This is a genomic window from Duganella sp. S19_KUP01_CR8 (assembly GCF_036688705.1).
Lineage (GTDB): Bacteria > Pseudomonadota > Gammaproteobacteria > Burkholderiales > Burkholderiaceae_D > Rugamonas.
On sequence record NZ_JAQQPR010000018.1, the window covers coordinates 1 to 57,671 of the forward strand.

Consider the following 57,671-nt stretch of genomic DNA (forward strand, 5'->3'; position numbering starts at 1 on the left):
TCGAAGACCTCACCCGTCTCCGGCGAGACCCAGTGAAGTTGAAATACGTTCTTGGCGATATCAACACCATAAATTACGGGATTCATAGCTCCTCCTATTTCGCGCGTTGGGATCAGAAAAGCCGTTTCTCTTTGGCGCCTAGGCCCACCTGTCTCACATTGCCAAAGCGGTCGGCCTCACCATTTTGCACTTGTCGCTTGCCGACGGGCGCATCCGGGAGGAGGGAGGCGTTCATCCCATTTACCTGACTCGATCACACCAAGTTTGATTTTTGGAGCATGCGATGCGCGATTTGAACTATCAACTCAAGCAGCTGTGCGACCGCAATCGCGATGGCAGCTATGCCACGCAGTCCGACCGCGCGCGGATGCTCTCGCACGTGGCCAACCAGTTGCACGATCTCGGATATCGCCATATGAACGCTGACAGTCTGCGTCCCAAGCATGTGGATGCGCTGGTGCAGCAGTGGAAGGCGGATGGCGTCAGCGCAGGCACGATGAAGAACCGCATGAGCGCCATGAGATGGTGGACGCAGAAGATCGGCAAGGACAATATCATCGCGCGCGACAATGGTAGCTACGATATCGACAAGCGCACCTTTGTCACCAACATCTCCAAGGCCAAGGTGCTTGACGATGCGCGTCTGGCGAAGATCGCGGACGCGTACACGGCGATGTCGCTGCAACTGCAATCAGCGTTTGGCTTGAGACGCGAGGAGAGCATCAAGATCGCGCCGGCGTGGGCCGATGGTGGCGATCGACTGAAGCTCAAGGACAGCTGGACCAAGGGCGGCAAGTATCGCGAGATCGTCATTCACACGCCTGAACAACGCACCGTGCTCAACGAGGCCAAGCGGCTCGCCGCTGGTTGCAGCCTTATCCCCAGACACCTGCAGTATAGCGATCAGCTGCAACGCTTCCGCGCGCAGTGCGACAAAGCGGGTATCCATGGGGTCCACGGACTGCGCCACCATTATGCGCAGTTACGCTACCTACAGCTCACCGGCTGGCGATGCCCTGCGCGCGGCGGCCCCCGATCCTCTCAGCTAAGTCCCCAGCAACGCGAGCGGGATCTCTCAGCGAGGTTGTTATTGTCTGACGAAATGGGGCATGGTCGAGAGCAAATCACTGCCGTCTATCTCGGCCGTTAGTGTGCGTAGGGGGGACTTTGACTCTATGCAACATTAGCTTGTGACAAAGGGTGAAGTTTTCACAGATGCAACATGCTATGCTTGGTGAGATGAACTTTACATTAACATGCGAGTATCGGCTGGCAGACTGAACTGAACTGAACTGAGCCAGTAGCAGATTTTTCATTTCTTTAAAAATTGTCGTTAAAATTTAACGGTATTACTTTTGAATTAGATAAGTATATGAGTAATAATAGAAAACTAATTTATGAATACGCTCGCGCGACTCAAGCAGTTTATGAAATCCGTGGAAATTTAATATACGAATATGCGCGAGCCACTCAAGCTAAGTACGAAATTCGTGGTAATTTGATCTACGAATATGCTCGTGCCACGCAAGCAGTTTATGAAATTCGCGACGGCCGTATTTATGAATATGGGCGGGCAACGCAAGCTAAGTACGAGATTCGCTGAATAGATTATGATAATCCCTGTCAATGAAAAATAATCCTTTCAGCCTACGGTTTTTAAATATCGATTCGGAGGCGATAGCCCATGCCAAGCTGCATCGTTTGAGTTTGCGCCACGTGTCGATACAGTTGACAGAATTCATGTTCTGCTAATAGGTAACTACTAAAATACAAATAAAATAAAGCGTAATTTTCCTGCCCCCTCCCTCCGTTGGTGTAACTAAAAAAATTCAATATGAAAATAAATAAAATTTCCGTTCGTGGCCTATTTGGCGTATTTAATCATATTATTCCATTAAACCTTGAAAGTGGAATTACTATAATTCTTGGTGAAAATGGCCTTGGGAAAACAGTGATTCTCGAGTCAGTTCGCGCTTTCTTCTCTAAGAATTTTATTTTTTTTGCAAATGTCGAATTTGAAAAATTCACATTTTTCTTTGATAATGGCGATGCTTGGGAACTAGAGCGAATTGTCGATGCAGAGAAAAATATGACATTGACAGTTACAAAATGGAATACCATTAAGGATGAGCGAAGTAAGCCATTTAAGATTTTCGAGAATGAATTTGATGGGCGGAAAATTCGAATGGAAGAAATGGCGCGCCGTCGCTTTCTTCATGAGCGTGAAATTTTCCAACTTCAGTCGAATGCCGATATTCTTTCTCATCGGGACTATGAACTTTGGCAGCGACAAATGTATGATATTGAAATGTCAAGATATGGCGCACCGCGACATCAACAGCATAAGAAGCCGCCTCAATGGTTAGACGAAGGATTTGAAAAAGTTTCAATTAAAATTATCGAAACTCAGCGAATAATCACAGTGAAGGAACGCGGTGGTGACGCATACATCAATACGGTGAAAAAATTCTCCGAAGATTTAGTACAACGTATCTCTACTGTTGAAAAGGAATCTAACGGAATTTCGACTGAATTAGATGCAAGTTATCCTAATCGCCTTATGCAGAAACTAAGGCAGGGCGAGACTGATAGTCTTGATGAGCTTAACAGTGCCCTAAGTCAGTTGGATGAGCGCCGACGTTTACTTTCATCTGTAGGGCTAATCGAAGATCTGCCAAACTCCGACCTGCTAAAGATGGATGGTGAGGATCTCATTCTAATGAATCCACTCAAATTATATATCGATGATAGCCATAAGAAACTGGCGCCATACGATGATATATCTAAGAAAATTGAATTGTATCGCGGAATAATTAATCTCCGCTTCAAACACAAAAATATAGAAATTAATAGGAAAAATGGTTTTCTATTTAGATCGCGAGTAAAAAAGGATGCCAAAGGGAATTACGAGCGCATTCCTTCTTCCTCGTTATCCTCTGGGGAGCAAAATGAGTTGATTATGTTCTATGAGCTCATCTTCAATACCAAGGTGGGCGATATGATTTTTATTGATGAGCCCGAACTCTCCCTTCACATAACATGGCAAAATAAATTTATTAACGATTTAAAAGAAGTGACGTCGATGAATAGCGTGGCCGTCGTAATCGCCACACACTCACCGGATATAATCGATAAAAACTGGGATCTTAGAGTTGAACTGGAGGGTTTGGAGTGATGTTGGAATTCCTGACGCCGGACCGAATGGCTAATGCAATTTGTCTCGATAAAAATTTTAAAGGATTCGTAGTTTTAGTCGAAGGAAAGAAAGATTTAAAACTGTATGATAGATTTATTGATAAATCGTCTGCGAAAATTGTGCCGACATTTGGAAAATATAATCTGAAGGAAGTTTATACGCTATTAACAAAGCGCGATTTTCCTCGAAAAATAGGGTTGCGCGACGCGGATTTTTTGCGCATTGGTGGTAACCCTAAATATGATCCGGCCTATGCCGAGGAGATTTTCGCAACAGATTTCCATGATTCAGAAATAATGATGATAAAGAGTCACGCTTGCCGAAATCTTCTACGCGTGATAATCGATGACGCGAAGTTGAGCGATTTCGAACAAAGAAATGGGTTGTTACTACGCGATTTTGCTTTTAATCTCTGTTATAGCATTGGATGTCTTCGTTTGGCGAATAAAAGATTTGATCTAGGATTAAGCTTTAAGCCTGATAAACCGGAAGGTAATCGAATTAAGTTCAAGAGTTTTATTTGTAATAAAACAGGGGGGTATCTTGGAGATGATAGGCTTGTAAATACGGTTTTCGAATATTCAAAAAACAGAGGTAATATCGTCGCGCCAAAGGACCTTATTTCTGAAAAATTAGCTGTCGTTATGGCCGAGTCTCACCCCGCAGATGAGATGGTTTGCGGACACGATATGAGTGAGGTCCTAACCATCCTAGTAAGGGATGTATTGAAAAGTGCGAGTAAGCTTCTTTCTAACTCGGACTGTATAGAGGATATGTTAATTTTAGGGTTTGATGCTAAAGAATTTTCAAAAACCCAGCTTTTCTCAAAACTAGCAACCTGGGAAAACAGTAGCGGAAATAAGATATTACTTTAAAAAGTCGATGTCAGCTCTGTCTGGCGGTCTTTTACTTTCATAGCTGGTGCCAAGCGTGCTGCGTCAGATTTGTAGTCCTTGCCTTGGCAGCAGCCGTCTAGGCCCCGTCGTAAAAAGTCGGATAACTGCAATGAAGGTTCCAGTGTCAATGATCTTCGTAGACGAAAGCATTCAACAAGAACTTGGCTATATTTGTGTGGGCTTTGCTTACTGCTCTGAGCTGCCCGACGTATTCATTAATCAGGCAATTGCACAAGCTGGTCTAGTACCAGGCGTGGATGAGTATAAGAGTGGATATCGCATGGCAGGTTCTACTACACGGAAGGCCCTGAGAGACTCAATTTCTGACTTGGTTTTCGAGAAGTGTAAGTTAGGCATTTATATTGCAGCCATCGAGGAGCGTCCGGTGTTAGGTAACGCTATTGTCGATACCGTGACGAGGATTATTGATGCGAATAATTTGGTAACGCCACAGGAAGTATTTGTGGATGGAGGCATCGCGGTAAGCAGCCAACTTCCAGGGCATATGCGGTTAACATCGAACTGCGATTCTCGCAAGGTTCCAGGAATTCAGCTGGCTGATTTCGTTGCTTATCATTGCTCTTACCTACTCAAATGTGCTTTAACAGGCACGTCGAAGAAAATCCTTATGTCGGAACATGAGTCACATCCGGTGGCTGGTCAAGAAGTGGAACTAGATTGGATATTGCGCACAAACTTTCGACGTCACTTTTTTGTCGAAGTTAGAAACATCGAAGAAATCAAAGGGGATGACTGGTTCTTTAAGCTCGCCGGATACGGTGCATTCTTTTCTCCCCAATTGAGCGAAACGGTAAGACAAGCGGCAGAAACGACATTTGACTCTATGTATTTGGGATGCGTCTGGTAAAGCGTCCATATATGTCACTAAACGGCCACAATCAGCCTATGGGGTTCCTGGAATACGATCTCTTAGAGTTGAAATTAACGACTTGCTTCTTAGTGTAGGTGGGTGTGGGGAACGAGTAGTAGCCGATGTTGTTGTTCCTTGGGTTGAGCTAGATTTCAATTTTTGAGGACTCGGTTCGGTATCATGACTGGACCACGGCTCTAAGCGGTCAGGAGCAAGTATAGTAGCGATTCCTCGGTAGAACACTGGCGTCTATGTTTGACAACGCATCAATTGAGTCACCCGTGCTTTGAGGAGTGGACGAAAATGAGTTTAAATCTAGTTATCGATACTTCGGTATGGCTCGACCTTGCAAAGGATCACCGTCAGCTTCCGCTTTTAGATGCGCTTTCCACGATGACACGGGACGGTCAAGTGGTTCTAGTAGTGCCTCAAATTGTCATAGACGAATTCGGGCGAAATCGTGACCGAGTAATGGCTGCAAGCCGGGCTAGTCTGTCTAGTCACTTTAAGCGAGTCAAAGAGGCAATTGTTCAGTTCGCGCCGGAAGAGGGACGCGATGCTACCCTAGCGCAATTAAATGAAGTGGATCACCGGATTGTTTCGGGTGGCGAGGCGGTGAACGAAGCGGTGGATATAATCGAACGCCTGTTCGCTGAGACGGCCGCAGTTCCGATCAGCGACCCTATTAAGATCCGCGCAGCAGATCGGGCTATTTCCAAGATTGCGCCTTTCCATCGGCAGATAAATGGGATGGGGGATGCCATCATCATCGAAACCTACATTGATGCGCTGGCTAGACGCAACGCTGAGGATGTGTTCGCTTTCGTGACCCACAATACTCAAGACTTTAGCCAAAAGGCAGCCGACACGCGGCTGCCTCACGACGATTTAGCATCGCTTTTTGATGGTGTGAGATCGAGATACGAAACGAATCTGAGCGTGCTGCTCAGCGAGTTTGCGAGTGAACTCATAGAGGAGACTAGATTCGAGCGCGAGTACAGTCAGGACTCCCGGCAACTCTCTGAGCTGCTAGAGGCGGAGAACGAGTTGACAACACAAATTTGGTATAACAGAAAATGGCACATTGTCGATCGCGTCGAGAGCGGTGAGGATAAGCTTGTATCTAAAGAAGTCTGGGATCAAGCTAGACCCGAAGAGCGGCGGAATATGATGGTCGATACCATCTGGGAAGGGATGACCGCTGCAATGAAAAGCGCTGAAGAGGAATTCGGCGCTGAGGGACTGGGACCTTGGACGGACTTTGAGTGGGGGATGATCAATGGGAAGCTGTCTGCTATACGCTGGGTGCTTGGGGACGAGTGGGATATGCTCGATACTTGAGAAAATTGGGTAGGAACTGCCGTTATACGGACGACGTGACGCTCTTGACGTGGGATGGCGCGACCGACCTCGACGCAGAGCAGCGGGCCGATCTATCGCAGTCGGATATCACGGTGGTCGACAGGGCGGTGACCTCCGCGCGCATGTTCGACGGCAAACTGATGCTTGCCACCGATGGCGGGGAGTTGGCCTTTGATGCGATCTATCCGGCCTTGGGCGCGAAAGTTTCCTCCGGGATCGCGCAGGGGCTTGGAGACCGGGGCGATGGGAATGACTATCTCTACGTCGATGAACACCAGCGGGCCGAGGTGCCGGCCTTTTACGCTATTGGCGACGTCGTGGCCGGCTTGAATCAGATCAGCCGCACGACCGGACAGGCCGCGACGGCTGCTACCGCGCTACGAAATGATTTGTTCGCCGGATCGTCATTGGTACGGCCAACTGCGTTGCAAAGGCCGTATGACGAGGTATGTCTGCCCAGGACGGGCGCCGATAAAATCAGGGCCGCTTCAACTGGTCGATAACGCTCGCTACCTTGGTGGTAATCATATCGACTGCCGGGCCATTCGCGCCGTGCGGGATGATGATGTCGGCGTTGCGCTTAGTCGGCTCGATGAATTGCTTGTGCATCGGGCGCACCGTTTCCAGATACTGGCTGACGACGCTTTCGACCGAGCGGCCGCGTTCGGTGATATCCCTTTGCATACGGCGGATGAAGCGGATATCGGAGGCGGTGTCGACATAGATCTTCAGCGACATCATGTCGCACAAGTCCGCATCATACAAGGCAAACAGGCCTTCGATCACGATCACCGGGGCTGGTTTAACCGGAATGGTTCGGTCGGAGCGATTGTGAAGCGTGAAATCGTACTCTGGCATCTCGATCGATTCGCCATTGCGCAAGGCTTGGATATGTTGCACAAGCAATGACCATTCGAAAGCCTGCGGATGGTCGTAATTCTGCTGGGGGCGGACTTCAGGGGAGAGATGGGTTTGGTCGCAGTAGTAATCGTCCTGCATCACGACCGAGACCATGTCCGCGCCAAACGCAGCCAGCACTTTCTGGGACACAGTGGACTTGCCACTGCCGCTACCGCCTGCGACGCCAATAATAAACGGTTGGAAAGAAATCGTATTCATGCCGAATGATACCGGAACCGTGACCGAACTAACAGGGACCGGCCGATCCCCAATGAAGCTTTCCTGTGACGCAGACTGATGATTGCCCATGAGTTGCTGCTAGTTGCCTCACCCAGTCATAGCAGCCACCTTCATTCTTCCCCGAGGCTGGGTTGAACTCTGCAAGCCTAGAGCACATTTTTGATTGCGTAACCGCATGCTGTTAACTCTTTCATGACATCGTTCTTCCATCCGCCGAATCCATCCAGCTGGACGTAGACCACGCCGCTGATATCGTTGGGGGTCTCGATGTCGCCCTTCACAAGCGCACAGACATTTTCCCTACCTAGCTTAGCCATCAAATATCCATGCTCAAAGACTACGTTTTGCCTCGCTCGACTGCGTGCCGCAACTTTCGTTTCGTGAACACCGCGCCCATGATCACAGGGGGTGTAAAGGATGAGTGCGAAGTCCGCATCGTTGGCATATCGTTCAATTTTTTCGATAATTGTCATACCTGAGCTGGCCTGCTCATGCAGGATGATTGGCTCCAGACCGAGGGCAGAAAGAAAGCGGGCTACTTCTTGCTTCGCCTCGTTATCGCGACCATGAACGATGAATACCTTCCGCTTATTTCTGACCACTGGTTCGCTGATGTCGCCACCGCCATAGAATTTTGGCGGGGTGACGAAAGAAACCGTTGGCTTGGGTGAGTGGGGAGGTGCAAGCTTTTGACCGAATTCTAGGTAATCTAATAAAGGTGTGAACTGTTCCGAAATGAAGGTACGGCGTTCCTTGTAGCTCTTGAACTTGGGCTGGATGAAGTGCCAGAAAGAGGTCAGGTCGCGATTCGTTCTGACGAACGCGGGCATTAGCGATTCGACATCGGAAATTGACAGCAACTCGTGTCGAAGGGCACTGTACTCGGCAGTATCTGCGTTGCCGCCGCTTGCATGGGAAGACAGCAATGTCGCTAGGTAGTTGGCTTTTTCAAATGGCGTGCGAAGGAATTCTAGGCTCATGTCAATTACGCGTTTGGCGCTGGTGTATTGTTCGGATTGTTACAGTGTACTGCCGAGGGGCGCTGTTGTGGAGGTCATAACACCGGCAGATCTTGAACTCAGAGCGGCGCGTGCCGCAAAAAATCCCAGGGGACTAATTGCTTTTGTTATTGTCACATTGCAGGTCCTAAGCTTTGTGCGTTACCGACCTTTGTACGTTGTAAGAACCGGCCATTGCACGATATTTAGTATCTTTTCCGCAAGATTCGGTATACGCTTAACATGATTAGTTGGTAACGTCAGCATTCACTCTATCAAGGAGACAGTTCCGTGGCCGCAAATCTTCCCTATCTATCGACGCCAGGAAGCATTAAGAGTGCTCTGGAACGAATTCGGCATGCTGCAACGCCTCCTAGGGTGACTGGGGATTTTGTTGAGACTATCCTCCAGATTAAAGGCGGCGCGGGTAGATCGATCCCTCCGTTTCTTAAGCGAATAGGATTTGCTGCTTCTGACGCTTCTCCTACAGACTTGTATCGAGAATTTCGAAATCCGTCGTCAGCAGCAAGGGCGATGGCGACAGCGATTAAACATGGATATCAAGACCTTGCTCAGAGCAATGAGTATTTTTACCGCCTTGGCGATAAGGAGTTACTCGCGCTTATCGTCCAAGTGACGGGGGTAGAAACCGATAGTCGAGCGGCTGCGTTGACGTTAGCAACAATGAAGCATCTAAAAAGTTTTGCAGATTTCGATGCACAAGAAGAACCTAAAGATCTGGCTGATCGAACGACTCCAATCGATGAAAGCGTGATAGCGGGAGTATCCTTGCCGTCGCAGCCCAAGCAATCCTCTGTAGGCGGCGTCGGTTTGAATCTTTCCTACACGATCAACCTCAACTTACCGGCGACAGCCGATCAAGCGGTTTTTAATGCGATTTTCCGTAGTCTGCGAGATCATCTCTTAGCATCAAATGGATGAGGCATTTTATAGAATTAAGGCTTTCGGTATGACCAATCAAATGGTCGCCGAAGACATGGCGCATATTGGCCGTCAGTTCGGATTTGATCTCGGACATCTGCCAACTCAGCTTCCGCAGTCAGTGGAGGACGTTTACTACCCTCAGTTTGATGCAGCAATTCGGCAAGAGGCTGCGGAAATGGCGAGGCATTATGAAGTCTTCTATTCATTGGAAAAATCTATACGCGCGTTAGTCTCCAAGACCATAGAAGCTGCAGACAAGACTGAGGATTGGTGGAAACCGAATCGCATTTCGCAGCACATCATGGCAGAAGTCGCGAGCCGAATCCAAAAAGAGCTGGACGCTGGAATCAGCAGACGTTCGATGGATGAGTTGGACTACACGACTTTCGGCGAATTATCGGACATCATTCAATCGAATGCGGATGTTTTCGGCGGACTCTTTAATAGCAAGAAAGGTATGCAAAAGGTAATGGCAAATCTCAACGCCTTGCGTAATTCGATAGCGCACTGTAGTGCGTTGGCTGAAGATGAACAGATCCGATTGCAGCTCGCGGTGCGCGACTGGTTCCGTTTAATGGAATAGCTTTGTTCAATTTGTCTTTGGGCGCTGAGATGTACCAATGCAGAGCATTTGTTACCTCTGCGCGATGAGGACAAAGTTAAGGGCATGATGCAGACAGTAGAGATAAAAGATCAGGCCCCGTAAGGCTCGCTTTCAATGATAGGAATCCCCCTCTCGTCAGCTTCAGCTGTTTATACAGCCGTGAATTCCAATCGCTTGCCCAAGCATCCAAGAGCTTGTTCAACCTTATCGATTTTTGTGGAGTGATGTAGATCAATCAAGCGGTTCACCACTTGAGGAAGAGTGCCCAAGCGCCGTGCTAGCTCCGAGGGGGCGACTTTTTGCGCGATCATTTCATTCAGCAGCAAGACTTTCACTGCAACGCTTGCCGGCAACGCGACCATGCGTTCATCTGGTAGAGCTGCTGATGGTGAGGGAACGATTCTGCTGTCCTCAAAATAAAAATCCAAGGAGGAAATTAGCACGTCCTCGGCCATCGCCATCGCTTCGGCGTCATCATCTCCTTGAGTGATTGCCTCTGGTACATCTCGGAAGGTGATGACATATCCGCCTGCTTCAAGATCGGGTTCAAACTTGGCTGGATATTGCATACATGCTCCTTTTTATAGTCGCTCTGTTTCACGACGCCTTCGTATGCGGCGACATTGCGACATTTAGCAAAATTGCTTAATGTCGCTAGCGCGAGCCGTCAGTAAAACTGCCTAACCTCGACCGGCGCCCGGCAGGCGATGACGGCCTTTTGGCCCCAGGCTAGCGCCTCTTCCAGGTCCTTGGTTTCCAGCATCCAGAATCCGCCTATATGCTCCTTGGTCTCCAGATAGGGCCCGTCGGTGATGAGCACCTTGCCGTCGGGCTGGGCGCGTAGCGATTTCGCGCTGCGTGCCGAGTGGAGGCCGCCGGCGAAACGCCTGACACCGGCAGTCTCCATCTCCACATTCAGCGCATGGATACCGTCCATCAGCGCCTGGTTTTCGGCGGTGTCCGGGTCGAAGTCATCGGGGTGGTGTATAGCAACCAGAAATTGCGGCATGATTTTCTCCTTTATCTAGAACGGTCTTCATTGTCACGACGAACGACAGGGGAGGAATTCGACAAATCGTACAAGAATTTTTAAATATTTATATAAGTGCTTATGTATTTGGTGCTACTATCGCCACATGAAACAAGGACTCGGAACCCAACTACGACACCTGATCGAACTGCTCGACGGCGCGGTGCAGCAAGCCTACACCGACGCGGGCCTCGATTACCGTCCACGCTACACGCCGGTGATGAAGGTACTGGCGCAGCAGCAAAGCGCGACCGTCGGCGAACTGGCCGAGCTGGCCGGCATCACGCAGCCTGCGGCCACGCAAACGGTGGCGCTGATGAAGAAGGAAGGCCTGCTGCTGGTGGTTGCCAGCGACGACGACGGCCGGCAGCGCGTGGTGCGTCTCAGCGAGCAGGGCGAGGCTTTGTTGCCGCACCTGCAGGCGTGCTGGCAGGCCACCAAGCGCGCGGCCGACAGCCTGGATGCTGAGCTGGAGTTTCCATTGTCCCAGTGTCTGGCTCAAGCCATCGCTGTGCTGGGGCAACGCTCCTTCGGCGACCGCATTCGCACAGCAAGCAAGAAAGTACGTCCAACTCCCTGAAGAAAGCGATTATGGAAACCACTCTGAACATGGCTTCGAACAAACCGACCCTGGCATCGCGCCTGATGGCCAATCCCATGGTCCGCATCGTGCTCGGCCTGGTGCTGACCTTTGCCGCAGTGCCGCTGACGATGATCGTCGCCTCGCAGTTGGTCGCCAAGCCGTACCGCATCATGTGGCCGCAACTGTTGGCTGCCGTGTTCGTGTGGTTCGGCTATCGTTTTTATGTACGCCGTATTGAAAAACGCCAGCCGACTGAACTGGCGACGCAGGGCATGGCGCGTGAAGTGGGCATTGGCTTGTTGATCGGCGCCGGGCTGGTGATGTCCAGCTTTGCCGTGCTGGGAGCACTCGGCGCCTATCGGTTCGAGGGCGTCAACGCGCTGAGCTTCGCGATGCTGTTGCCGCTGGCCGAACTGGTGCTGGTTGGTATGGCCGAGGAGATGATGTTCCGTGGCGTGATCTTCGGCGTGATCGAGCGCTCGTTGGGCAGCAAGCCTGCAATCGTGATTTCGGCACTGCTGTTCAGCCTGGGACATCTGCCGAACGACGGCATCTCGGTGCTGGCGATCGCCTCGTTGGTCGCGTATGGTGTGTTGCAGGCCGCGCTCTACATGAAGACGCGCCGCTTGTGGGTCTGCATCGGTACTCATATCGCATGGAATTACTGCGTCAGTACCGTGTTCTCGTCGACCGTGTCGGGCCACGCCGCCACTGATGGCTTGTTGCGCGGCGAGCTGGCGGGCGATGCCTTGTTGACCGGCGGTGTATTCGGCGTGGAGGCTTCGCTGATTGTCTTCTTGTTGATTGCGGCCGCCGCCGCGTTCTGGCTGCGCCTGGCCTTAGCCGGCAAGCAGGACCTGGCCGGCTAAGCGGTCAACGCCCCAGTAGCCACTTGGCCACCGGCAGCCAAGCCGGCGTCAGGTACAGGCTGACGTGCAGGACTTGCCAGCCGAAACCCCAGGCCAGACCGGCCACATAAGCGGGGTGCAGGCGTCCACGGGTCCGCAGATCATAGACCCCGATGCCGAGTGCGAGCATGTCGTTGGTCAGATGCAGTATCAGGAACGTCGCCCAGAAACTTTGACCCCAGTAGCCGAACGGGTAGGCCGAGCCGATCGAATTACCCAGCCAGCGCGAAAAGCCTGCCGTGCTCAATTGCAGGATCGCGAGCAGCATCAGGCGTTTATGCGCCGCCGCTTGTTTGCGCAGAATGATGGCCGCGATGCTGAGGCCGACGAAGCCGATCACATCGCCCAACTGGACGCTGAAGAACGCCGGGTCGCTTCGTGACGTGCCAAAATTCAGATTTTGTACCGCGTAGGCGGTCCATGGTCCAACGATGGCCAGCACGCCGACGCCGAACGTCATTGCAATACCGAGGCGGCGGTGTGACGCCGGTTTCCCTGTTCGTATGAGCAGGATCTGCGCGGTGAACGCTATCAACCAGGTGACGAATACGGCCGAATGCACATGCAGGATCACCGGATATGGCGGCTCGTTGTTTTTGACATGCCGCGCAATCTCGCCGCCGAAGCCGAGCACCATGCCGATCCAGATCAGTGCGATATAGGCGAGAAATAACGCACCGTCGGACGGGTGAGTGGAGGCGAATTCGCGGCGCGACTGAAGCGGTTCTGTCACTGCATCGGTCAACATGGTCTGCCGTTGGATTGGAATGATCTGGAGGCCGATTGTATTTGCATGCCCGCACCCCAGCAATTGCGAAAATCGCCAACTGGCGAAATGTTATTGTCATAGTGGGATGTGGACTATCTTGTTCACACTGGCAAAGGGAGCTGATCATGGTTGCATCTTCGTTGGAAATACGCCAAATGAGCGAGGCCGAACTCGAAGTCGCCCTGGACTGGGCGGCCGACGAAGGCTGGAATCCCGGCTTGCATGACGCTGCCTGTTTTTATGCCGCCGACCCTGGTGGATTCCTGGTCGGGGTTCTGGACGGCGAGATGGTTGCGAGTATTTTTGCGGTGAAGTATGGCACTGGCTTTGGCTTTATCGGCGGCTACATCGTTAAGCCTGCGTGGCGTGGGCGAGGGCATGGATGGGCGCTGTGGCAGGCTGCGATGGCGCGGCTGGCCGGCCGCAACGTCGGGCTCGATGGCGTGGTGGCGCAGCAGGCCAACTATGCGAAATCTGGCTTCCATCTCGCGCATCGCAATTTCCGTTACGAAGGGCGGGGGAGTGGGCGGCCCATGGATGCGTGTCCAACGATACCGCTGTCCGCGCTGGGCGATGAGGAAATCCGCCGCTACGATCGCAGCTTCTTCCCTGAGGCGCGCGACCGCTTCCTGCACGAGTGGGTAGGGCAGCGGCAGCATATCGCGCTTGGCATCGTGGGCGCGCAGGGGCTGGCCGGGTATGCGGTGGCGCGGCCGTGCCGCACGGGTTACAAAGTCGGCCCATTGTTTGCCGATACACCGGCCGTGGCGGAGCAGTTGTTTGCCAGCGTGCTGGGCAAGCTGGCGCCGGAGGTGCCGGTGTTTCTCGATGTGCCTGATTTGAACCCGGCGGCCGTTGCGCTGGCCGAGCGTCATCAGATGCAGCGCTGCTTTGAGACGGCGCGCATGTACACGCGGGAGCAGCCCGAACTCAGCATGGATAAACAGTACGGCATCACCACCTTCGAACTGGGTTGAGCAGGCGCGGGTTCACATTGCATGGAGCAGGGTTTTGTGTTTTCATGCTTGTGTTATCTATTGCGCAAGGTTGTCCATGAAACGCTCTTTGATGGTTCTTTTGTTCGCGGTAACGCCACTGGTGGCACAGACAGCCGATGCCACCGATAACCAGTTGATCGAACGCGCAGTGCGCGACTATATCGAGTCGCAACACAAGGTTGATCCCGCACGGATGGAACGCGGTATCGACCCCAAGCTTGCCAAGCGCACTTATTGGCAGGCGGCCGATGGCTCGGAGTTCATCATGAATACCGACTTTGACGCCATGGTCAAGGTAGCGAGAACCTACAACAAAGACGGCACGAAATTCCCGGCCCAGCCCCGCGTCGACATCAAGATCCTCGATGTCGACCAGCGTGTGGCAACCGTCAAGCTGACCGCCGACGAGTGGATCGACTATATGCACCTGTACAAGAACCAGCGTAGCGAGTGGAAGATCGTCAATGTGCTTTGGCAGTACCATGACACCGCACGCCAAGTCAGCAAAAAATAACACAGGAGAAAACCCGATGATCAAAGTCAGTGTCATGTACCCGTACGCCGCAGGCGCACGATTCGATCATGCTTACTACCGCGAGAAGCATATGCCAATGGTGAAACAGCGGCTCGGCGCTGCATGTCTGTACTACACCGTGGACAAGGGCATCACAGGCGGTGTTCCGGGCACTGCCCCTGTTTACGTGGCCAAGTGCGACTTCGTTTGCACGTCTGTCGAAGCTTTTCTGGCAGCCCGCGGCCCGCACGCGCAGGAAATCAGGGATGACATAGCCAATTACACGGATATACAACCCGTGCTGCAAATCAGCGAGGTGGTAGTGGAACGTTCGGAAGTCTGACCAGGGTCCGGTTATCGCCAGGTACCCCATTCGCTTCATAGGGCGACTGCTGCGTGAGAACAAGAAAGCTCGCCGAAGCGAGCTTTCTTGTGACGCTGGAACCTTGATTAGAACTGGTTCATGGTGTTGTCTTTACCAGCGGCCTTCAGGGCTGCTTCGCCGCTGAAGTAATCTTTGTGGTCGTCGCCGATGTCCGAGCCGGACATGTTCTGGTGCTTGACGCAAGCGATGCCTTGACGGATCTCTTTGCGCTGTACGCCAGCCACGTAGCCCAGCATGCCCTGGTCGCCGAAGTATTCCTTGGCCAGGTTGTCGGTCGACAGCGCGGCGGTGTGGTAGGTCGGCAGCGTGATCAGGTGATGGAAGATGCCGGCTTCGCGGGCTGCATCAGCCTGGAAGGTGCGGATCTTTTCATCGGCGGCGATCGCCAGTTCGGTCGTGTCGTATTCCACGCTCATCAGCTGGGTGCGTTCGTATGCCGATACATCCTTGCCTTCGGCCTTCATCGCGTCGTACACCTGCTGGCGGAAGTTCAGCGTCCAGTTGAACGATGGGCTGTTGTTGTACACCAGCTTGGCGTTAGGGATGACCTTGCGGATTTCGCTGACCATGCCGCCGATCTGGGCGATATGCGGTTTTTCGGTTTCGATCCACAGCAGGTCGGCGCCGTTTTGCAGCGAGGTGATGCTGTCGAGTACGCAGCGCGCTTCGCCGGTGTCGGCGCGGAACTGGAACAGGTTGCTTGGCAGACGCTTAGGACGCAGCAGCTTGCCTTCGCGCTTGATGATGACGTCGCCGTTGCCCAGCGCGTCGGCCGACACTTCTTCGCAATCGAGGAAGGAGTTGTATTGGTCGCCCAGGTCGCCTGGCGTGTTGGTCACGGCGATCTGCTTGGTCAGGCCTGCGCCCAGCGAGTCGGTACGGGCGACGATGATGCCGTCGTCCACGCCCAGTTCCAGGAAGGCGTAGCGGATCGCGCGGATCTTGGCCAGGAAATCTTCGTGCGGCACGGTGACTTTGCCGTCCTGGTGACCGCATTGCTTCTCGTCCGACACCTGGTTCTCAACCTGGATGCAGCAAGCACCGGCTTCGATGAATTGCTTGGCCAGCAGGTAGGTCGCTTCGGCGTTGCCGAAACCAGCGTCGATGTCGGCGATGATAGGCACGACGTGGGTGACGTGGCCGTCGATCTGGGCCTGGATGGCTGCCTTGGCCGGGCCTTCAGCGGCGTCCAGCTGGCGGAACAGGCCGCCCAGTTCGCGGGCATCGGCCTGGCGCAGGAAGGTGTACAGTTCTTTGATCAGCGCCGAGACGGCGGTTTTCTCGTGCATCGACTGGTCAGGCAGCGGGCCGAACTCGGAGCGCAGCGCGGCAACCATCCAGCCCGACAGGTAGAGGTAGCGGCGGTCGGTGCTGTTGAAGTGCTTCTTAATCGAGATCATCTTCTGTTGACCGATGAAACCGTGCCAGCAACCCAGCGACTGGGTGTACTTGGATGGGTCCGCATCGTAGGCGGCCATGTCGGCGCGCATGATCTTGGCGGTGTACTTGGCGATGTCCAGCCCGGTCTTGAATTTGTTCTGCGCGCGCATGCGGGCGGCCGACTCGGGATTGATGGCGTTCCAGGCGCTGCCTTGTTGCTCTTTCAAACCAGCAACTGCCTTGATGTCGTCTTGATATTGGGACATGTGTATCTCCTAAAAATAAAGCAAGTTTGAGAAAATCGTCGAGTGAGCCGCTGCGTCTTTGTTGAAGCAAACTGCATGACTAAATAGTAGGCCATTCTGGTGCACTGCATCAAGGTCTTATATAAGACATATAACTAAATTTAATCTGTTATTTTTCAATGACTTAAGTATTGATTTTCGGGATGTGAAACGAATTTTCAAAAGGTGAGCTAAAAGCCTCGTCAGGTTTTCGATGGCTATTTCGCGATGTGAAACGATTTTTCAGCTTTTGAGCTGGCTGGGGTACCGGCGATGTGAGCAACATTGCGCGCCGGTTAATGAATCTTTATCAGCTATGTGCAACCGTGTTGTCATATTTGCTCGGTATCCTTACCGCTTCCTTGCACACGAGAGCCCAGCCGATGACCATCAGCCGCCGCAAATTCCTCCGCTACGCCGCCGGCGCCGGCGCGACCGCCACTTCCATGTTCCCCGACCTGATCCGTCAGGCGCTGGCGGTGCCCGCCAATAACGTCACCGGCACCCTGGCCGACGTCGAACACGTGGTCATCTTCATGCAGGAGAACCGTTCCTTCGACCATTACTTCGGCACCTTGCCGGGCGTGCGTGGCTTCGACGATCCGCGCGCCATCGATTTGCCGGATGGCCGCCCGGTCTGGTACCAGCCGGACGGTACCGGCGGCTATGTGCTGCCGTTCCACTTCGACGCCAAGAACACCAGCGCGCTGTCGGTCGGCACCAACCACACGTGGAAGGGATCGCAAGCCACCTGGCAGGGCTGGGACGCCTGGGTCAAGCAAAAGACCCCGCAGTCCATGGGTTACTTCGACCGCGGCGACCTGCCGTTCTACTACGCGCTGGCCGACGCCTTCACCATCTGCGACGCCTATCATTGCTCGATATTCGGCGCCACCGATCCGAACCGCATGTACTCGCTCACCGGCAGCAACCAAAGCTGGATGGGTTCGATGGGCAGCCTGTACAACATCAGCGCGGCCGGTTACTACAACGGCGACCCGGCCGGGGACAACGTCACGGCCAGCGTCACCGCCAGCGCGCCCAACTGGCGCACCTACGCCGAAGTGCTGGAGGCGAACCAGGTCAGCTGGAAGGTGTATCAGGAGTGGGACAACTATGGCGACAACTACCTGGCCTACTTCAAGAACTTCCGCGTCAACGCCGACGGTAGTCACCTGAGTCCCAACGCGCCCTTGTACCAGAAGGCGCGCACGTTGGCGCCGGGTTCCACCGCCGCCAACTCCACCGGCACCACGGGCGACTGGCTGGTCAACGCCTTCGCCGACGACGTGCGCAACAACCGCCTGCCGCAGGTGTCGTGGATCTGCGCGCCGAACGACTACACCGAGCACGCGCCCAACTCGCCCAACGCCGGCGAGAACATCACGGCGCGCCTGCTGGCCGCGCTGGTGGCCAATCCGGACGTCTGGTCCAAGACCGTGTTCCTGTTGATGTACGACGAAAACGACGGCTTCTTCGATCACGTGCCGCCGGATATCGCGCCGCTCAACGACGGCATGGGCAAGACCACGCTGGCCGATATCGGCACGCATGAAAACTATCAGGGCGTGCCGGTGGGCTTGGGGCCGCGCGTGCCGATGCTGGTGATTTCGCCGTGGAGCAAGGGCGGCCGCGTGTGCTCGCAGCTGTTCGACCATACGTCCAAGATCCGCTTCCTGGAGGAGTGGCTGGTGGCCGGACGCGGCAAGGCGCGCGCGAACGTGCAGTGCGACTTGATCTCGCCGTGGCGCCGCGCCGTGTGCGGCGACCTGACCTCGGCCTTCGATTTCAGCGCGCCCAACAGCGCCTGGCCTGCCAGCGTGCCGAAGACCGCAGCCTACCAGCGTGTTTCCGGCAAGCCGTATCCGACGCCGCCGGTGGTGCAAGCCCTGCCGAGGCAGGAGCCCAGCACCAGCGGGCCCGGCCCGCGCATCGCCTGCGCGCTGCCGTACGAATTGTCGGTGCAAGGCCGGCTGGCCGGCGCCAAGCAGTTTGAGCTGAGCTTCGCCAACAGCGGCCAGGCCGGTGCGGCTTTCATCGTGTACTCCAGCCTGCGCAGTGACGGCCCGTGGTACTACACGGTCGAAGCGGACAAGGAAATCGCCCACGAAACGTGGAACTGGACCGGCGCCGCCTACGACCTCAGCACGCACGGCGCCAATGGCTATCTGCGTCAGTTCAAAGGTGCGCTGGCCATCGCCGGCGGCGCGCGGCCGGAACTGCAAACCCGCTACGACCGCAGCAACGGCGACATCAGCCTGGTGCTGTCCAATCTGGAAGGCACGCAGGCGTGCAGCTTCACCGTCACCGACAATGCCTACGGCGCGGCGGTGGCCAGCTACACCGTGGCCGCCGGCCAGACCTTGTCGGTGCCTTGCAATCTGTCAGGCAGTTTCGGCTGGTACGATTTCAGCGTCACCAGCAACGCCGATGCGCAATGGCTGCGCCGCGCCGCCGGCCACGTGGAAACCGGACGGGTCAGCCACACCGATCCGATGATAGGCACCAACCGCGTCAAGATCTTTCTCAACACCGGCACGCCCAACGTAACGCGCGGTGGCGCAGCCGTGTTCAGCTACACGGCGCCGCCGGGCAAGATCGATGCGAAGAACTGGATAGGCCTGTACGCGGCCGGCACCTCGCCCGGCAAAGGCAATGCGGTGCAGTGGGCGTATGCGCCCAACTTCAGCGGCAGCGTGTCGCTCAGCACCGGCACGCTGGCGGTGGGCGAGTACAACGCCTGGTATCTGTACCAGAATGGGTTCGTGGCGCTGGGCGGCCCGGTCGCGGTCAGCGTGACCCAGTTGACGGCTTCGGCCGCCAGCGTCAAGCCGGGCGTGGCGATCGTCTTCAACTACGCGCTGCCGGCCGCCAAGGTCAACAGCACCAACTGGATCGGCATCTGGAAGGCGGGCGCGGCGCCGGCCGGCGGCGGCTACATCATGTGGCAGTACGTGACCGCCGCCAGCGGCAGCGCCAGTTTCGATACCAGCAAACTTGCACCTGGCAACTATAGCGCGTGGTGTCTCTACAACGATGGCTACGCCATCCTCGCTGGTCCCGCCAACTTCAGCGTCGCCTGACCTGCGCCGACGCGCATTGCGAGGTGTGGTGAAATCGCACCACACCTCCCGCATCTAATTGATTGACCCCGCCTATTTGCAGGCGGACAATATGTCCCAGTGGCATGCATCCACACCTACCCCCTCACCAGCTGGCATCCACTAGAGCAACTCATAAAATAAGCAGCAACACATAACGTCCTTCTAGGGAGAGATGATGTTTGCAAATATGAAAGTGGCGACCCGTCTGGGTCTGGGTTTTGGCGCAGTTGTAGTTTTGTTGTTGGTGTTATCGGTGGTCAGTACCTTGCGCCTTGCAACGCTGAATGAGGGCATCAGACGGATTACCACAGACCGCTATCCCAAAGTGGTGCTGTCGAAAGATGTGATCAGGTACACGATAGATAATGGCCGTCAACTGCGCAGCATGATGCTTTCCACGAGCGATGACGAGCGCGACAAGTTCCGCCGGCTTGTCGAAACCAACCGCACCAAGGTGGCCGAGGCGCTGGATAAAATGGACAAGCTGATCACCACCGAGAAGGGGCGCGCGCTGTTCAAAGATATCAACAGCAAAGGCGAGGCATTGACCGCAAAGTATGATCAGCTCTATGCCCTGGTCAAGGGCGACCAGAAAAAAGCCATCGACTACTTGAAGAATGATTTCGCTGAAGGCAATAACGCCTACGCCGGTTCGCTGGAGGCGATGGCCAAGTTCCAGGGTGAATTGATGGACAATGAGGCCGCCGCCGCCGACGAGACTTATCTGGAGACGCGCAAGCTGGTCATCTCGCTTTCCATCGTGGCGGTGCTGGCCGCGGTCCTGATCGCGTGGCTGATCACGCGCGACCTCGTCAAGCGCCTCGGCGGTGAGCCCTACTATGCCGCCGAGTTGATGGATCGCGTCGTCAAAGGCGACCTGAGCGCCGACGTCCGCCTCAAGCCCGACGACCGCAGCAGCATGTTGTACTCCATCAGCGAAATGATGCTGAAGATGCGCAAGGTGGTCGACGGCCAGCGCACGCTGGTGGCGGCCGCCAACCGCGGCAATTTCGACGCCCGCGTGGACCTGGCCGGCATGTCGGGCTTCCAGCAGGAGATGGGCGAGAGCCTGAACCAGTTGGCCATCACCACCGGTGCCAGCATCGCCGACGTGGTGCGGGTGATGGGCGCGATGTCCGAAGGCGACCTGACCAAGACCATCGACAAACCCTACGAGGGCGCGTTCGGCGAGCTGAAGGAATTCACCAACAACACGGTGAGCAAGCTGGCCCAGGTGGTCAGCGAAGTGAACAACAGCGCCGAGGCGCTGGCCGCCGCTTCCGAGGAAGTCAGCGCGACCTCGCAGTCGCTGGCGCAGGCGGCCAGCGAGCAGGCCTCCAACGTCGAGGAAACCTCGGCCTCGGTCGAACAGATGACAGCCTCGGTGGCGCAGAACACCGACAACGCCAAGGTCACAGACGCCATGGCCAGCCGTGCCGCGAATGAGGCGAGCGAGGGCGGGGATGCGGTGCGCTCGACGGTGGCTGCCATGAAGCAGATCGCCGCCAAGGTCCTGATCATCGACGATATCGCTTACCAGACCAATCTGCTGGCGCTGAACGCCGCCATCGAGGCCGCGCGCGCGGGCGAGCACGGCAAGGGCTTCGCGGTGGTGGCGGCGGAGGTGCGCAAGCTGGCCGAACGCAGCCAGGTGGCGGCCCAGGAAATCGGCCAGGTGGCCAGCGGCAGCGTGGACCTGGCCGAACGGGCCGGGCAGATGCTGGGCGCGATGGTGCCCAACATTAAAAAGACGTCCGACCTGGTGCAGGAAATCACGGCCGCTTCGGAAGAGCAATCGTCCGGCCTGGCGCAGATTAATTCCGCCATCAGCCAACTGAGCCAGACCACCCAGCAGAACGCGTCCGGATCCGAGGAGCTGGCGGCCACTGCCGAGCAGATGAGCAGCCAGGCGGAGGAGCTTCAGCAGACGATGGGCTTCTTTGTGCTGAACGCTTCCAGCGGGAGGCCGAGCCGGCAGCGGGATGGCGGCAGTCCGGTGCGCATGCGTCCTACCGCCTTGCGCGCCATCGCTGTGGAAGCGCCCGACGAATCGCAGTTTGTCCGCTACTGAACCTGCATGGATGGGGACGGGGCCGCCGCTAGGCGCGTCCCGTCGGGCCGGCCTTGATCGACGCCACGATATCCTGCGCCGCCACTTCCGCGGCCGCGCAGGCCGAGGCCGCGTCCTCAAACTGTTGTATCACCGCTACCCGGTGCTTGCGCTTGACGTTCAGACGATGCATGGGCGTGGCGGACGGCGCGAACACGGCGACGTAGGCGCCCCACAGCTTGCAGCCCTCCAGGCGTTCCGCTGAAATCTCCACTTCATAGTCGTCGATGTACTTGGTCGGCACGGCTATCTCCTTGATGGCTGGCGTCATGCCACCAATGTACGCGCTCCGGACCGGTAATGTCGCGCAGTTTCTGCAATCCTTTACAATCGCGGCACCGCAGACACAAACCCGACCATGACCGATACCAAGAATGTCCGCCGGCGCTCGCTGATCGCCGCTTGCAGCGCCCATGCCATCCATGACGGCCTGACCGATGTGATCTACGTGCTGCTGCCGATCTGGCAGGCGCAATTCGCCATCAGCCTGGCGATGGTGGGCCTGCTGCGCGGCGCCTACTCGGGCATGATGGCGGGCTTCCAGTTGCTGGCCAGCCGCATGGCCAGGCGCTGGGGCCGCGAGCGCATGCTGATAGCCGGCACCGCGCTGGCCGGCATCGCCTACCTGATCGCCGGCCTGGCCGGCGGCCTGACGGTGCTGCTGGTCTCTTTGCTGCTGGGCGGCCTGGGCGCCAGCACCCAGCATCCGCTGGCCTCGTCCATCGTCACCGACACGCACGAGGCGGGCGGCGGCGTGAAGGAGGCGCTGGCCCAATACAACTTCGCCGGCGACATCGGCAAGACGCTGGTGCCGGGCGCGGTCGGCCTGCTGCTGGTGGTGGTGAGCTGGCAGGTCAGCGTGACGCTGATCGGCTGCCTGGGCCTGGCGGCGGCCGCGCTGCTGTGGTGGCTGTTGCCGACGGCGGCCGAGTCGGCGCGCCACCAGGCGGCGTCGCCCAAGGTGGTGGCCGGCAAGGGCTCGGCCAGCGGGCTGCGCGCGCTCATCGCGACCGGTGTGCTCGACAGCGCGGTGCGCATGGGCTTCCTGACCTTTTTACCGTTCCTGTTGCAGAGCAAGGGTGCCGGCACCGCCGGCATCGGCCTGGCCCTGTCGCTGCTGTTTGTCGGCGGCGCGTTCGGCAAGCTGCTGTGCGGCTACCTGGGCGCGCGCATCGGCATGATGAAGACGGTGTGGATCACCGAGTCCGCCACGGCGCTGCTGATCCTGTTGTCGGTGTGGCTGCCGCTGGTGGCGATGATGGCCATGCTGCCCTTGCTGGGGCTGGCGCTGAACGGCACCTCCTCGGTGTTGTACGGCACCGTGCCGGAGCTGGCCGGCGCGGGCAAGCGCGAGCAGGCTTTTGCCCGCTTCTACACCGGCACCATCGGCGGCGGCGCGCTGGCGCCGGTGCTGTTCGGCCGGCTGGGCGATGTGGCCGGCGTGCCGGTCGCGGTGATGGCGCTGGCGGCGCTGTTGTTGTTGACGCTGCCGTTGTCCTACCGCGTGCAAACCTCGCTGGATACCTGAGGCGCCGCCAATATCATTGGCAGCCTTGGTGAATTTCGCAATTGCCGGGCGAGGGGGCAGCTTGCAGAATATACTCACAAGAATTTTTAACTGAGACAGACTCCCATGAACTTTATCCGCTGGCGCCTGGCCTTGTGCCTGGCCGCCTGGTCGGCGTCCGCCCTGGCGGCGCCGGCGCAAGACCTGAATCTCTACGTCGGCAGCCCGCTGCCATCCTGGCACATCACCGCCGCGGACTACGAAGCGCACGTCACGCTGGACGGCGCCAGCGCCGGGATCCCGTCATCGGCCAAGCTGTTGGACCGCCGCGTCAACGTCGGCAAGGATGGCGACGCCCTGGCCATGCACTTCCATTCCTGGTACGCCAGCCTGCGCCTGGAAGGCGGCCAGCCGGTCGATCTGCGGCCCTATCTGGCGCACGGCGTGCTGGCGCTGGATATCAATGTCAAGGAGATGGCGAAAGGTGGCCTCAGCTTCGCGGTCGGCTGCGGCGAGCAGTGCAGCCGCAACGTGCCTTATGTGTTGCCTGCGCGCGCCTTCGCCGGCAAGGGCTGGCAGCACGTGGTGTTGCCGGTCAGCTGCTTCGTGCACGAGGGCGACGATTTGAGCGCCGTCACGCAGCCGTTTACGCTCGACGCCACCGGCATCGGCGAGGTGGCGGTGGCCAATATCAAATACCAGGCCAGCGGCGAGCCCAACGTCAGCTGCCCGGATTACAAGACCGTGTCGGTCACCCCGGACAAGCTGAACGAATCCTGGGCGATCGACTGGTGGACGCCGCGTCACGAGAAGAAGCTGGCCGAAGCGCAGGCGCTGGGCAAGTCGGCCGAAGTCGTGTTCATCGGCGATTCGATCACCGAGGGCTGGGAGAAGAGCGGCGCGCCGGTCTGGGATCGTTACTACAAACAGATGAACGGCCTGGCGCTGGGCTTCGGCGGCGACCGCACCGAGAACGTGCTGTGGCGCCTGCTGCACGGCGAAGTGGACGGCCTCGCGCCCAAGGTGGCGGTGCTGATGTTCGGTACCAACAACACCGGCCATCGCCAGGAAGATCCGCAGACCACCGCCGCCGGCATCCGGCGCAATATCGACGAACTGCGCCAGCGCCTGCCCAACACGAAGATACTGCTGCTGGCGATCTTCCCGCGCGGCGAGAAGCCGGATGACAAGCTCCGTCGGATCAACGAAAAGGTCAACGCCATCATCTCCGGTTTTGCCGACAACCAGCATGTTTTCTACCTCGACATCAACCAGGCATTCCTGGCGGCGGACGGCACGCTGTCGAAGGACGTCATGCCCGACCTGCTGCACCCGAACGAGCTGGGTTACAAGATCTGGGCCAAGGCCATGGCGCCGACGCTGAACAAGCTGATGGGAGGCGAGGCCTACGCGTGGGACAACGTCGCCATCGGCGGCAGCGGCTTCGTTTCCGGCATCGTCACCAGCAAGACCGAGCAGGGCCTGGTCTACCTCCGCACCGACGTCGGCGGCGCCTACCGCTGGGACGGCGCCGGCCGGCGCTGGATACCGTTGCTGGACTGGGTGTCCGACCAGGAGACCGGCTTGCTGGGCGTGGAGTCCATCGCCCTCGATCCGAATGCGCCGGGCAAGGTGTATCTGTCCGCCGGCATCGGCTACCTGAACGGCGGGACCAGCGCGATCCTGAAATCGGTCGACTACGGCCGCACCTTCACCAAGATCGACGTCACCAAGCAGTTCAAGGTGCACGGCAACGGCATGGGACGCGGCAACGGCGAGAAGCTGCAAGTGGATCCGGCCAACGGCAAGATCCTCTACATCGGCACGCGCGCCAACGGCATGTTCAAGAGCCTGGACGAAGGCCTGAGCTGGCAGCATCTGGACGGCCTGCCGGTGGCCGACACCCCCAACAAGAACGGCGTGAGCTTCGTCGTGCTGGACCCGGCCAGCGCGGCCGGCGGCGCCACGCAGCGCATCTTCGCCGGCGTATCGCGCTTTGGTTCGGTGGGCGCCAATCTGTACCTGTCCGGCGACGGCGGCAAGACCTTCGCGCCATTGCGCGGCGGCCCCGCCGCGCTGATGCCGCAGCGCGCGGTGCTGGCCAAGGGCAGCCTGGTGGTGGTCTACGCCAAGGGCGCCGGTCCGTGGGGCGACATGGCGCACGGTGAAGGCATGGAAAAGGGCGCGGTATGGAAGTACGATATCGCGGCCCGCAAATGGAGCGATATCTCGCCGCCGCTGAACCGCGCCTATGCCGGCATCACGGTCGATCCGGGCAACCCGGAGCGCATGATCGTCTCCACCATCGATTACTACCAGCGGCCCGGCGCGATGGGTGACAAGTTTTTTGAAACGCTGGACGGCGGAAAAAGCTGGAAGAGCATCGTCGACCAGGGTGTGCGGATCGATCCCAACGGCGTGAGCTGGATCGCGGGCAGCTTCATCCACTGGACCGCCAGCATCGAGTTCGATCCCTTCGATACGCGCACCGTGATGGTGGTGTCGGGCAACGGCATTTTCAAAACCAACGATATCCACGCCGCACCGGCGGTGTGGAAGTTCGAGGATGCGGGGTTGGAGGAATCGGTGCCGCTGAATATGGTCAGCATTCCCGGCGGCCCGGTCGTTTCGGCCATCGGCGACTACGACGGCTTCCGTCACACCGACGTGAGCCAATACGCGCCCATCCATACGCCGACCATGGGCACCACCTGGGGGCTGGATGTTGCGGCCGCCAATCCGAATGTGCTGGCGCGCGTCGGCAGCGCGATGTATGTGTCGCGCGACATGGGCGTGAGTTGGAAGAAGACCGCCAGCCTGAAGGGCCCGCAGGGGCAGTTGGCCTTGAGCGCGGACGGCAAGGTGATCGTGCACAGCCCGGGAAAATCCTCCGCCAGCTACTACTCCACCGACGGCGGCGACAGCTGGAACGCCGTCAAGGGCCTGAACGGCGCGCGGCCGGTGGCCGATCCGGTCAACGCCGGCAAGTTCTATGCGCTGAGCGGCGCCACCATGCTGGTCAGTACCGATGGCGGCGCCAGTTTCGCGCCAGCGGGCGGCCTGGGTAGCGACAAGGGTTCGAAAGCGGTGCGCGCCGCGCCCGGCAGGGAGGGGGATGTCTGGGTCGCGCTGTATGACGGCGGCCTGGCGCGCTCCACCGACTCCGGCGCCAGCTTCGCCAGGCTCGCCAATGTCGGCTACGCGGCGGCGGTGGGCTTCGGCAAGGCCGCGCCTGGCGCCAACTACCCGGCGGTGTACATCTGGGGCTCGGTGGGCGGCGTGCGCGGCGTGTTCCGCTCCATCGACAGCGGCACCAGCTGGCTGAGGATTAATGACGAGGATCATCAATACGGTGGTCCGGGCGATGCCCAATTCGTTATCGGAGATGCCAATACTTACGGGGTTGTGTATATGAGCACGGCGGGCCGCGGCATAGTGACTGGCAAGCCGATTGTCGCCAAATAGGGACGGGTTCGCCTTTTTCATCGGAACAGGATCGGAAACATGCCACAATACTTGGTGCCGAGATTGAGGTCGTTGAAAATGTCGATGAAGTCCCACCGTATTGCGCTGCTGTTTAACGCGAACAAGATTTTTGACCGCGAAGTGATTGCCGGTATCGCCGCTCACTTGAGCAGCACCCGCGCCTCCTGGGATTTGTTCCTGGAGGAAGACTTCCGCCTGCGCCTGCCCGGCATCGAGCACTGGCAGGGCGACGGCATCATCGCCGATTTCGACGATCCCGCCGTGGCGGCCGCGCTGAGCCGCAGCCGCATCCCGGTGGTGGCGGTGGGCGGCTCCTACGCCGAGGACAGCAGCTATCCGGACGCCGTGCCCTACGTCGCCACCGACAACTTCAAACTGATCAAGATGGCCCACGATCACCTGATCGAGGCCGGCCTGCGCAATTTTGCGATGTTCAGCCTGCCGGAAGCGCAGGAGAACCGCTGGGCGCAGGAGCGCGAGACCGCCTTCCGCACGCTGATGCGCAAGGACAAGATGGAGCCGCAGATCTATCGCGGCCTGGGCACCAGCGCGCCGTCCTGGGACGAGGCGGTGGAGCAGCAGATCAAGTGGCTGCACAGCCTGCCCAAGCCGGTCGGCATCATCGCCGTCACCGACGCCCGCGCGCGCCAGCTGCTGCAGGCCTGCATCATGGCCGGCATCGAGGTGCCGGAGCAGGTGGCGCTGATCGGCATCGACAACGACCCGCTGGCGCGCATGCTGACCCGCATTCCGCTCAGCTCCGTGATCCAGGGCGCGCAGGAGATGGGCCGCACCGCCGCCCACCTGCTGGACCAGATGCTGCACGGCGTGCGCCTGGGCGGCACGCGCATCCTGGTGCCGCCGGTCGGTATCAACGTGCTGACCTCGACCCGCCACGAAGCGCCCAAGCACCCGCACGTGATGCGGGCGCGCCACTTCATCCGCCAGTACGCCTGCCAGGGCATCAAGACGCACCAGGTGGCGGAGTACGTGGGCATTTCGCGCTCGTCGCTGGAATCCTACTTCCGCCAGGAGCTCGATTGCAGCGTGCACGATGTGATCCTGCGCTTCAAGCTCGATGCCGCCACCGAGATCCTGGCGCGCGGGGAGCGCAGCATCGCCGACGTGGCGCTCAGCTGCGGCTTTACGTCGGTGCAGTACATGCACGCGGTGTTCAAGCGGGAGCTGGGCTGCACGCCGCGCGCCTACCAGGACCGCGCCATGCAGGGTCGCGCCGTTGAGAAAAACGACGACGCCGCCGCCGTGCCCGACCTGCGCAGCGTCGCCTGAGCGGCGGACGCGTAAAACATGACCGTGATTGGTGAGTTTCATAATTGCCGTCACTGGGGAATCGGGTCAAAATCCTCCACGCAGTTTGCTTGCCAGCTTGGAGAGAGAGACCTTGGAAAATAATATGAAAACGATGCTGCCCGACGATATCGAACGGGCGGTTCTGGTGGGCCGCGTCTGGCGCAATGGCGTCATCGACGGGCCTTGCGTGGTGGCCGTCCGCAACGGCGAGGTGTTCGACATCACCGGCCACGCCCCCACCATGTCCGACCTGCTGGAGCGCGACGATGTCCTCGACATCGCCCGCAGCGCACCCGGCGAATCGCTGGGCAGCGTGCGGCAGTTGATGGCGCATGCGCTGGACAGCACCGCCTTCGCCGGCACCCCGCGCTTGCTGGCGCCGTGCGACCTGCAAGCGATCAAGGCCTGCGGCGTCACCTTCGCCGTCAGCCTGCTGGAGCGCGTGATCGAAGAGCAGGCCGGTGGCGACGCCTCCCGCGCCAGCACGCTGCGCGCGGAGATCCAGACCATCATCGGTTCCGATCTGTCGGCCATCCGTCCCGGCTCGCCGGAAGCGGCGCGTCTGAAGGCGGACCTGATCAAGCGCGGACTCTGGTCGCCCTACATGGAAGTGGGCATCGGCCCGGACGCCGAGGTGTTCTCCAAGTCGCAGCCCATGTCGGCGGTGGGGCAGGGCGCGGACGTCGGCCTGCATCCCGATTCGAAATGGAACAACCCGGAACCGGAGATCGTCCTGGCCGTCAACAGCCAGGCACGCGTGCTGGGCGCCACCCTGGGCAACGACGTCAACCTGCGCGACATCGAAGGCCGCAGCGCGCTGTTGCTGGGCAAGGCCAAGGACAACAACGGCTCCTGCGCCATCGGCCCGTTCATCCGCCTGTTCGACGAACACTTCACCATCGATACCATTCGCAACGCGGAAGTGAGCATGCTGATCGAAGGCCTGGACGACGGCTTCCACCTGGCCGGCGCCAGCCGCATGCGCGAAATCAGCCGCGATCCGCTCGACCTGGTGAGCCAGGTCTGCGGCCGCCATCATCAATACCCGGACGGCTTCATGCTCTTCCTCGGCACGATGTTCTCGCCGATCAAGGACCGCGACGCGGCCGGAAGCGGCTTCACGCACCACCTGGGCGACCGTGTCAGCATCTCGACGCCGTCGTTGGGTACCTTGGTCAACCACGTGCAACGCAGCGACACCATCGCGCCATGGACGTTTGGCGTGCGGGCCTTGCTGGCACGGGCGCGCGGCGCGGCTGCGGTGCGCACTGCGCCTGCCCTGCAGACCAGGGTGCAGCAGGCGATCTATCCCAGCCTGGCCGGCAAGCGCGTGGTCATCACCGGCGGCGGCAGCGGCATCGGCGCGGGCATGGTGGAGGCGTTTGCGCAGCAGGGCGCGCAGGTGCACTTCCTCGACATCGCCGAAGAAGACTCGCTGGCGCTGCAAGGCCGCCTGTCGACACAGGCGGTACCGCCGACCTTCGTGCGCTGCGACCTGACCGATCTCGATGCGCTGGCTGCGGCCTTCGACCGCATCGGCCAGGTCGATGTACTGATCAACAACGCCGCCAACGACGACCGCCACAAGCTGGCCGACGTCAGCCCGGAATACTGGGACGAGCGCATGGCCGTCAACCTGCGGCACCAGTACTTCTGCGCCAAGGCTGTCGCCGTCGGCATGCGGCAGCGCGGCGGTGGCGTGATCCTGAACTTCGGTTCGATCTCGTGGCACCTGGCGCTGCCGGAACTGACCCTGTACATGACGGCCAAAGCCGCCATCGAGGGCATGACGCGCGGCCTGGCGCGCGACCTCGGTCCGGACAACGTCCGCGTCAACTGCATCATCCCCGGCGCGGTGCGTACGCCGCGCCAGGAAGCCTTGTGGCATACGCCGGAAGAGGAAGCGCGCATCCTGGCCGGCCAATGCCTGCCGCAGCGCGTGCAGGTGGACGACGTGGCCGCGTTGGCGCTGTTCCTGGCCTCCGACAACGCCGGCCGCTGCACCGGGCGCGATTACTTCGTCGACGCGGGCTGGTACGGCGCATGAGTACCGCACGCCGCTACCGCTCGCAGGATTGGTTCGACAATCCCGACCACATCGACATGACGGCGCTGTACCTGGAGCGCTTCATGAACTACGGGATCACGCCGGAAGAGCTGCGCTCCGGCCGTCCCATCATCGGCATCGCGCAGAGCGGCAGCGACATCAGCCCCTGCAACCGCATCCACCTGGAGCTGGCCAAGCGCGTGCGCGACGGCATCCGCGATGCGGGCGGCATCGCGATGGAGTTCCCGCTGCATCCGATTTTTGAAAACTGCCGCCGTCCGACCGCCGCCATCGACCGCAACCTGGCCTATCTCGGGTTGGTGGAAATCCTGCACGGCTATCCGATCGACGCCGTGGTGCTGACCACCGGCTGCGACAAGACCACGCCGGCGCAGCTGATGGCCGCATCGACGGTGGACATTCCCGCCATCGTGCTGTCCGGCGGGCCGATGCTGGACGGCTGGTTCGAAGGCGAACTGGCGGGTTCCGGCACCGCGATCTGGAAGGGCCGCCGCCAGCTGGCCGCCGGTGAGATCGACAATGAAAAATTCCTGCAGATCGCCGCCGCTTCGGCGCCGTCTGCGGGGCACTGCAACACCATGGGCACCGCCTCCACCATGAACGCGATGGCCGAGGCTCTGGGCATGTCGCTGACCGGCTGCTCGGCGATCCCCGCGCCGTACCGCGAACGGGGCCAGATGGCGTATGAAACCGGCAGGCGCATCGTCGAGATGGCGCGGCTGGATATCAAGCCGTCCAGCATCCTGAACCGCGAGGCCTTCCTCGATGCGATCGTGGTCAACGCCGCCATCGGCGGCTCCACCAACGCCCAGCAGCACATCATGGCGATGGCGCGCCACGCCGGCGTCGAACTGCATTCGAGCGACTGGATGGAGTACGGCCATGCCGTGCCGCTGCTGCTGAACATGCAGCCGGCCGGTAAGTTCCTCGGCGAGCGTTTCCATCGCGCCGGCGGCGTGCCGGCCATCATGTGGGAGCTGGAGCAGCAGGGCATGCTGCGCTCGGACCGTCCTACTGTCACCGGCCGCAGCATGCGCGACAACCTGGCCGGCCGCGAGACGAATGACCGCGAAGTGATCTACGCCTTCGATCAGCCGTTGAAGAAGGATGCGGGCTTCTTTGTCCTGAAGGGCAATCTGTTTGACTTCGCTATCATGAAAACCAGCGTGATTTCGGACGCCTTCCGCGCCCGCTATCTGAGCACGCCGGGCAGCGAGAATATCTTCGAATGCCGTGCCATCGTGTTCGACGGCTCCGGCGATTACCACGCCCGCATCAACGATCCGGCGCTGAACATCGACGAGGATTGCATGCTGGTGATACGCGGCGCCGGTCCGATAGGCTGGCCGGGGTCGGCCGAAGTGGTCAACATGCAGCCGCCCGATGCACTGGTCAAACGCGGCATCAACGCGCTGCCGACGCTGGGCGACGGCCGCCAGTCCGGCACCTCGGACAGCCCGTCGATACTGAACGCATCGCCGGAGAGTGCGGTCGGCGGCGGCCTTGCCTGGCTGCGTACCGGCGACCGTATTCGCGTCGATTTGAACGCCGGCCGCTGCGATGTGCAGGTCGGCGAGGCGGAGTGGGAGGAGCGCAAGAAGGAGGGCATTCCGGCCATCCCCGCCAGCCAGACGCCGTGGCAGGAAATCTACCGCAGCACCGTTGGGCAAATGGAAAACGGCGCTTGCATGGAACTGGCTGTACCATATCGCGGAGTGGCCAATAATCAGGCGCGCCATAATCATTAGTGAACTAGTTGGACAAAGATCCACCGAACAAACAGGAGACCGTAACAATGAAGAAATTACTGAGCGCGGCGGCAGTCGCCGTCATGCTGGTGTGCGCCGGCGGGAACGCCATGGCCGACGCCAAGAACCCTAAAATCGGCTTTTCGATCGACGATCTGCGGCTGGAACGCTGGGCGCGCGACCGCGATTACTTCGTCGCCGCCGCCGAGCAGCAGGGCGCCAAGGTCTTTGTGCAGTCGGCCGACGCCAGCGAGCAGCGCCAGATCGCCCAGATCGAGAATCTGATTTCGCGCGGTGTCGATGTGCTGGTGATCGTGCCTTACAACGCCACGGTGCTGAACAACGCGGTGCGCGAAGCGAAGAAGGCCAAGATCAAGGTGGTCTCCTACGACCGCTTGATCCTCAACGCCGACATCGACGCCTACATCTCCTTCGATAACAAGTTGGTCGGCGAGATGCAGGCGCAGGGTGTGGTGGCGGTCAAGCCCAAGGGTAACTTCTACCTGCTGGGCGGTGCGCCGACCGACAACAACGCCAAGATGCTGCGCGAAGGCCAGCTCAAGGTGCTGCAGCCGTTGATCGACAAGGGTGACATCAAGGTCGTTGGCAAGCAGTGGGTCAAGGATTGGAATCCTGCCGAGGCCATGTCCATCGTTGAGAATGCGCTGACGGCCAACGGCAACAAGCTCGATGCGGTGGTGGCGTCGAACGATGCGACCGCCGGCGGCGCGATCCAGGCGCTGGCTTCGCAGAAGCTCGATGGCAAGGTGGCCGTGTCCGGGCAGGATGCGGATCTGGCGGCGGTGCGGCGCGTGATCGCCGGTTCGCAGACGATGACGGTGTACAAACCGTTGAAGTTGATCGCTTCGGAAGCGGCCAAGCTGTCGATCCAGCTGGTGCGGAATGAGAAGCCGGCTTACAACGCCGAGTATCAGAACGGCTTCAAGCAGGTCAGCACGCTGCTGCTGAAACCTACCATGCTGACCAAGGCGAATATCGACCTGGTGGTCACCGATGGTTTCTACACCAAGGCCCAGCTCGCGGCTAAATAATCGTACTGGCGGGGATGCGTTCCATGGGTTCCCGCCTGCGCGGGAACGACGGTCATTCCCGCGAAAGCGGGAATCCATGCTGAGCATGCGTTCCCCGCACTTCACCCTCTGCGAGAACCTGTATGTCCGGCTATTTGCTAGAAATGAAGGGCATCGTCAAGAAATTCGGCGGTGTCCCCGCGCTCGACGGCATCGACCTGCAAGTCAGGCCCGGCGAGTGCATCGGTTTGTGCGGCGAGAATGGCGCCGGCAAATCGACCCTGATGAAAGTACTGTCCGCCGTCTACCCGCACGGCACCTGGGACGGCGAGATCCTGATGGACGGCCAGCCGTTGAAGGCGCAATCGATACGCGAAAGCGAAGCGGCCGGCATCGTCATCATCCACCAGGAGCTGATGCTGGTGCCCGAATTGTCTGTGACGGAGAATCTCTTCCTCGGCAATGAGATCACGCTGCCCGGCGGCCGCATGGACTACCCGGCCATGAACCAACGCGCCGAAACGCTGCTCAAGGAGCTCAAGCTCAACGACGTCAACGTGGTGCTGCCGGTGATGAACTACGGCGGCGGCCATCAGCAACTGATCGAGATCGCCAAGGCGCTCAACAAGAATGCGCGCCTGCTGATCCTGGACGAACCATCGTCGTCGCTGACGGCGTCGGAGATCGAAGTACTGCTCGACATCATTCGCGGCCTGAAAGCCAAGGGCGTGGCCTGCGTCTACATCTCGCACAAGCTCGATGAAGTGGAAGCGATTTGCGACACCATCGTCGTCATCCGCGACGGCAAGCATATCGCCACCACGCCGATGCAGCAGATGGACGTGCGGCAGATCATCGCGCAGATGGTGGGGCGCGAGATGAACCAGCTGTATCCAAAACTGGAGCGCACGCAGGGCGAGGTGATGTTCGAAGCCCGCAACGTGGTGTGCTACGACACCGAGAAACCGGACCGCAGGAAGGTGGACAACGTCTCCTTCACGCTGCGCCGGGGCGAGATCCTCGGCATCGCCGGTCTGGTGGGGGCGGGGCGCACGGAGCTGGTGTCCGCGCTGTTCGGCGCCTACAACGGCCGCTGCGAGGCCGAGGTGTGGCTCAACGGCGAGAAGATCGATACCCGAACTCCGCTAAAGGCCATCCGCGCCGGGCTGGCGCTGGTGCCGGAGGACCGCAAGCAGCACGGCATCATCCGCGACCTGGACGTGGGCCAGAACATCACGCTGTCGGTGCTGGGCCGCTACGCGCGCTTCACCCGCATCGACCGCGAGGCCGAGCTGAAAACCGTCAGCGAGGAAATCGCGCGGCTAGGCCTGAAGACTGCCAGTCCCTTCCTGCCGATTACCTCGCTCTCCGGCGGCAACCAGCAGAAGGCGGTGCTGTCCAAGATGCTGCTGACGCGGCCCAAGGTGCTGATACTCGACGAGCCCACGCGCGGCGTGGACGTCGGCGCCAAGTACGAGATCTACAAGCTGATGCTGGAACTGGCCAGTCAGGGCGTGTCCATCATCATGGTGTCGTCGGAGCTGGCCGAAGTGCTGGGCGTGTCCGACCGCGTGCTGGTGATGGGCGAAGGCCGGCTGCGCGGAGACTTCATCAACCAGGACCTGACCCAGGAAATGCTGCTGTCGGCGGCGCTCGATCATTTATAGTGACCATGCATACCAACAAACTCAAACAACTGTTCACGCAGTATAAAATCCTCGCGCTGCTGATCGCCATCGCCATCATCTGGAGCTTCTTCAGCTGGAAGACGGACGGCGGCTTCATCTCGGCGCGCAACCTGTCCAACCTGATGCGACAGATGTCGGTGACCGGCGTGGTCGCCTGCGGCATGGCCTTCGTCATCATCTCCGGCGAGATCGACCTGTCGGTAGGTTCGCTGCTAGGCCTGCTGGGCGGCGTGGCGGCGGTGCTCGACGTGACGCACCACATGCCGCTGCCCGTGACGGTGGCGGCGGTGCTGGCCTGCGGCCTGCTGCTTGGCCTGTTCAACGGCTACCTGACGGCGTATGCGGGCATACCGTCCTTCATCGTGGGCCTGGGCGGCATGCTGGCGTATCGCGGCATCGTGCTGGGCGTGACGGACGGCGTGACGGTGGCGCCGGTGTCGGAAGCGATGGTGCAGGTGGGGCAGGGCTATCTGTCGCCGGAACTGGGCGTGACGCTGGGCGTGGTGCTGTTCGCGCTGGCCGCCGTGCTGACCTGGCGCCAGCGCCTGAACCTGGGCCGCCACGGCTTGCCGGTGCCGCCGATGTGGCGCGACGGCGTGCGCCTGGCCGCCATCGGCGCCGTGCTGTTCGCCTTCGTGCGGACCCTGAACAGCTATGAGGGCATACCGCTGCCGGTGCTGCTGTTGCTGGTGCTGCTGGGCGTCTTCAGCTACGTCGCCACGCAGACCGTGTTCGGCCGCCGCATCTACGCGGTGGGCAGCAATATGGAGGCGACCCGCCTGTCCGGCGTGAACGTGCAGGCGGTGAAGCTGTGGATCTTCGGGATCATGGGCCTGATGTGCGCCCTGGCTGGCCTGGTCAACACGGCGCGGCTGGCGGCCGGTTCGCCGTCGGCCGGCACCTCGGGCGAGCTGGATGCGATCGCGGCCTGCTTCATCGGCGGCACTTCGATGCGCGGCGGCTCCGGCACCGTGTACGGCGCCCTGATCGGCGCGCTGGTGATGGCCAGCCTGGATAACGGCATGTCCATGCTGGATGTGGACACCTACTGGCAGATGATCGTCAAGGGCTGCATCCTGACGCTGGCGGTCTGGGTTGACGTGGCCACGCGTTCCAGCCGTCGTTGATGTTTTTCGCGCGGCCTGCAACGCCAGGCCGCGCCGCTTCAGCCGCTACGTTGTCTGATCGACGCTACGCTTGCTGATTATCATTCTCCCGCTTGGTGAATTTCGCAATTGCGGCCAGTTGGCGTAACTTGCAAAATGGTCTCATAACATCGGATGACCTGGCACCCCGCCAGTAAGCCATCACGATAAAAAAACCAAAAGCGAGACACTATCAAATGACGATGACAACTCTGCGCTATTCAGCGCCTGCGGGCCCGCTCGCCTGACAAAAACACCCATAACAGACGGCCAAAGAGCCATAAAAAATTCGTATAACTCCGGAGATGATAGATGAAACAGTTTAAGAAAACAGCGATCGCGTTGGGCCTGGCCCAGATGGCATCCATGTCGGGCGTAGCGTTCGCACAAACCACCCCTACCGATACCGGTGCGACGGTGGTGGTGACCGGCCAGCGCGCAGCGCTGCAATCGGCGCAGAAGATCAAACAGAATTCCGATGAAATCGTTGATTCCATCGTCGCCGACGATATCGGCAAGCTGCCGGACCGCTCGGTGACGGAAGTGTTGCAGCGCATCGTGGGCGTGACCATCGACCGCACCATGTCCAAGGGCGACCCGGAGCACTTCTCGGTTGAAGGCTCGGGTGTATCGATCCGCGGCTTGAGCTATGTGCGCTCCGAGCTGAATGGCCGCGATTCGTTCTCCGCCAACGGCGGCCGTTCGCTGAACTTCGAAGACGTGCCGCCGGAGCTGGTGGCTGGCGTCGACATCTACAAGAACCCGTCGGCCGAGCAGATCGAGGGCGCCGTCGGCGGCCTGGTGAACCTGCGTACCGCGATGCCGTTCGATTACAAAGGCTTCAAGGCCGCCGTTTCGGCCGACCGTACCTGGTCGGAACTGAAGAAGGGCAAGACCTCGCCATCGTATTCCGGCCTGGTGTCCAACCGCTGGAAAACCCCGGTCGGTGAAATCGGCGCGCTGCTCGATCTGGCCTACTCGGAAAGCGCTACCCGCACCGACGCCTTCCAGGTCGAGCCTTACTATCCGATGAAAGACGCAAACGGCAATTCGGTCTACGCACCGAAGGGCGCTCAATGGCGCACGCTGGAATTCAACCGCAAGCGCGAGGGCGCCTATGGCGCGCTGCAATGGAAGAAGGATGATTGGTCCAGTTCCCTGACCTACTTCAAATCGAAATATGAGATGACCTGGGACGAGCAGGCGATCTTCGCGCAATCGAGCCCGTACAACATCCGCCTCTCCCCGAATTCGACCTTTAATTCGCAAGGCGCGCTGCTGACCGGAACGCTGACCGATTCCTCCGGCGCCGGCATCAATTTCGGTGACGATACCCGCGGCGCCAACCGCAAGTCCGACACCACCGACCTGTCGTGGAACCTGCGCTGGCGGCATGACAGCTGGACCGTCACCACCGATGTGCAGCACATCAAGGCCAAGACCAACAGCCTCGATTCCACCGTGGCGACCGGCGTGCAGATGCCGAAGGAGCAGCTGGACCTGACCGGCAGCGTGCCTAAGCTGATCTTCAGTGACGCGGACCGTGCCTACCTGGCGAATCCGAACAACTACTACTGGGCGTTCACCATGGAACACCTGGACCAGAGCAAGGCCAATGAAACCGCATGGAAGACCGACGTCAAGTACGACTTCGATCATCCGGTGCTGCGCGACGTGCGCTTCGGCGTGCGCCTGACGGATCGCTCGGCGACCACGGTGAAATCCAATCCCGACTACAACTGGTCGCCTATCACCCAGCCATGGCAGGGCGAGATTTCGCACCTGGCCTACCTGGGCGATCCTCGCTTCGCCGGCAACACCAATCTGCATAGCTTCAATAACTTCTTCAACGGCGGCGTCTCCGTACCGTCGGTGGTGTTCCCGAACGCCTCGCTGGCACAGGGCTACCCAAGCAGCTATGCCGCGCTGCATACCTACCACGACATCCTGTGCGCGGAAAAAGGCAACACCTGCTCGCCATGGACGCCGGCCTCCTTCGGCACCGATCCCGCCGGCTCCAACGAGCAGACGGAAAAGACCAAGGCGCTGTATGGCCAGCTGCGCTTCGGCTGGGACAAGCTGAAGTATCCGGTGGACGGCAACATCGGCTTGCGTTACGTACAAACCGATTCGACCGCGCACGGTTACACCGTCTTCACGTCGACCGCACCGACCGGCGCCACCCAGGGCATACCGATTCCGGTCATCGCACCATTCGCGAAGGCTCAGGATTTCGACAACTCGTACCACAATTTCCTGCCTAGCCTGAACCTGCGCCTGAAGGCATCCGACGCGCTGCAGTTCCGCTTTGCCGCGTCGTCGGCGTTGTCCCGTCCCGACTTCAGCCAGCTGCAGGCTTATACCTCGCTGTCGCAGACGGCCGATACCTTGACTGCCAACGGCGTCACCACCGTCCGCAGTTTGAACCAGAGCGGCACCGGGGCGGGTAATCCCAATCTGCGTCCAACCACCTCCAAGCAGGTCGATTTGACGATGGAGTGGTACTTCGCGCCGACCGGTTCATTCACCGCAGCTGTGTTCAACAAGAGCCTGAAAGACATCATCATCAACCAGGTGTACAACTACCAGTTGACCGATTCTACCGGCAAGGCACAGAACTTCACCGTGACAGGTCCGGTCAACGGCGCCAAAGGCCATGCGCGCGGCGTGGAGCTGGCCTTCCAGCAGTACTTCGACAAGCTGCCTGGCGCATTGTCCGGCCTTGGCATGCAGGCCAACTTCACCTTCGTCGACAGCAAGCGCGATCTGTATAACCCGGTGTACTCGAAGTACTGCACCGGTGGCGACAGCGCCGCCAACGTCAACCTGAACCTGAACGGCTGCGACACCAACGGCACCACCTTCGGCAACCTGCCGTTGGAGAACCTGTCGCGTCAATCGTACAATCTGGCGCTGCTGTATGACAAAGGCCCGGTGTCGGCACGACTGGCGTACAACTGGCGCTCCAAGTCGCTGCAAGGCGTGAACGTCAACGGCACCAAGGGCGGGGATGGCCTGGATAGCAACCCAGCCAGCCCGACCTTCGGCCAGACCAATGTCGCCTGGGCGCTGCCTACCTGGTCGGATTCGTACGGCCAGCTGGATGCGTCGGTGTTCTACAAACTCACCGACAAGGTGCAGCTCGGCCTGGAAGCGCAGAACCTGACCGATTCGACCTACAAGCAGCTGATGCAGCAAAATATCGGGATGATGGGCCGTGCGTGGTTCAAGACCGGCCGCCGGGTGGTGGCGAAATTGAGCTACGACTTCTAAACTACGAAAGGCTTGGACCAGATGAAGCATACCGCCCGCCAGCTTGTTTCCGTTTTGAGTTTCGCGGCCTTGGCCGCAGCTGGCGCGGCGGCAGCCGATCTGCCGCGGCTTGTGAAGAAGGACGGCCGCCACGCCCTGATGGTCGATGGCGCGCCGTTTGTGATGTTCGGCGCACAGGTGCACAACTCCAGCAATTATCCGCTGGCCTTGAGCAAGGTGTGGCCGGCCATCAAAGACATGAACGCCAACACCGTTGAGATTCCCGTGGCGTGGGAGCAGATCGAACCGGTCGAAGGCAAGTTCGATTTCAGTTATGTCGACACCTTGCTGGCGCAAGCGCGCCAGCACAAGGTGCGCCTGGTGCTGCTGTGGTTTGGCACCTGGAAGAACACCGGCCCGCAGTACACGCCGGAGTGGGTCAAGTTCGACAATAAGCGCTTCCCGCGCATGCTGGACAAGGACGGCAAGTCGATCTACTGCTTGTCGCCCAACAGCGAGGAAACCATGAAGGCCGACAGGAAGGCCTTTGTCGCGCTGATGGAACACATCAAGAAGGCCGATGCGGCGCAACGCACCGTCATCATGATGCAGGTCGAGAACGAAGTCGGCACCTACGGCTTCGCGCGCGACTTCGCGCCCAAGGCGCAGGCCGCGTTCGAGCAGAACGTGCCGCAGGCGGTGCTGGATCATAAGAAATCGCCGGTGCCGCTGGCGGCCAGCGGCAGCTGGAAGCAGGTCTACGGCGACTACGCCGACGAATACTTCCATGCCTATTCCATCGCCAGCTATATCGAGGAAATCGCCAAGGCCGGCCGCGCCGTCTACAACCTGCCGATGTACGTGAACAACGCGCTGCGCGATCCGCTGGAGTCGCCGGTGATGCCGTGGAAGGGCAACTTCGCCAGCGGCGGCCCAACCTTCGACGTGATCGATATCTACAAGGCGGCCGCCCCGCACATCGACATCGCGGCGCCGGACGTCTACGCGCCGGAGTCGGATAAATTCCATGCCACACTGGACCGCTTCCAGCGCGCCGACAATGCACTGATGCTGCCGGAGATGAGCAACGCTGCACAGTATGTGCGCTATGCCTACCTGGTGCTGGGCCGTGGCTCGCTGGCTTTCTCGCCGTTCGGTATCGACTACGCGGATTACAGCAATTTCCCGCTGGGCGCCAAGGCCACCGACAAGACGATGGTGGCGCCGTTCGGAAAAATCTTTGCAGCCTTCCGGCCGATGGAACGGCAGTGGGCCAAGTGGGCCTTTGAAGGCCGCACCCACGGCATGGCGGAAGGCGACGACCGCAAGCCCCAGACCGTCGCGCTGAAGAACTGGACGGCCACCGTCAGCTTCCGGCTGTGGCAGTTCGGCGATGCGGAGTGGCTGGCCAAGGTCAAGGACCTGCCGGCGGACACCGAGCAGCCCAATGGTGGCGCATCGATCGCGCAGATCGGCGACAACGAATTTATCGTAGTGGGGCAGCACGCTCGCGTGAGCTTCGCCAGCAGCGACGGCAAGCCGTCCATGCTGGCGCGTGTGGAGGAAGGGCATTACGACCCATCCGGAAAATGGATCATGGAGCGCAACTGGAACGGCGACCAGACAGATTACGGCTTGAACCTGACCGGCAATCCGGTGGTTCTCAAGGTTAGACTTGGTACATACTAAAAAATACGGAGATTAAATGCGATTCAAATCGATAGTGCCTGCGGCGTCATGCCTGGCGGTGATGGTGTCGGGCCAGGCGCTGGCCGGCACGTTTGAGAAGACCGCCACCGGTGTGGTGGTGAAGCCTGATTCGGGCGCGGCGCAAGAAGTGCGCCTTGAGGTCATGGGCGATAACATCATCCACGTGGTGAAGCTCGATCGGTCGGGCAAGGAACTCATGCCATCGCTGATGACGGTGGCGGCTCCTGTTAGCGGTAACTTCAGCGTTGCCGCGGCGGGCAAGGACAAGGTCACGCTGAAGGCGAAGAAGATCTCGGTGGCGGTGTCGCTGGCGACCGGCCAGGTGCAGTTCTTCAATGCGGCCGGCAAGGCTTTCCTGAGCCAGGCGTCGGAGAGCATGGCGCCGGTCGATGTCGGTGGCAAGCCGTTCATGGCGGTCAAGGAAGGCTTCAATCACGGCACCAAGGACGCCTACTACGGCCTGGGGCAGCACCAGAACGCGCAGATGAACCTGAACGGCGAAGACGTGCTGCTCATGCAGCACAACATGGCGATCGCCGTGCCGTTCGTCGTCTCGGACAAGAACTACGGCGTTTTATGGGATAACAATTCGATCTCGCGCTTCGGCGATGCCAAGCCGTATGGCCCGATGGTGCGCGACTTGAAGCTGGTCGACGACGAAGGCAAGGCCGGCGGCCTGACGGCGCGCTACTACATTGGCGGCAAGCTGGCGCTGACTCGCCACGAGAAGGACATCGCCTACCAGTACCTGAAGGACGTGGCCGAGAACTGGCCGAAGGAACTGGGCGACCTGAAAACACTGAAGGATGTCAAGGTTGTGTGGGATGCGACGCTGAGCTCCGACAAGCCGGGCGTGCACAAGATGCAGCTGTACTCGTCGGACTATGCGACGCTGACCCTGGACGGTAAGCAGGTCATGGACGTATGGCGCCAGGGCTGGAATCCGTGGTATCACAACTTCGAGGTGAAGTTCGAAGCCGGCAAGCCGGTCAAGCTGCACCTGGAGTGGAAGCCGGCCGGCGGCATGGTCGCCATCACGCACAACGATCCGCTGCCCGATGCGGAACGTCATTCGCTGACCTTCTCGTCGGAAGTCGCGCAGAGCATCAACTACTACGTCATCAACGGCGACAGCATGGACAAGGTCATCGCCGGCTACCGCCACTTGACTGGCCAGGCGCCGATGATGCCGAAGTGGGCCTACGGCTTCTGGCAATCGCGCCAGCGCTATGAAACGCAGGAGCAGCTGCTTGGCGTGCTGCGTGAGTACCGCAAGCAGGGCTGGCCGGTGGATAACATGGTGCAGGACTGGTTCTACTGGCCGCAGGATCAATGGGGCTCGCACGATTTCGACAAGGTGCGCTTCCCGAATCCGAAGGGGATGCTGGACGAGGCCCACAAGGCCCATGCACGCGTCATGATTTCGATCTGGGGCAAGTTCTACTCGAATACCGACAACTACAAGGAGCTGGCAGCCAAGGGCCATATGTGGACCAAGAACGTCGAAGACGGCGCGCTTGACTGGGTAGGCCCCGGCTACAAGAACAGCCACTACGATCCGTACACCAAGGAGGCGCGCGACATTTACTATCGCCAGATGAAGCCGAAGCTGGTCGACATGGGCTTCGACGCCTGGTGGATGGATAACACCGAGCCGGATGTGCTGTCCAACACCAGTGTCGCGGACTTCAAGAAGTTGATCGGTCCTACCGTGTACGGTGGCGGCGAGATCACCTTCAATCCGTATAGCCTGGTGCATACGGAGGGCTTCTACCAAGGCCTGAAGCGCGACCAGCCGGATACGCGCCAGTTCATCCTGTCGCGCTCAGGCTTCGCAGGCATCCAGCGCAACGCGGTCGCGGTGTGGAGCGGCGATACGGCGAGCCGCTGGAATAACCTGTACGACCAGATCTCGGCCGGCGTCAGCATCTCGATGTCGGGCATTCCGAACTGGACGCACGATATCGGCGGTTACGCGCAGGAAGACCGTTATCAGGTCGGCGAGGTCGGTTCGGCGCAGGAGAATCGCGCCACCGGTGCGGCCAAGGGCAGCGCGGAGGATATGAAGGAATGGCGCGAGCTGAATCTGCGCTGGTTCCAGTTCGGCGCGTTCTCGCCGCTATTCCGTTCCCACGGTGAAGTGGTGAAACGCGAGATCCACGAGATTGCGCCGGAAGGATCGCCGATGCGCGATTCGATGGTCTGGTATGACAAGCTGCGCTATCGCATGATGCCTTATATTTACTCGGCCGCCGCCGACATCCACTACGAATCCGGTTCCATCATGCGCGGCTTGGTGATGGATTTCCCGAACGACGAAGCGGTCAAGGACATCAAGGACCAGTACCTGTTCGGCCACAACCTGATGGTCGCTCCGGTGTATGTGTACGGTGCGCGTGAACGCAAGGTCTACATGCCCAAGGGCGCGGGCTGGTACGACTTCTATACCGGCGAAGTGCACAAGGGCGGTAGCACGGCCACGATCAAGGCGCCGGAAACCCGCATGCCGTTGTTGGTGAAGGCCGGTTCGATACTGCCGATGGGGCCAGTGACGCAGTATGTGGACGAGAAGCCGGATGCGCCGATCACCCTCAACGTCTACACCGGCGCCGATGGGAAATTCAGCCTGTACGAGGATGACGGCGTGAGCAATGCCTACCTGCGCGGAGAGTTCAGCCGCATCCCGTTGAGCTACAACGACAAGACCGGCGTGGTCACCATTGGCGACCGCGTGGGCCAGTACAAGGGCATGGTCGGCAAGCGCCAGTTCAAGCTGCGCTTCATCAAGGCCGGCGTTTCGAGTTCGGACGATTTCGACGCATCCGACAAGGTCGTCGCGTATGAAGGAAAGTCGATCACGGTCAGGAAATAAGATGTTTCGAAAATTGTTGATCGCGGCTTGCCTGCTCGCCGCGCAGCTGTGCGGTGCGGCGGAAGCGCGCGACCTCACGCTGCGCTACGACCGGCCCGCGCCCGATACGGCGCAAGGCTGGGAGCAGGAGGCGCTGCCGATCGGGAATGGCCGCATCGGCGCGATGATCTTCGGCCAGCTGGCGCGGGAGCGTATCCAGTTCAACGACATCACCTTATGGACCGGCGACGACAAGGTGATGGGCGCTTATCAGCCGTTTGGCGATGTCTATATCAACCTGCCCGGGCATGAACAGGGGACGACGGGATATGCGCGGCAGCTGGACATAGCCCAAAGCCTGCACAGTGTCAGCTACACGCACGGCGGCGTCAGGTTTAAGCGCGAGGCCTTCGCCAGCTATCCGGCGCAGGTGATCGCGATGCGACTGAGCGCGGACAAGCGTGGACAATACACCGGCTCGATCGAGCTGGCCGATATGCACGACGCGCAGATCAAGGCGCTGGGCAACCGCATCGTCGCCACGGGGTCGTTGCGCGGCAAGGGGCAGGCGTCCAGCAATGCGATGGACTACGCCAGCCAGGTGCAGGTGCTGAACGAAGGCGGGACGATTGCGGTCGATGGCAACCGCATCACCTTCACCGGCTGCGATGCGGTGACGTTGATACTGGGCGCAGGCACCAGCTACGTTCTCGATCCGGTCAAGAAGTTCCAGGGCGAGCATCCGCTGCCGCGCGTGACGGCGCAGGTCAGCGCTGCTGGGCGTCCGTGGGCGGCTTTGTTGGCCGAACACCAGAAGGATTTCCACGCGCAGTTCAATCGCATGAGCGTGGACTTTGGTAGCGCCGCACCTGTGCGCCGCGCGCTGCCGACCGACCTGCGTATCGCCACCTACACGGCGGAGGGCAATGATCCCGGTCTGGAGGCGCAGTTTTTTCAGTACGGCCGCTACTTGCTGATTTCCAGCTCGCGCGATTCGCTGCCCGCCAATTTGCAGGGACTGTGGAACAACAGCCTCACGCCGCCATGGAACTCTGACTACCACACCAACATCAACATCCAGATGAATTACTGGCCGGCGGAACCGGCCAACCTGTCGCAGAACGCGTTGCCGTTCTTCGCGCTGGTGCAGGGCGTGGCGCCGGTGTATCGCCAGCTGATCGCCGATACGGCGGCGCAGGCGATCGCCCATCCCGAATCCGTGCAGATGGCCAAGCCGGACCTGAGCGGCCTGGCCGTGCAGCGCGAGGAGACCTTCGTCAGCAACGCCGGCAAGCCGGTGCGCGGCTGGACGGTGCGCACCGAGTCGAATCCGTTCGGCGCCATGGGCTATGTGTGGAACAAGACCGGCAACGCCTGGTACGCCCAGCATTTCTGGGAACATTACGCCTACACGCAGGACAAAGCCTTCCTGCGCAAGGTGGCGTATCCGATGATGAAGGAGGCGGTGCACTTCTGGCAGGACTATCTGAAGCAGCTGCCGGACGGCCGCCTGGTGGCGCCGCTGGGCTGGTCGCCGGAGCATGGGCCGATCGAGGATGGCGTCACCTACGACCAGGAGATCGTCTGGGACCTGTTCAACAACACCGTCGAAGCGGCGGACGCGCTGGGCGACGACCAGGCGTTCCGTGCGCAGGTCGCCGCCATGCGCGACAAGCTGGCCGCGCCGCGCGTGGGCAGCTGGGGCCAGCTGCTGGAATGGATGGACGAGAAAAAAGATCCGGTGCTCGATACGCCGGGCGATACGCATCGCCATGTGTCGCACCTGTTCGGACTTTACCCTGGCCGCCAGATCTCGCCGACGCAAACGCCTGAACTGGCGGCCGCCGCGCGCAAGTCGCTGGAAGGGCGCGGCGATGCCGGCACCGGTTGGTCGATGGCGTGGAAGACGGCTTACTGGGCGCGACTGCTGGACGGGGACCATGCCTACATGATGCTGCGCGGGCAACTGGCCAAGCCGGGCGCGCGCGCCGCGCAGCAGAGCGGCAAGGGCAGCGAGGGTAACAACGCCGGCGGCACTTATCCGAACATGCTGGACGCGCATCCGCCGTTCCAGATCGACGGCAACTTCGGCGCCGTCGCGGCGATCTGCGAGATGCTGGTGCAGTCGCAGACCGGAGAAATCCATCTGTTGCCGGCGCTGCCGTCGGCGTGGCCGGCCGGTTCGGTCAAGGGCTTGCGCGCACGTGGCGGCTATGAGGTCGACCTGGCATGGGTGGGCGGCAAGTTGACCTCGGCCACGATACGCCGCATCGCCGGCTCAGGTCCCGGCAAGGTGCGCTACGGCGGCAAGGTGATTCCCTTCAACCTGAAGGTTGGCGAAAGCCGGCGGCTACGCCTGTAATTGGCTGGCGGCCGTGAGCCAGGCGCGATAACGCCTGGTCAGCAGCGCCATGCGGAGCTGACCCATGATCATGGTCAGCAGCGGCGAGTAGCGGCGTGCCTGTGCGGTGTCGCCGTTTCCCAGTGCCCGCATGCGGCGTTTGACCAACGCCATCGCGGCGACCGACGCCATGGTTTTGTCTTTCCACTCCACCGGTGGCGGCAGCGCCGCCGGCTCGCGGCCTGCACGCCATTGCTGCGGCAAGTCCGGCACTTCGGCCAGCGCGGTCGCAATGCCGGCCACGGCGATGCCGCTGGCCAGCACCTGCTCGGCTACCGCCTTGCGGGCGATGCCGCCGGTGGTCATGACCGGCATGCGCGCCACCGCCGCCAGCTCCTTGGCGAATTCCAGGAAGTAGGCTTCGCGCGCCAGCGTGCGGCCATCGGCGGTACGGCCTTGCATGGCCGGGCTTTCGTAGCTGCCGCCCGACAGTTCGATCAGATCCACCGGCAGCTCGTTCAGCAGCAGCACGACCTGCTTGGCGTCGTCCTCGGAGAAGCCGCCGCGCTGGAAATCGGCCGAATTCAATTTGACGGCCACGCTGAAGCGGGGCGACACGCGCGCCCGCACGGCGTGCACCACCTCCAGCAGCAGGCGCGCGCGGTTGGCCAGGCTGCCGCCCCAGTTGTCGCGGCGGCGGTTGGTCAGCGGCGACAGGAACTGCGAGAGCAGGTAGCCGTGCGCGGCGTGGATTTGCACGCCGTTGAAGCCTGCCAGTTCGGCGGCGTGCGCGGTGGCGGCGAAGCGGTTGATGACTTCCTCGATCTGCACGGTGCTCATCTCGACCGGCTGCGCAAACAGCTTGCTATGCTTGCCCAGGTCCAGCGCCACCGCCGACGGCGCCCAGGCGTTGCCGCCCATGTTGGCCATGACCTGACGGCCAGGGTGATTAATCTGCATCCACACTTGCGCGCCTTGCTGGCTTGCCGCCTGCGACCACTGGCGGAACGGTTCCAGCGGCGTGCCTGCTTCCAGCACCACGCCGCCCGGACCGGTCATCGCGCGGCCGTCGATCATCACGTTGCCGGTGATGATCAGGCCCACTCCGCCCTCGGCCCAGCTTTGGTATAAACGGTTTAGCGTGGGGCCGGGCAACTGGCCCGCATCGGCCATGTTTTCTTCCATCGCGGCCTTGGCCAGGCGGTTGGGGAGGGTGCTGCCGTTCGGTAGTGTCAGTGCGGTGAACATCATGTCGGGTCCGGGCTTGGTGTAGGAAATGATGTATCCTAAGGTTGAAGTTCACTTTAAGGTCAAGCGAAATATGAGAATTGGCGAATTGGCGGAGCGCTCGGGCCTTGCGGCGTCGGCGATCCGCTATTACGAGAAGGCTGGCTTGCTGCCGAAGGCGGTGCGCGGCGCCAACGGCTATCGCGTGTATGCGGAGACGGCGCTGGAGCGCCTGCACATGATCCAGATCGGCCAGAACCTCGGCTTCACGCTGGAGGCGATACGTGCGGTGTCGCAGCTCGAAGGCGCGGCTTTCCAGGACGGGCTGCTGCATAACCTCGATGCGCGGCTGGGCGAGATCGAGCAGATGATGCAGACGCTGCGCACCCAGCGGGAGTCGCTGCTGGATACGCGGCAGCGGCTACAGCGGTCCTGGGCGAACAACGAATGCCTGAGCAATGCCGACCTGGCGGCGGCAAGGCGCTAGAAGCCGACGATGTCGCCGTCCAGCGGCATGCGGCGGCGCAGCTTGGGTGCTTGCGGCGCGAGCTTGATGGCCGAGGTGTTGTTCAGGGCTTCGCTTTCGCTGCTGTGGCCTGCGGGCGTGTAACTGTCGAACACAAAGGGCAGGCCTTGCGAGTCGGCGAAGCTGGCCTGGTCCGATACGTGGAAGTGCAGGTGTGGTGCGCCGGCGGCGCCCGTCAGGCCCAGGCGCCCCAGCAGCGCGCCGCGCTTCACATGCTGCCCCGGCTTGACCTGCACGCTGTCCTGGCGCAGATGGGCGTAGTGCACGAACACGCCGGGCTGCACCTCCAGCACGACGAAATTGCCATATAGGGTACGGGCGCTCAGTTCTACCGGCTCTTTCTGCGGCGACAAGGGTTTGTGGTCGGCGAGGCCGTCGCGCGTGTCGCGTACCACGCCGTCGGCGACGGCCACTACGTCGCTGTTCCAACCGGGCCAGTCTTCCACGCGGCTCTCCGCCAGTTTTTCCACTGGTGTGCGTACGGCGTGGCCCTGCGCGTCCAGTCCGAAGAAGTCGATGGCGTAGCGCTGTGGGATGGTCAGGCGGCCGTTCTGCGCGATCACGCTGCCCCAGTGGTGCGATTGCGCGTGGCCGGGGCCTTCGTCGACCAGCCACAGGCCGCCGCGCAGGGGCGGGCTCAGTACGACCGCTGGCCTGGCGTCGACCGTGACCGCGATGTCGTCGGCCGTTTGCAGCTCGCCCTTGGCGGTCTTGAAGGTCAGCTTGTGGCGCAGTGTATGCGGTGGTTTGCGGCCGTCTGGCAAAGGTACGGCGATCAGCAGCAGCCCATGCGCGCCGCCGGCGATGGCTAGGCTGTTGTCGGCTTCCAGTTCCTTGTTGGGCCGCAGCAGGCTGGCCAGAGCGGCGCCGCTGAAGGTGGCCAGCGGCTTGGTGTCGCGGTCTGCGTAGACGGCGGCCTCGGTCAGTTTCAGCGTGCCGGTGTCGGCGTAGAAGTTGGCGATATCCAGCTCGTAGTAGAGGCGTCGTACACCGTCGCCGCCGGCCACCGTTTGCGGCGCGTGCAGCGCATGCGCTTCGACCGGCGCCTGCGACGCGGCCCCGGCTCCCGCAGCGGCGCAGGCCAGCAGCAGTGACAGCGAGGCCGGCATGAGCAAACGGCCGGGCAAGCGGCCGGCCCTCATTTGAAGATCCGTTTCGGCAGCATGGCATGCACGCCAACGTTGCCGTCGACGAGCTGCGTGATCTCCATGTCCACCGCCACGCTGGAAAGCATGTAGGCGTCGTCGCGGCTCAAGTGCTTTTCCGCGACCAGGAAATCGATCATGTCGCGCAGCGCGTGTTCGGTGGCGGTCTTCAGGTCGGGGCTGAAGCCCATCGAGATGTAATGGGTTGGGGTTTCCGCGCGCGGCCAGATCAGGTGGCGGTCCTTGTGGACGATGAAGCGGAAGCTGCCGCTCAGATAGGTCTCCAGCGCGGTGATGTCCACCTCGCCGTTGCCCTGCGCGGCGTGGCCGTCGCCGGCCTGGAATAGCGCGCCCTTGGCGGCGACCGGGATGTACAGCGTGGTGCCGGCCACCAGTTCCTTGTTGTCCATGTTGCCGGCGTGGGCGAACGGCGGTGCGCTGTCGATCTTGCCGCCGGCCGGCGCCAGGCCCATGCTGCCGAAGAAGGGTTTCAGGGGAATCTCGATGCCGGGCCCGAAGTGGCCGATCATCTTTTGCCGGTCCAGCGGGATGATCTTGCTGCGGCTGTACGGATACTCCATCGGCAGGAAGCCTTTGCCCAGCGAGAAGCCGTTGCAGGCGAAGTTGGCGTCCAGGTCCACCTTGAGGATCTGCACCTCCAGCACGTCGCCCGGTTCAGCTTCGGCGATGGCGACCGGGCCGGTGAGGATATGCCCGCCCGGTCCCTTGTCCTTGACTTCGTTGTAGATGGCGGCGGTGTAGGGCGGGATGTCTTCGGGCTTGACGCCGTTGGCGATCATGCGTTCCGGCGTGCCGCAGGTGGACAGGGTTTGCATGCGCACCGTGTCGCCGCTATGCACCGTCAGCACCGGCTTGGACTGGCCGGAGTAGTAGCCCCAGGCCACGGTATCCGGCCGCGCCGGCAGGTTGTAGTCGGCCGCCGTGGCGGAGTGGCACAGCAGTGCTGCGGACAGCAAGAAGCTAGGACGGCGCATGGCGTGACGACTCCGGCTGGTGGCGAAGCACCGACAGTGTCACATCGTCGTTGTCCTTGTCAATCGGCCGTTGTCAATCGGTGGTGACTTCGGCGTCGGCCAGGAAGTTGACGATGGCCGGGTTGACCACGGCGCCGTGGGTGATCGGCCCCATATGGCCGCCGCGCGTTTGCAGGGCGGTGGCGTCGGGCAGGGCGGCGGCCAGCGCTTCGGCCAGCAGGCGGGTCGAGGCCGGGCTGGTGGCGCCGGACATGACCAGCGACGGCATCGTCAGCGCCGACAGATCGTCCAGCGTGGCCGCTTCGCCCAGCAGCGCCTGGAAGTCCAGCCGCACCTTGGCGATCATGGCGACCATCTTGTCCTGCGCCGCCGGCGGCGCGGCGTCGAAGGCGCCGGCGCGGTTCCAGTAGTCGATGAAGATGCGGGTGGCGTCGCGGTCCTGCTCTGACCCGCAGGCGTTGATACGGGCCACCACGGCGACGATCTCGGCGCGCGCTGGATGCTGGGCCGGCAGCAGGTGGAAGGCCACCGGCTCGAACAAGGTCAGCGACAGCACGCGGGCCGGCATGCGGCGCGCCATGTGCAGCGCCGAGGCGCCGCCGAAGGAATGGCCGATCAGGTGGAAGGCTTCGCCCGGCTCCAGGCGCGAGGCGACGGCGGCGTTGACGGCGTCGACTTCGTGCGCCAGCGTGTGGACATAGCCGGCCTCGACGTCGGCCGGGAAGGGCGAGGCGCCGTAGCCGAGCAGGTCGACGGCGATGCAGCGGAAGTTGCCTTCGAGTTGAGCGATCAGGTCGGCCCATTGGGCCTTGGAACTCATGGAGCTATGCAGCAGTACGACGGCAGGTTTCATTATCGGGATTGCACGAAAAAACGGAGCGCGTATTATACCGGCTCTTGTGAACCGGGCCGAGCAACACCATGTGTGGCCTATACCACGCATGACTTCAATTTTCGTACCGTGGAGACGAGGGACGGGAGTAAAGTAGAGAGCATGAACAATTCAAAAAAAGTCGCGGGTTTTGCCGGCCTCGTCAGTGTGCTGTGGATGGGGCTTACGGCCGCGGTGGCGGCCAACCAGAAGCGGCTGCTGTTCAATCCATTGGGCAGCAAGCGCGAGGTGCTCAAGCCTTACAGCAGCGGCCATCGCACGCGGCCCATCGTGGTGCGTTCGAATGACGGCACGCGACTTTCCGGCTGGCTGATGACGCCGCCGGTGGCTGGGCCGCATCCGGGCGTGATTTATTTCGGCGGCCGTTCGGAGGAAGTGTCCTGGGTCGCGCGCGACGCGGGCAAGCTATTTCCTGGCATGGCGGTGCTGGCAGTGAACTATCGCGGCTATGGCGATTCACACGGCGATCCGGCCGAGGAACATTTCGTCGACGACGGCCGCATGTTGTTCGACTGGCTCAGCGAGCGCCATCATGTCGACCCCAAGCGCATCGCCGTGGTCGGTCGCAGCCTCGGCTCCGGCGTGGCGGTGCAGGTGGCGATGGAACGCGACGCCAATTCCATCGTGCTGATCACGCCCTACGATTCCATCCTGGCCATCGCCAAGCGCAAGTTCAAGGCGATACCGGTGGAGTATGTGCTGCGGCATAAATTCGAATCGGTGAAGTACGCGCACCACCTGAAGGCGCCGACCTATGTGCTGCGCGCCGCGTCCGACGACGTGGTGCCGCATTCGCACACCGACCTGCTGGTCGAGAAGCTGGGGCAATTGCATGCGGACGAAATCGTCCCCGATTCCGACCACATGAACATCCCCTACCTGGAAGCCACGCAGGATCGCATCGCCAGCTTCCTGCGCGGACGGTTCGGCCAGACATGACGGGCCCGTTCACGCGTGTTCCTCCTCTGTTGCTGCTGCTCTGTTGCGCCGGCCTGGTGCAGGCGGCCGCGCCCGCCCAGGTGCGCAGCCTGGCGGTGCAGGGCAAGTCTGCCGATGGCAAGCCGGTGCCCGCCGGCGATATCGTCATGCCGCTGGTGCAGGCGGGCGATCCGGTGCTGTCGGCCAAAATCAACGACAAGCTGTTTCTCTCGCGATTCGGGGTGCTGGCGCCCAGGCAGGCAGGCAAGGCGGTGGGCGCGGCCGACGGCATAGTCCCGGACGGTATCGCGACGCAGTCCTTCAAGGTCGGCCGCAACGATGGCCGCATCCTGACCATCACCTTCGACAGCGAATTCTGCGGCGCCTATTGCGAGAGCAGCCAGGCGTACTACAGTTTCGACATGGCCAGCGGACGTTCACTGCAGGCGGAGGACATTTTCACGCCCGTCGGCATGCGCGAGCTGGCGCGGCAGATGCGCAAGCAGCGCCTGGCGATCTACCGCAGCGAGACGGCGAAGCAGAAAGCGTCGCTGGACGCGCTGCGCAAGCAAAAGAACGCGTCCAAGGACGACCTCGACGACCTTGAGCAGCGGGTGGCGCTCAATTCCGAATGCGCCAATACGGAAAACCAGCGTGCCGCCCAGTCGGACGCCGATTTGCTGGCGGCGTTCCGTTCCTATCAGCTGGAGGCGGCCGCGCAGAAGTACACCATCTATTCGTCGGGTTGCTCCAGCCATGCCGAGCGCGCGCTGGACGATGTCGGCAACGTGAAGCTGGCGATTTCCTATGCCGAGCTGTCGCCGCAGTTGAGCGGATACGGCAAGGCGCTGCTGCTGGGAGCTGGGCCGCTGCCTGCGGGCGGTGGGTACTTCGGCCAGGTGCTGCATGGCAGCCTGGGGACGATGGCGGTCACGATGATGCTGGAAAAAGACGACGACGGCGGCGTCCACGGAACGTATTTTTACGATAAATTCCGCCAGCCTATTGCGCTCGATGGCGCGGAGCGCGACGGCAAGCTGGTGCTGAGCGAGCGCAGCGGCGACAAAGTCAGTGCGACGCTGCAGCTGGGCTGGTCGGAGCCGGCCCACGCGCTGCAAGGCCGCTGGGTCGGCAAGAAGGAGCTGGACGTCAGCCTCGCTCCCTGAGGCCGTCAGGCGTGGCGGGCCTGCGCGCTGCCCGGTCCGGTCAGCTGCCTGTGCAGCCTGCGCAAGCCCATCCACACGCCGATGAACACCAGCGGCGCCGCCAGGCCGGTCAGGATGTCCGGATTGATGGGGATGTTGCTGGCCTTCATGGCCTTGCCCGCGTAGCCGATCAGGCCCAGCGTGTAATACGAGATCGCCACCGCCGACAATCCTTCCACCGCCTGTTGCAGGCGCAGCTGCTGTGCCGCGCGCGCGTCCAGCGATTGCAGGATCTTGCGGTTCTGCCGTTCCTGCTCGATGCCGACCCGCGTGCGCAGCAGGTCGTTGCTGCGGGCGATACGCTTGGCCAGCGTTTCCTGCCGCTGCGAGACCGAGGTGCAGGTGTGCATGGCCGGCGCCAGGCGGCGGCCCATGAACTCGGCCAGGGTCGGCATGCCGGCGATGCGCACTTCGCGCAGCTCCTGGATGCGGGCCTGCACCAGGCTGAAGTAAGCCTGCGCCGCCGCGAAACGGTAGCTGTTGTTGACCGATAGTTTTTCCAGCCGCGCCGCCAGGCTGGTGATGCGGTGGAGCAGCGTCTGCTCTTCGCGCGCCTCGTTGGGCGCGCCGTCCGACTGGTCGCCCTGCACCAAGGTGGCGGTCAGGTCGGCCAGTTCGTTCTCGATGCCGTTCAGCACGGGCTGGCTGGCTTCCGCCTGCGGCAGGCCCAGCAGCGCCATCATGCGGTAGGTTTCGATTTCCAGCAGGCGGCCGACCAGGCGGCCGGCCTGGAATTCTCGCAGGCTGAGGTCGCGCACCACGAAGCGGCTGAAGCCGTCCGGCTGGATCAGGAAGTCGGTCCACACCTCGGCGCCGCTGCCGACGCTGCTGCCGACCAGCGATTTGCCCTGGAATAGTTCGCGGATGGCGCCCACCGCGCCGTTGTCGTCCGGCTCGCCCTTGCACAGCAGCACATGGGCGGCGACGATGATCTTGCCGTGCAGCCCGGCCAGCCACTCCTGCGGCACGTGTTGCAGCGGCATGCGCTCGAAGGCCTCGCCGCAGGATGCGCCCGGCTCGCCGCGTTCGACGAAGGTGTAGGTGGCGAACTCGGTGTGGCATTCCCACTTCAGGCGGAAGCGGTCGAAGTCATGGAAAAAATAGCGCGCCTGCGGGGCCGGCGCGGCCACGCCGTAGTGCATGCACAGCTGCTCCAGGATCTGGTGCTGGCTGCTGCGGTGGAATTTCTGCGACGGCTGGTCCTGCTGCACATAGAGCGCGAAATGGGTCAGGCTTTCCGGCGCTTGCAGCTGCAGGAAGGGGCGTGAATGGATTTCCGCCGACAGCGGCACCCGCATCGGATGGTTTAACTTGGCGAAATCGGCATTGGCGCGGTAAGCGAGAGACATGACCTTCCCCGGATTGGACTGCGATCGGATATGAAAAAACGCGCATTGTTGCAGTGCAGTATAGCTAGCGTATGGCACCGGCACAACCATGCATTCCGCATACCAGTCATGCGGAACGCTGATGTTACCGGGGAAAAGGTGTGGAAGCGATAACTTTTTGATCGCTAGTGATGCCGCTAACCCCGCAGGACCAAGCTGGGGTCGGACCCCAGACGGGGTCCGACCCCTAAGTGGTGCGGCTGGCCTGTCGCTATGGCGTGCGGGGCAGGGCTATGATCAGTTGCAGGCTGGCGTCCCAGCTGCGGGCCGCCGTGTCGAGGCGGAACACGGTGAACGGCACCTGGCCGACGATGTCGCCGACGCCGTCCCAGTCGATGTCGGCATAGGCGCCGGCGTAGTCGACGTCCTTGCCGGCCTTGACCAGCGCCAGCGCGGCGCCGATGTTTTCCGGCCTCACCTTGTCGCCCGGCGCGTTCATGACGAAGCGCAGGCTGTCGCGCACCATCAGGCCGGTGGGGTTTTTGCTGTTGTTGACCAGGCCGGCGCGCTCGATGGCCAGCGCCATCACCATCGCGATGTCATAGGTGGGCGCGGTGAAGTCCTGCGGCTCGCTGGCGTACTGGGCGATGTAGCCGGTGCGGAAGCTTTGATAGGAGCTGTTGCCGTAGGCGCCGATGGTGGCGGCCGCGCCGCGCGCGCCGCCGGTGAGCTTGCCCGGATCGGCCAGGTTGTCGAGGAAGGTCTGGTTGCCGGCGGCGGTGCCGGGCAGCAGCCACATGGCGCCGCTCTGGAACGGCAGCGATTCGTTGAGCACATTGGCCGAGATGTCGGCCGCCAGGATGCCGTTCAGGATCACGTCCGGCTTGGCGTCGTAGACTTGTTGCAGGTAGCTGGCGAAGCCGCTCTTCAGGCCGAACGGGATGGTGACGGTGGCCACCACTTGCCCGCCCAGCTTCTGGAAGGCCGGCGAGAACAGGCTGGCCAGGCCGGCGCCGAAGGCGTCGCCGGCGTTGATCAGCACCACCGCACGGCGCTTGCCGGCCTCCCACGCCACCTTGGCCAGCACCGGCGTGGCGTCGACGTCGGAGACGCCGATGCGGTAGATCAGGTCGTTGTCGGTCACGGTGCTCAGCGACGGCGCGGAACTCGATTCGGTCAGGATGGGCACGCCCTTGGCCAGCGCCTGCGGCAGCAGGTTCAGCACGCGGGTGGAAGTCGAGACGTTGAGCGCGATGACGCCGGCGTCCAGCAGCTGCTGGCCCATGTCCTGCGCTTCGGCGTTGTCGCGCGCGACCAGCGCGATGGCGTTCAGGCGCTTGCCCAGCACGCCGCCGGCATCGTTGATCTGCTTGGCCGCCAGCAGGAAGGCGTCGCGGGTCGAGGTGCGCCAGCCGACCGAGCCGATGTTGATGGCGGCCGGATCGATCATGGCCTTGATCGGATAGTCCGGCAGCGCCGTGGTGGCATCGCCGGAGCCGCCGCCGCCACCGCCGCAGGACGCCAGCAGCGCCAGCGCCGCGGCCCATGCGGCGGCCAGCAGGCGGCTAGTAGCGGTATTCATATTGCACTCCATAGCGCCGTCCCAGCGAAGGATAATCGATGCCGCCCACGCCGGGATCGACATACTGGCTGTTCCACAGGTCGCGCACCTGCAGGCGCAGGCTGGAGCGGGTGTTGATGCTCCAGCGCGCGGCCAGCGTGGTGTCGACATAGCTGGCCAGATGGTAGGCCTGGTTGGCCAGCAGCACGTTGGAGGTGGCGGCCGGGCGCGGGCCGACGTAGCGGTTGTCCAGGCTGAGCAGCAGCTTCTGTCCCATCAGGCTGGCGCTGGCGCCGGCGTTGGCGCTGTTGGTGGGGAACAGTTCGCCGTCGCTGCGCTGGGCCAGCGGCGCCAGCGTGTAGCGGTTGATGCCGCGGCTGCCGTTGGCGCGGCTCAGGTTGGCGTAGGCGTTGAACCAGTCCTGCTGGTAGCGCAGCTCCAGCTCCACGCCGTTGACCTTGCTGTCGCTGGTGTTGCGCGCCACCAGGTTGAAGAACTCCTGCTCCAGCGTGACCAGCTCGCTGACCTTGGTGTGGTAGACCGTCAGCGCGCCGTTCCAGTGCGGACGGGGCGGGGTGCTCAGTTGCAGTTCCAGCGTGCGCGATTTTTGCGGCGCCAGGTTGGGGTTGCCCTTGACGTCGCCCGGCTGCACGGCGGTGCGGTACAGCAGCTCGGCCGACGGCGCCTGGAAGGCCGTGCCGCTCAGCACTTTCAAACCCCAGTCGCCGGGCAGCGTGCCGACCACGCCGGCGCGCAGCGATTCCTGGGTGCCGTAGACCGAGTGCCGGTCCTGGCGGCCGCCGAGGATGGCCTGCCACTTGCCGAACAGCGGGAACTGCCATTGTGCGTACAGGCCGGTGTTGCGCAGGGTTTTTTCGCCTGGCTGGCTGAGCTGGAAATTGCTGCCGTCGACCAGGCTGTGGCGGCGGAACGATTCCAGCGTCTCGCGGTCGCGCAGCACGTCCGCGCCCAGCAGCAGGCTGGTTTGCGGGCCGGGTTGCCACAGCCATTCGGCGCTGCCGTCGATCGCCTTGTAGCCGAAATCGCGCAGCAGGTAGTAGTCGGCGGCGCCGGTGCGCACCACGTCACCGCTGCCCGGTTCGCCCTGGCCGTAGTTGAGGCTGGTACGCAGCGTGTGCCACTGGTTGAAGCGGTGGCTGGCCTCCAGGTGCACAAAGCCCTGTTCCAGCACCACGTGGCTGGGCGGGCGCAGCAGCGGGTTCAGATTGGCGAAGACATTGTCGCTGTCCTGTCGTTGCCAGAAGGCGCTGGCCTGCACCTCGTCGCTGGCGCCGCGCCAGCCGCCGCGCAGGTACAGGCTGCGCGGATCGGCGTCGTCCACCGGGGCCGGACTGAGCTTGGCGTAACGGTTGTAGTCGGGCGAGACGCGCGGCAGCGCCAGGCCGCTGCGGTCGGCCTTGGCCGCCTGCAGGCCCCAGGCCAGCCAGTATGGAGATGGCGCGCCTTCGGCCGCGCCGAAGTGGACGCTGCCGCTGGCCGACAGCAGGTCGGCGCTGCGGCCGCCGCCGGACCATTCGTGGGACAGCCCGAGGCGCTGCTCGGTGCCGTCGCGCCGGGTGATGACGTTGACGGCGCCCAGCAGCGCGTCGGCGCCGTACAGCACCGACACCGGCCCGCGCACGATCTCGATGCGCTCGA

The 57,671-nt window shown here is 61.1% G+C and carries 44 protein-coding genes and 2 pseudogenes (1 of these 46 running past the window's edge); 32 read left to right on the forward strand and 14 right to left on the reverse strand.

Going from position 1 to position 57,671, the window contains the following annotated elements:
- Nucleotides 1–283 precede the first annotated feature (283 nt).
- From V6M89_RS18465 to V6M89_RS18495, 7 genes are all read left to right on the forward strand, one after another.
- Entirely contained in the window at nucleotides 284–1,150 is an 867-nt protein-coding gene (locus V6M89_RS18465; protein WP_332854533.1) for a phage integrase N-terminal domain-containing protein, read from the forward strand.
- A gap of 222 nt (nucleotides 1,151–1,372) precedes the next feature.
- Nucleotides 1,373–1,603 (forward strand): hypothetical protein, encoded by a 231-nt coding sequence (locus tag V6M89_RS18470; RefSeq protein ID WP_332854534.1) that lies wholly within the window; start codon nucleotides 1,373–1,375, stop codon nucleotides 1,601–1,603.
- A 231-nt stretch (nucleotides 1,604–1,834) separates the two neighbouring features.
- On the forward strand, nucleotides 1,835–3,175 hold the full coding sequence (locus V6M89_RS18475; protein ID WP_332854535.1) for an AAA family ATPase: 1,341 nt from the start codon (nucleotides 1,835–1,837) through the stop codon (nucleotides 3,173–3,175).
- A complete protein-coding gene (locus tag V6M89_RS18480; RefSeq protein ID WP_332854536.1) occupies nucleotides 3,175–4,071 on the forward strand; it encodes a DUF4435 domain-containing protein in 897 nt (298 codons plus the stop codon). The genes V6M89_RS18475 and V6M89_RS18480 overlap by 1 nt, the downstream gene beginning before the upstream one ends.
- 130 nt (nucleotides 4,072–4,201) lie before the next feature.
- Nucleotides 4,202–4,960, forward strand: coding sequence for a DUF3800 domain-containing protein (locus V6M89_RS18485; RefSeq protein ID WP_332854537.1), 759 nt, complete (start codon nucleotides 4,202–4,204; stop codon nucleotides 4,958–4,960).
- 306 nt (nucleotides 4,961–5,266) lie between these two features.
- Complete coding sequence (locus tag V6M89_RS18490) at nucleotides 5,267–6,304, forward strand: PIN domain-containing protein (protein WP_332854538.1); 1,038 nt, start codon at nucleotides 5,267–5,269, stop codon at nucleotides 6,302–6,304.
- Nucleotides 6,305–6,339: 35 nt separating this feature from the next.
- Nucleotides 6,340–6,828, forward strand: a complete 489-nt coding sequence (locus V6M89_RS18495; protein WP_332854539.1) for an FAD-dependent oxidoreductase — start codon at nucleotides 6,340–6,342, stop codon at nucleotides 6,826–6,828.
- Here the strand turns inward: V6M89_RS18495 and udk are convergent.
- On the reverse strand, nucleotides 6,803–7,534 hold the full coding sequence (gene udk, locus V6M89_RS18500) for a uridine kinase (RefSeq protein ID WP_332854540.1): 732 nt from the start codon (nucleotides 7,532–7,534) through the stop codon (nucleotides 6,803–6,805). The two genes, V6M89_RS18495 and udk, sit on opposite strands and share 26 nt — an antisense overlap.
- Nucleotides 7,535–7,611: 77 nt before the next feature.
- A complete protein-coding gene (locus V6M89_RS18505) occupies nucleotides 7,612–8,445 on the reverse strand; it encodes a nucleotide-binding protein (protein ID WP_332854541.1) in 834 nt (277 codons plus the stop codon).
- A gap of 309 nt (nucleotides 8,446–8,754) precedes the next feature.
- Between V6M89_RS18505 and V6M89_RS18510 the strand changes: the two genes are divergently transcribed.
- Together V6M89_RS18510 and V6M89_RS18515 are read left to right on the forward strand one after the other, a co-directional pair.
- Complete coding sequence (locus V6M89_RS18510; RefSeq protein ID WP_332854542.1) at nucleotides 8,755–9,405, forward strand: DUF5343 domain-containing protein; 651 nt, start codon at nucleotides 8,755–8,757, stop codon at nucleotides 9,403–9,405.
- A gap of 28 nt (nucleotides 9,406–9,433) precedes the next feature.
- Nucleotides 9,434–9,991, forward strand: coding sequence for a Swt1 family HEPN domain-containing protein (locus V6M89_RS18515; RefSeq protein WP_332854543.1), 558 nt, complete (start codon nucleotides 9,434–9,436; stop codon nucleotides 9,989–9,991).
- A 170-nt stretch (nucleotides 9,992–10,161) separates the two neighbouring features.
- Here the strand turns inward: V6M89_RS18515 and V6M89_RS18520 are convergent, their stop codons facing one another.
- Nucleotides 10,162–10,581, reverse strand: a complete 420-nt coding sequence (locus V6M89_RS18520) for a type II toxin-antitoxin system HicB family antitoxin (protein WP_332854544.1) — start codon at nucleotides 10,579–10,581, stop codon at nucleotides 10,162–10,164.
- Nucleotides 10,582–10,679: 98 nt separating this feature from the next.
- Nucleotides 10,680–11,021: a YciI family protein gene (locus V6M89_RS18525; RefSeq protein WP_332854545.1), complete on the reverse strand. Its 342-nt coding sequence runs from the start codon at nucleotides 11,019–11,021 to the stop codon at nucleotides 10,680–10,682.
- A 127-nt stretch (nucleotides 11,022–11,148) separates the two neighbouring features.
- On the opposite strand from V6M89_RS18525, the gene V6M89_RS18530 reads away from it, so the two are divergent.
- Nucleotides 11,149–11,622, forward strand: coding sequence for a MarR family winged helix-turn-helix transcriptional regulator (locus V6M89_RS18530; protein WP_332854546.1), 474 nt, complete (start codon nucleotides 11,149–11,151; stop codon nucleotides 11,620–11,622).
- An 11-nt stretch (nucleotides 11,623–11,633) separates the two neighbouring features.
- Nucleotides 11,634–12,494: a CPBP family intramembrane glutamic endopeptidase gene (locus tag V6M89_RS18535; RefSeq protein ID WP_332854547.1), complete on the forward strand. Its 861-nt coding sequence runs from the start codon at nucleotides 11,634–11,636 to the stop codon at nucleotides 12,492–12,494.
- Nucleotides 12,495–12,498: 4 nt separating this feature from the next.
- On the opposite strand, the gene V6M89_RS18540 is transcribed toward V6M89_RS18535, so the two are convergent.
- Entirely contained in the window at nucleotides 12,499–13,281 is a 783-nt protein-coding gene (locus V6M89_RS18540; protein WP_332854548.1) for a hypothetical protein, read from the reverse strand.
- Nucleotides 13,282–13,457: 176 nt separating this feature from the next.
- Here V6M89_RS18540 and V6M89_RS18545 point away from each other — a divergent pair, with 176 nt between their 5' ends.
- From V6M89_RS18545 to V6M89_RS18555, 3 genes are all read left to right on the forward strand, one after another.
- Nucleotides 13,458–14,279, forward strand: coding sequence for a GNAT family N-acetyltransferase (locus V6M89_RS18545; RefSeq protein ID WP_332854549.1), 822 nt, complete (start codon nucleotides 13,458–13,460; stop codon nucleotides 14,277–14,279).
- Nucleotides 14,280–14,355: 76 nt separating this feature from the next.
- Nucleotides 14,356–14,814: a nuclear transport factor 2 family protein gene (locus V6M89_RS18550; protein ID WP_332854550.1), complete on the forward strand. Its 459-nt coding sequence runs from the start codon at nucleotides 14,356–14,358 to the stop codon at nucleotides 14,812–14,814.
- A 16-nt stretch (nucleotides 14,815–14,830) separates the two neighbouring features.
- Nucleotides 14,831–15,157 carry an EthD family reductase gene (locus V6M89_RS18555; protein ID WP_332854551.1) on the forward strand — a complete coding sequence of 109 codons (327 nt, stop codon included), beginning with the start codon at nucleotides 14,831–14,833 and terminating at the stop codon, nucleotides 15,155–15,157.
- 107 nt (nucleotides 15,158–15,264) lie between these two features.
- On the opposite strand, the gene V6M89_RS18560 is transcribed toward V6M89_RS18555, so the two are convergent.
- A complete protein-coding gene (locus tag V6M89_RS18560; RefSeq protein WP_332854552.1) occupies nucleotides 15,265–16,845 on the reverse strand; it encodes an isocitrate lyase in 1,581 nt (526 codons plus the stop codon).
- Between the two features lie 401 nt (nucleotides 16,846–17,246).
- Between V6M89_RS18560 and V6M89_RS18565 the strand changes: the two genes are divergently transcribed.
- Together V6M89_RS18565 and V6M89_RS18570 are read left to right on the forward strand one after the other, a co-directional pair.
- Nucleotides 17,247–19,946, forward strand: coding sequence for a phosphocholine-specific phospholipase C (locus tag V6M89_RS18565; RefSeq protein ID WP_332854553.1), 2,700 nt, complete (start codon nucleotides 17,247–17,249; stop codon nucleotides 19,944–19,946).
- 208 nt (nucleotides 19,947–20,154) lie between these two features.
- A complete protein-coding gene (locus tag V6M89_RS18570; RefSeq protein WP_332854666.1) occupies nucleotides 20,155–22,038 on the forward strand; it encodes a methyl-accepting chemotaxis protein in 1,884 nt (627 codons plus the stop codon).
- A 28-nt stretch (nucleotides 22,039–22,066) separates the two neighbouring features.
- Here V6M89_RS18570 and V6M89_RS18575 read toward each other — a convergent pair whose 3' ends face one another.
- The gene (locus V6M89_RS18575) at nucleotides 22,067–22,348 is read right to left on the reverse strand and encodes a hypothetical protein (protein ID WP_332854554.1); all 282 of its coding nucleotides are present in this window, start codon (nucleotides 22,346–22,348) and stop codon (nucleotides 22,067–22,069) included.
- Nucleotides 22,349–22,435: 87 nt separating this feature from the next.
- Here V6M89_RS18575 and V6M89_RS18580 point away from each other — a divergent pair, with 87 nt between their 5' ends.
- The 13 genes and pseudogenes from V6M89_RS18580 to V6M89_RS18640 all read left to right on the forward strand — a co-directional run bounded on the left by V6M89_RS18580 (nucleotide 22,436) and on the right by V6M89_RS18640 (nucleotide 46,236).
- Nucleotides 22,436–23,605, forward strand: a complete 1,170-nt coding sequence (locus tag V6M89_RS18580) for an MFS transporter (RefSeq protein WP_332854555.1) — start codon at nucleotides 22,436–22,438, stop codon at nucleotides 23,603–23,605.
- Between the two features lie 105 nt (nucleotides 23,606–23,710).
- Complete coding sequence (locus V6M89_RS18585; RefSeq protein ID WP_332854556.1) at nucleotides 23,711–27,049, forward strand: GDSL-type esterase/lipase family protein; 3,339 nt, start codon at nucleotides 23,711–23,713, stop codon at nucleotides 27,047–27,049.
- An 84-nt stretch (nucleotides 27,050–27,133) separates the two neighbouring features.
- A complete protein-coding gene (locus V6M89_RS18590; protein ID WP_332854557.1) occupies nucleotides 27,134–28,360 on the forward strand; it encodes a XylR family transcriptional regulator in 1,227 nt (408 codons plus the stop codon).
- 124 nt (nucleotides 28,361–28,484) lie between these two features.
- Nucleotides 28,485–29,621: pseudogene (locus V6M89_RS18595) on the forward strand (fumarylacetoacetate hydrolase family protein); the annotation flags it as partial.
- Nucleotides 29,622–29,708: 87 nt separating this feature from the next.
- Nucleotides 29,709–30,428, forward strand: a pseudogene (locus V6M89_RS18600) (SDR family NAD(P)-dependent oxidoreductase); the annotation flags it as partial.
- A complete protein-coding gene (locus V6M89_RS18605; protein ID WP_332854558.1) occupies nucleotides 30,425–32,197 on the forward strand; it encodes an IlvD/Edd family dehydratase in 1,773 nt (590 codons plus the stop codon). The pseudogene V6M89_RS18600 and the gene V6M89_RS18605, both read left to right, overlap by 4 nt.
- 47 nt (nucleotides 32,198–32,244) lie before the next feature.
- A complete protein-coding gene (xylF, locus tag V6M89_RS18610; RefSeq protein WP_332854559.1) occupies nucleotides 32,245–33,249 on the forward strand; it encodes a D-xylose ABC transporter substrate-binding protein in 1,005 nt (334 codons plus the stop codon).
- Nucleotides 33,250–33,371: 122 nt separating this feature from the next.
- On the forward strand, nucleotides 33,372–34,895 hold the full coding sequence (gene xylG, locus V6M89_RS18615) for a D-xylose ABC transporter ATP-binding protein (protein ID WP_332854560.1): 1,524 nt from the start codon (nucleotides 33,372–33,374) through the stop codon (nucleotides 34,893–34,895).
- A 5-nt stretch (nucleotides 34,896–34,900) separates the two neighbouring features.
- On the forward strand, nucleotides 34,901–36,043 hold the full coding sequence (locus V6M89_RS18620; protein WP_332854561.1) for a sugar ABC transporter permease: 1,143 nt from the start codon (nucleotides 34,901–34,903) through the stop codon (nucleotides 36,041–36,043).
- 330 nt (nucleotides 36,044–36,373) lie between these two features.
- Nucleotides 36,374–39,334, forward strand: coding sequence for a TonB-dependent receptor (locus V6M89_RS18625; RefSeq protein WP_332854562.1), 2,961 nt, complete (start codon nucleotides 36,374–36,376; stop codon nucleotides 39,332–39,334).
- A gap of 21 nt (nucleotides 39,335–39,355) precedes the next feature.
- Entirely contained in the window at nucleotides 39,356–41,002 is a 1,647-nt protein-coding gene (locus V6M89_RS18630) for a GH35 family beta-galactosidase (RefSeq protein ID WP_332854563.1), read from the forward strand.
- Between the two features lie 16 nt (nucleotides 41,003–41,018).
- Nucleotides 41,019–43,895 carry a glycoside hydrolase family 31 protein gene (locus tag V6M89_RS18635; protein WP_332854564.1) on the forward strand — a complete coding sequence of 959 codons (2,877 nt, stop codon included), beginning with the start codon at nucleotides 41,019–41,021 and terminating at the stop codon, nucleotides 43,893–43,895.
- A gap of 1 nt (nucleotide 43,896) precedes the next feature.
- The gene (locus V6M89_RS18640) at nucleotides 43,897–46,236 is read left to right on the forward strand and encodes a glycoside hydrolase family 95 protein (RefSeq protein ID WP_332854565.1); all 2,340 of its coding nucleotides are present in this window, start codon (nucleotides 43,897–43,899) and stop codon (nucleotides 46,234–46,236) included.
- On the opposite strand, the gene V6M89_RS18645 is transcribed toward V6M89_RS18640, so the two are convergent.
- A complete protein-coding gene (locus V6M89_RS18645) occupies nucleotides 46,225–47,466 on the reverse strand; it encodes an NADH:flavin oxidoreductase/NADH oxidase family protein (RefSeq protein WP_332854566.1) in 1,242 nt (413 codons plus the stop codon). The two genes, V6M89_RS18640 and V6M89_RS18645, sit on opposite strands and share 12 nt — an antisense overlap.
- 70 nt (nucleotides 47,467–47,536) lie before the next feature.
- On the opposite strand from V6M89_RS18645, the gene V6M89_RS18650 reads away from it, so the two are divergent.
- Complete coding sequence (locus tag V6M89_RS18650; RefSeq protein WP_332854567.1) at nucleotides 47,537–47,929, forward strand: MerR family transcriptional regulator; 393 nt, start codon at nucleotides 47,537–47,539, stop codon at nucleotides 47,927–47,929.
- On the opposite strand, the gene V6M89_RS18655 is transcribed toward V6M89_RS18650, so the two are convergent.
- The 3 genes from V6M89_RS18655 to V6M89_RS18665 all read right to left on the reverse strand — a co-directional run bounded on the left by V6M89_RS18655 (nucleotide 47,926) and on the right by V6M89_RS18665 (nucleotide 50,961).
- Entirely contained in the window at nucleotides 47,926–49,110 is a 1,185-nt protein-coding gene (locus V6M89_RS18655) for a M23 family metallopeptidase (protein ID WP_332854568.1), read from the reverse strand. The two genes, V6M89_RS18650 and V6M89_RS18655, sit on opposite strands and share 4 nt — an antisense overlap.
- Nucleotides 49,107–50,108 carry an acetamidase/formamidase family protein gene (locus V6M89_RS18660; protein WP_332854569.1) on the reverse strand — a complete coding sequence of 334 codons (1,002 nt, stop codon included), beginning with the start codon at nucleotides 50,106–50,108 and terminating at the stop codon, nucleotides 49,107–49,109. Before V6M89_RS18660 ends, V6M89_RS18655 begins: the two co-directional genes overlap by 4 nt.
- 73 nt (nucleotides 50,109–50,181) lie before the next feature.
- The gene (locus tag V6M89_RS18665; RefSeq protein WP_332854570.1) at nucleotides 50,182–50,961 is read right to left on the reverse strand and encodes an alpha/beta fold hydrolase; all 780 of its coding nucleotides are present in this window, start codon (nucleotides 50,959–50,961) and stop codon (nucleotides 50,182–50,184) included.
- Between the two features lie 141 nt (nucleotides 50,962–51,102).
- Between V6M89_RS18665 and V6M89_RS18670 the strand changes: the two genes are divergently transcribed.
- Both V6M89_RS18670 and V6M89_RS18675 read left to right on the forward strand, forming a co-directional pair.
- A complete protein-coding gene (locus V6M89_RS18670) occupies nucleotides 51,103–51,939 on the forward strand; it encodes an alpha/beta hydrolase (protein WP_332854571.1) in 837 nt (278 codons plus the stop codon).
- Nucleotides 51,936–53,084, forward strand: coding sequence for a hypothetical protein (locus V6M89_RS18675; protein ID WP_332854572.1), 1,149 nt, complete (start codon nucleotides 51,936–51,938; stop codon nucleotides 53,082–53,084). The genes V6M89_RS18670 and V6M89_RS18675 overlap by 4 nt, the downstream gene beginning before the upstream one ends.
- Before the next feature lie 5 nt (nucleotides 53,085–53,089).
- Here V6M89_RS18675 and V6M89_RS18680 read toward each other — a convergent pair whose 3' ends face one another.
- From V6M89_RS18680 to V6M89_RS18690, 3 genes are all read right to left on the reverse strand, one after another.
- A complete protein-coding gene (locus V6M89_RS18680) occupies nucleotides 53,090–54,472 on the reverse strand; it encodes a DUF3422 family protein (RefSeq protein WP_332854573.1) in 1,383 nt (460 codons plus the stop codon).
- 250 nt (nucleotides 54,473–54,722) lie between these two features.
- A complete protein-coding gene (locus tag V6M89_RS18685) occupies nucleotides 54,723–56,033 on the reverse strand; it encodes an ABC transporter substrate-binding protein (RefSeq protein WP_332854574.1) in 1,311 nt (436 codons plus the stop codon).
- On the reverse strand, nucleotides 56,017–57,671 hold the 3' portion of the coding sequence (locus V6M89_RS18690) for a TonB-dependent receptor plug domain-containing protein (protein WP_332854575.1). Its footprint extends 463 nt past the window's final position; only the last 1,655 of its 2,118 coding nucleotides appear in the window; its start codon lies beyond the right edge, outside the window; it ends in the stop codon at nucleotides 56,017–56,019. Before V6M89_RS18690 ends, V6M89_RS18685 begins: the two co-directional genes overlap by 17 nt.

Coding starts and splice junctions, on each gene's coding strand:
- V6M89_RS18685 (WP_332854574.1), bottom strand. CDS start 56,033: ATGAATACCGCTACTAGCCGCCTGCTGGCCGCCGCATGGGCCGCGGCG.
- V6M89_RS18540 (WP_332854548.1), bottom strand. CDS start 13,281: ATGTTGACCGATGCAGTGACAGAACCGCTTCAGTCGCGCCGCGAATTC.
- V6M89_RS18530 (WP_332854546.1), top strand. CDS start 11,149: ATGAAACAAGGACTCGGAACCCAACTACGACACCTGATCGAACTGCTC.
- V6M89_RS18520 (WP_332854544.1), bottom strand. CDS start 10,581: ATGCAATATCCAGCCAAGTTTGAACCCGATCTTGAAGCAGGCGGATAT.
- V6M89_RS18480 (WP_332854536.1), top strand. CDS start 3,175: ATGTTGGAATTCCTGACGCCGGACCGAATGGCTAATGCAATTTGTCTC.
- V6M89_RS18555 (WP_332854551.1), top strand. CDS start 14,831: ATGATCAAAGTCAGTGTCATGTACCCGTACGCCGCAGGCGCACGATTC.
- V6M89_RS18580 (WP_332854555.1), top strand. CDS start 22,436: ATGACCGATACCAAGAATGTCCGCCGGCGCTCGCTGATCGCCGCTTGC.
- V6M89_RS18585 (WP_332854556.1), top strand. CDS start 23,711: ATGAACTTTATCCGCTGGCGCCTGGCCTTGTGCCTGGCCGCCTGGTCG.
- V6M89_RS18665 (WP_332854570.1), bottom strand. CDS start 50,961: ATGAAACCTGCCGTCGTACTGCTGCATAGCTCCATGAGTTCCAAGGCC.
- udk (WP_332854540.1), bottom strand. CDS start 7,534: ATGGGCAATCATCAGTCTGCGTCACAGGAAAGCTTCATTGGGGATCGG.
- V6M89_RS18645 (WP_332854566.1), bottom strand. CDS start 47,466: ATGATGTTCACCGCACTGACACTACCGAACGGCAGCACCCTCCCCAAC.
- V6M89_RS18635 (WP_332854564.1), top strand. CDS start 41,019: ATGCGATTCAAATCGATAGTGCCTGCGGCGTCATGCCTGGCGGTGATG.
- V6M89_RS18470 (WP_332854534.1), top strand. CDS start 1,373: ATGAGTAATAATAGAAAACTAATTTATGAATACGCTCGCGCGACTCAA.
- xylF (WP_332854559.1), top strand. CDS start 32,245: ATGAAGAAATTACTGAGCGCGGCGGCAGTCGCCGTCATGCTGGTGTGC.
- V6M89_RS18630 (WP_332854563.1), top strand. CDS start 39,356: ATGAAGCATACCGCCCGCCAGCTTGTTTCCGTTTTGAGTTTCGCGGCC.
- V6M89_RS18545 (WP_332854549.1), top strand. CDS start 13,458: ATGAGCGAGGCCGAACTCGAAGTCGCCCTGGACTGGGCGGCCGACGAA.
- V6M89_RS18485 (WP_332854537.1), top strand. CDS start 4,202: ATGAAGGTTCCAGTGTCAATGATCTTCGTAGACGAAAGCATTCAACAA.
- V6M89_RS18640 (WP_332854565.1), top strand. CDS start 43,897: ATGTTTCGAAAATTGTTGATCGCGGCTTGCCTGCTCGCCGCGCAGCTG.
- V6M89_RS18560 (WP_332854552.1), bottom strand. CDS start 16,845: ATGTCCCAATATCAAGACGACATCAAGGCAGTTGCTGGTTTGAAAGAG.
- V6M89_RS18620 (WP_332854561.1), top strand. CDS start 34,901: ATGCATACCAACAAACTCAAACAACTGTTCACGCAGTATAAAATCCTC.
- V6M89_RS18515 (WP_332854543.1), top strand. CDS start 9,434: ATGACCAATCAAATGGTCGCCGAAGACATGGCGCATATTGGCCGTCAG.
- V6M89_RS18570 (WP_332854666.1), top strand. CDS start 20,155: ATGAAAGTGGCGACCCGTCTGGGTCTGGGTTTTGGCGCAGTTGTAGTT.
- V6M89_RS18475 (WP_332854535.1), top strand. CDS start 1,835: ATGAAAATAAATAAAATTTCCGTTCGTGGCCTATTTGGCGTATTTAAT.
- V6M89_RS18565 (WP_332854553.1), top strand. CDS start 17,247: ATGACCATCAGCCGCCGCAAATTCCTCCGCTACGCCGCCGGCGCCGGC.
- V6M89_RS18535 (WP_332854547.1), top strand. CDS start 11,634: ATGGAAACCACTCTGAACATGGCTTCGAACAAACCGACCCTGGCATCG.
- V6M89_RS18490 (WP_332854538.1), top strand. CDS start 5,267: ATGAGTTTAAATCTAGTTATCGATACTTCGGTATGGCTCGACCTTGCA.
- V6M89_RS18650 (WP_332854567.1), top strand. CDS start 47,537: ATGAGAATTGGCGAATTGGCGGAGCGCTCGGGCCTTGCGGCGTCGGCG.
- V6M89_RS18465 (WP_332854533.1), top strand. CDS start 284: ATGCGCGATTTGAACTATCAACTCAAGCAGCTGTGCGACCGCAATCGC.
- V6M89_RS18670 (WP_332854571.1), top strand. CDS start 51,103: ATGAACAATTCAAAAAAAGTCGCGGGTTTTGCCGGCCTCGTCAGTGTG.
- xylG (WP_332854560.1), top strand. CDS start 33,372: ATGTCCGGCTATTTGCTAGAAATGAAGGGCATCGTCAAGAAATTCGGC.
- V6M89_RS18605 (WP_332854558.1), top strand. CDS start 30,425: ATGAGTACCGCACGCCGCTACCGCTCGCAGGATTGGTTCGACAATCCC.
- V6M89_RS18625 (WP_332854562.1), top strand. CDS start 36,374: ATGAAACAGTTTAAGAAAACAGCGATCGCGTTGGGCCTGGCCCAGATG.
- V6M89_RS18660 (WP_332854569.1), bottom strand. CDS start 50,108: ATGCGCCGTCCTAGCTTCTTGCTGTCCGCAGCACTGCTGTGCCACTCC.
- V6M89_RS18550 (WP_332854550.1), top strand. CDS start 14,356: ATGAAACGCTCTTTGATGGTTCTTTTGTTCGCGGTAACGCCACTGGTG.
- V6M89_RS18505 (WP_332854541.1), bottom strand. CDS start 8,445: ATGAGCCTAGAATTCCTTCGCACGCCATTTGAAAAAGCCAACTACCTA.
- V6M89_RS18655 (WP_332854568.1), bottom strand. CDS start 49,110: ATGAGGGCCGGCCGCTTGCCCGGCCGTTTGCTCATGCCGGCCTCGCTG.
- V6M89_RS18680 (WP_332854573.1), bottom strand. CDS start 54,472: ATGTCTCTCGCTTACCGCGCCAATGCCGATTTCGCCAAGTTAAACCAT.
- V6M89_RS18590 (WP_332854557.1), top strand. CDS start 27,134: ATGAAGTCCCACCGTATTGCGCTGCTGTTTAACGCGAACAAGATTTTT.
- V6M89_RS18525 (WP_332854545.1), bottom strand. CDS start 11,021: ATGCCGCAATTTCTGGTTGCTATACACCACCCCGATGACTTCGACCCG.
- V6M89_RS18575 (WP_332854554.1), bottom strand. CDS start 22,348: ATGACGCCAGCCATCAAGGAGATAGCCGTGCCGACCAAGTACATCGAC.
- V6M89_RS18675 (WP_332854572.1), top strand. CDS start 51,936: ATGACGGGCCCGTTCACGCGTGTTCCTCCTCTGTTGCTGCTGCTCTGT.